General features: G+C 72.8%; 30 protein-coding genes and 1 pseudogene. 10 read left to right on the plus strand and 21 right to left on the minus strand.

Going from position 1 to position 54,258, the window contains the following annotated elements:
- The first annotated feature begins 172 nt into the window (after positions 1 to 172).
- Complete coding sequence (locus ABGB17_RS33775; RefSeq protein WP_347637456.1) at positions 173 to 2,239, plus strand: tetratricopeptide repeat protein; 2,067 nt, start codon at positions 173 to 175, stop codon at positions 2,237 to 2,239.
- A gap of 474 nt (positions 2,240 to 2,713) precedes the next feature.
- Here ABGB17_RS33775 and ABGB17_RS33780 read toward each other — a convergent pair whose 3' ends face one another.
- The 3 genes and pseudogenes from ABGB17_RS33780 to ABGB17_RS33790 form a co-directional block, all read right to left on the minus strand.
- Positions 2,714 to 3,124, minus strand: coding sequence for a type II toxin-antitoxin system VapC family toxin (locus tag ABGB17_RS33780; protein WP_347637458.1), 411 nt, complete (start codon positions 3,122 to 3,124; stop codon positions 2,714 to 2,716).
- Positions 3,121 to 3,441, minus strand: a complete 321-nt coding sequence (locus ABGB17_RS33785) for a prevent-host-death protein (RefSeq protein WP_347637460.1) — start codon at positions 3,439 to 3,441, stop codon at positions 3,121 to 3,123. The genes ABGB17_RS33780 and ABGB17_RS33785 overlap by 4 nt, the downstream gene beginning before the upstream one ends.
- Before the next feature lie 325 nt (positions 3,442 to 3,766).
- Positions 3,767 to 3,964: pseudogene (locus ABGB17_RS33790) on the minus strand (hypothetical protein); the annotation flags it as partial.
- 317 nt (positions 3,965 to 4,281) lie between these two features.
- Here ABGB17_RS33790 and ABGB17_RS33795 point away from each other — a divergent pair.
- On the plus strand, positions 4,282 to 5,268 hold the full coding sequence (locus ABGB17_RS33795; RefSeq protein WP_347637462.1) for a class I SAM-dependent methyltransferase: 987 nt from the start codon (positions 4,282 to 4,284) through the stop codon (positions 5,266 to 5,268).
- Between the two features lie 276 nt (positions 5,269 to 5,544).
- Positions 5,545 to 6,048 carry a hypothetical protein gene (locus ABGB17_RS33800; RefSeq protein WP_347637464.1) on the plus strand — a complete coding sequence of 168 codons (504 nt, stop codon included), beginning with the start codon at positions 5,545 to 5,547 and terminating at the stop codon, positions 6,046 to 6,048.
- A gap of 158 nt (positions 6,049 to 6,206) precedes the next feature.
- On the opposite strand, the gene ABGB17_RS33805 is transcribed toward ABGB17_RS33800, so the two are convergent.
- Positions 6,207 to 7,028: a cellulose binding domain-containing protein gene (locus ABGB17_RS33805; protein ID WP_347637466.1), complete on the minus strand. Its 822-nt coding sequence runs from the start codon at positions 7,026 to 7,028 to the stop codon at positions 6,207 to 6,209.
- 423 nt (positions 7,029 to 7,451) lie between these two features.
- On the opposite strand from ABGB17_RS33805, the gene ABGB17_RS33810 reads away from it, so the two are divergent.
- The gene (locus ABGB17_RS33810) at positions 7,452 to 8,159 is read left to right on the plus strand and encodes a sulfotransferase family protein (RefSeq protein WP_347637468.1); all 708 of its coding nucleotides are present in this window, start codon (positions 7,452 to 7,454) and stop codon (positions 8,157 to 8,159) included.
- 264 nt (positions 8,160 to 8,423) lie between these two features.
- Here the strand turns inward: ABGB17_RS33810 and ABGB17_RS33815 are convergent, their stop codons facing one another.
- The 3 genes from ABGB17_RS33815 to ABGB17_RS33825 form a co-directional block, all read right to left on the minus strand.
- On the minus strand, positions 8,424 to 9,737 hold the full coding sequence (locus tag ABGB17_RS33815; protein ID WP_347637470.1) for a phytase: 1,314 nt from the start codon (positions 9,735 to 9,737) through the stop codon (positions 8,424 to 8,426).
- A 338-nt stretch (positions 9,738 to 10,075) separates the two neighbouring features.
- The gene (locus tag ABGB17_RS33820; protein ID WP_347637472.1) at positions 10,076 to 10,525 is read right to left on the minus strand and encodes a type II toxin-antitoxin system PemK/MazF family toxin; all 450 of its coding nucleotides are present in this window, start codon (positions 10,523 to 10,525) and stop codon (positions 10,076 to 10,078) included.
- Between the two features lie 24 nt (positions 10,526 to 10,549).
- Positions 10,550 to 11,038, minus strand: coding sequence for a hypothetical protein (locus ABGB17_RS33825; protein ID WP_347637474.1), 489 nt, complete (start codon positions 11,036 to 11,038; stop codon positions 10,550 to 10,552).
- A gap of 31 nt (positions 11,039 to 11,069) precedes the next feature.
- Between ABGB17_RS33825 and ABGB17_RS33830 the strand changes: the two genes are divergently transcribed.
- On the plus strand, positions 11,070 to 11,261 hold the full coding sequence (locus ABGB17_RS33830) for a helix-turn-helix domain-containing protein (protein ID WP_347637476.1): 192 nt from the start codon (positions 11,070 to 11,072) through the stop codon (positions 11,259 to 11,261).
- A 3-nt stretch (positions 11,262 to 11,264) separates the two neighbouring features.
- On the opposite strand, the gene ABGB17_RS33835 is transcribed toward ABGB17_RS33830, so the two are convergent.
- The gene (locus ABGB17_RS33835; protein ID WP_347637478.1) at positions 11,265 to 12,572 is read right to left on the minus strand and encodes an FAD-binding protein; all 1,308 of its coding nucleotides are present in this window, start codon (positions 12,570 to 12,572) and stop codon (positions 11,265 to 11,267) included.
- 410 nt (positions 12,573 to 12,982) lie between these two features.
- Between ABGB17_RS33835 and ABGB17_RS33840 the strand changes: the two genes are divergently transcribed.
- A complete protein-coding gene (locus tag ABGB17_RS33840; RefSeq protein WP_347637480.1) occupies positions 12,983 to 13,741 on the plus strand; it encodes an AfsR/SARP family transcriptional regulator in 759 nt (252 codons plus the stop codon).
- A gap of 52 nt (positions 13,742 to 13,793) precedes the next feature.
- Here the strand turns inward: ABGB17_RS33840 and ABGB17_RS33845 are convergent, their stop codons facing one another.
- Positions 13,794 to 15,239, minus strand: coding sequence for an MFS transporter (locus ABGB17_RS33845; RefSeq protein WP_347637482.1), 1,446 nt, complete (start codon positions 15,237 to 15,239; stop codon positions 13,794 to 13,796).
- A 135-nt stretch (positions 15,240 to 15,374) separates the two neighbouring features.
- On the opposite strand from ABGB17_RS33845, the gene ABGB17_RS33850 reads away from it, so the two are divergent.
- The 4 genes from ABGB17_RS33850 to ABGB17_RS33865 all read left to right on the plus strand — a co-directional run bounded on the left by ABGB17_RS33850 (position 15,375) and on the right by ABGB17_RS33865 (position 20,630).
- Complete coding sequence (locus ABGB17_RS33850) at positions 15,375 to 15,989, plus strand: TetR/AcrR family transcriptional regulator (protein WP_347637484.1); 615 nt, start codon at positions 15,375 to 15,377, stop codon at positions 15,987 to 15,989.
- A gap of 205 nt (positions 15,990 to 16,194) precedes the next feature.
- Positions 16,195 to 18,975 (plus strand): LuxR C-terminal-related transcriptional regulator, encoded by a 2,781-nt coding sequence (locus ABGB17_RS33855; protein WP_347637486.1) that lies wholly within the window; start codon positions 16,195 to 16,197, stop codon positions 18,973 to 18,975.
- Between the two features lie 92 nt (positions 18,976 to 19,067).
- Complete coding sequence (locus ABGB17_RS33860; RefSeq protein ID WP_347637488.1) at positions 19,068 to 19,616, plus strand: hypothetical protein; 549 nt, start codon at positions 19,068 to 19,070, stop codon at positions 19,614 to 19,616.
- Between the two features lie 15 nt (positions 19,617 to 19,631).
- Complete coding sequence (locus tag ABGB17_RS33865) at positions 19,632 to 20,630, plus strand: aldo/keto reductase (protein WP_347637490.1); 999 nt, start codon at positions 19,632 to 19,634, stop codon at positions 20,628 to 20,630.
- A gap of 111 nt (positions 20,631 to 20,741) precedes the next feature.
- Here ABGB17_RS33865 and ABGB17_RS33870 read toward each other — a convergent pair whose 3' ends face one another.
- The 12 genes from ABGB17_RS33870 to ABGB17_RS33925 all read right to left on the minus strand — a co-directional run bounded on the left by ABGB17_RS33870 (position 20,742) and on the right by ABGB17_RS33925 (position 54,165).
- Positions 20,742 to 21,989 (minus strand): cytochrome P450, encoded by a 1,248-nt coding sequence (locus ABGB17_RS33870; protein WP_347637492.1) that lies wholly within the window; start codon positions 21,987 to 21,989, stop codon positions 20,742 to 20,744.
- Between the two features lie 53 nt (positions 21,990 to 22,042).
- On the minus strand, positions 22,043 to 22,249 hold the full coding sequence (locus ABGB17_RS33875; RefSeq protein WP_347637512.1) for a ferredoxin: 207 nt from the start codon (positions 22,247 to 22,249) through the stop codon (positions 22,043 to 22,045).
- Between the two features lie 5 nt (positions 22,250 to 22,254).
- Complete coding sequence (locus ABGB17_RS33880; protein ID WP_347637494.1) at positions 22,255 to 23,442, minus strand: cytochrome P450; 1,188 nt, start codon at positions 23,440 to 23,442, stop codon at positions 22,255 to 22,257.
- 103 nt (positions 23,443 to 23,545) lie between these two features.
- Positions 23,546 to 25,204, minus strand: coding sequence for an ABC transporter ATP-binding protein (locus tag ABGB17_RS33885; RefSeq protein ID WP_347637496.1), 1,659 nt, complete (start codon positions 25,202 to 25,204; stop codon positions 23,546 to 23,548).
- A complete protein-coding gene (locus ABGB17_RS33890) occupies positions 25,201 to 26,001 on the minus strand; it encodes an ABC transporter permease (protein WP_347637498.1) in 801 nt (266 codons plus the stop codon). The genes ABGB17_RS33885 and ABGB17_RS33890 overlap by 4 nt, the downstream gene beginning before the upstream one ends.
- Positions 25,998 to 27,002 (minus strand): ABC transporter permease, encoded by a 1,005-nt coding sequence (locus ABGB17_RS33895; RefSeq protein ID WP_347637500.1) that lies wholly within the window; start codon positions 27,000 to 27,002, stop codon positions 25,998 to 26,000. The genes ABGB17_RS33890 and ABGB17_RS33895 overlap by 4 nt, the downstream gene beginning before the upstream one ends.
- The gene (locus ABGB17_RS33900) at positions 26,987 to 28,624 is read right to left on the minus strand and encodes an ABC transporter substrate-binding protein (RefSeq protein WP_347637502.1); all 1,638 of its coding nucleotides are present in this window, start codon (positions 28,622 to 28,624) and stop codon (positions 26,987 to 26,989) included. The genes ABGB17_RS33895 and ABGB17_RS33900 overlap by 16 nt, the downstream gene beginning before the upstream one ends.
- Before the next feature lie 119 nt (positions 28,625 to 28,743).
- Complete coding sequence (locus ABGB17_RS33905; RefSeq protein ID WP_347637504.1) at positions 28,744 to 29,730, minus strand: LLM class flavin-dependent oxidoreductase; 987 nt, start codon at positions 29,728 to 29,730, stop codon at positions 28,744 to 28,746.
- A gap of 98 nt (positions 29,731 to 29,828) precedes the next feature.
- Positions 29,829 to 31,739, minus strand: coding sequence for an HAD-IIIC family phosphatase (locus ABGB17_RS33910; RefSeq protein WP_347637506.1), 1,911 nt, complete (start codon positions 31,737 to 31,739; stop codon positions 29,829 to 29,831).
- Positions 31,736 to 34,960 (minus strand): beta-ketoacyl synthase N-terminal-like domain-containing protein, encoded by a 3,225-nt coding sequence (locus ABGB17_RS33915; RefSeq protein WP_347637508.1) that lies wholly within the window; start codon positions 34,958 to 34,960, stop codon positions 31,736 to 31,738. The genes ABGB17_RS33910 and ABGB17_RS33915 overlap by 4 nt, the downstream gene beginning before the upstream one ends.
- 14 nt (positions 34,961 to 34,974) lie before the next feature.
- Positions 34,975 to 45,147, minus strand: a complete 10,173-nt coding sequence (locus tag ABGB17_RS33920; RefSeq protein WP_347637509.1) for an SDR family NAD(P)-dependent oxidoreductase — start codon at positions 45,145 to 45,147, stop codon at positions 34,975 to 34,977.
- Positions 45,148 to 45,186: 39 nt separating this feature from the next.
- Complete coding sequence (locus ABGB17_RS33925; protein WP_347637510.1) at positions 45,187 to 54,165, minus strand: SDR family NAD(P)-dependent oxidoreductase; 8,979 nt, start codon at positions 54,163 to 54,165, stop codon at positions 45,187 to 45,189.
- Positions 54,166 to 54,258: the final 93 nt, after the last annotated feature.

Genomic DNA, 54,258 nt, shown 5'->3' on the forward strand with positions numbered 1-54,258 from the left:
CCGGCTCCGCCTCATCCCAGGCGACACACCCCACAAGAACCCACACCCGCACACACTCACCGCTTAACCTGCAGAAACAGGATCACGCAGAGATCAACTCATACACCACTCCGCTGGACGTGACCCCCGGATGCATGACCGACCGCGCTGGGGCGGGGAGGCCGAGCGCACGATGGCCCGGCTGTGGGATGCCCACCTGGACGCCATCCGTGCCCATGACACCGCCGAACACCTTCAGACTGAACACGTGTTGCGGGTGCTGGCCTGCTGCGCGCCCGACACCATCCCCAAAGCGATATTGAACGACGGCGATGACTCCCACGATGTCACCGACGCGCTGGAACTGCTGGCGTCCTACAGCATGATCACTCGGGCCGGGCATGGCAATGCACAGACCATCAGCATGCACCGACTGTTCCAATCGGTAATCCGCAATGGCCTGGACTACGACGATCCCCGCCAGCACGCCGCCCGGCACACCGTCCTTACCGGACTCCTGCGCATCATCCCGGAGGATCCGCAGTCAAATGTAAGCGGCTGGCCGACGTGGCAGCTCCTGCTGCCGCACATAGATGCGATCACTCGAAGCCACCGTGAAGGCACCGAGCCGCAAGAACTAGGCGCCCTGCTCAACCAGGCGATGATTTTTACCTCTGCACAGGGTCGACACCAACACGCACACGACCTCGCCAATCGGGCGCTGGCCATCTCCGAGGCCGCGTTCGGCCCCGAGCAGCCGGACGTGGCGATCAGTCTGGGCAACCTGGCCGGCAGCTTCCGCGCTCTTGGGCGGCCGGGTGAGGCGGTGCCACTGGAGGAGCGGGCGCTGGCCATCACCGAGGCCGCGTTCGGCCCCGAGCACCCGACCGTGGCGATCAGGCTGGGCAACCTGGCCGCCAGCTTCCGCGCTCTTGGGCGGCCGGGTGAGGCGGTGCCACTGGAGGAGCGGGCGCTGGCCATCACCGAGGCCGCGTTCGGCCCCGAGCACCCGACCGTGGCGATCAGGCTGGGCAATCTGGCTGTCAGCTTCCGCGATCTTGGGCGGCCGGGTGAGGCGGTGCTACTGGAGGAGCGGGCGCTGGCCATCACCGAGGCCGCGTTCGGCCCCGAGCACCCGGACGTGGCGATCAGGCTGGGCAACCTGGCCGGCAGCTTCCGCGATCTTGGGCGGCCGGGTGAGGCGGTGCCACTGTTGGAGCGGGCGCTGGCCATCTCCGAGGCCGCGTTCGGCCCCGAGCACCCGGACGTGGCGATCAGGCTGGGCAACCTGGCCGGCAGCTTCCGCGATCTTGGGCGGCCGGGTGAGGCGGTGCCACTGTTGGAGCGGGCGCTGGCTATCACCGAGGCCGCGTTCGGCCCCGAGCACCCGGACGTGGCGATCAGGCTGGGCAACCTGGCCGCCAGCTTCCGCGCTCTGGGGCGGCCGGGTGAGGCGGTGCCACTGTTGGAGCGGGCGCTGGCTATCACCGAGGCCGCGTTCGGCCCCGAGCACCCGGACGTGGCGACCTTGCTGGGCAACCTGGCCGCCAGCTTCCGCGCTCTGGGGCGGCCGGGTGAGGCGGTGCCACTGGAGGAGCGGGCGCTGGCCATCACCGAGGCCGCGTTCGGCCCCGAGCACCCGGACGTGGCGACCTTGCTGGGCAACCTGGCCGGCAGCTTCCGCGCTCTGGGGCGGCCGGGTGAGGCGGTGCCACTGGAGGAGCGGGCGCTGGCCATCTCCGAGGCCGCGTTCGGCCCCGAGCACCCGACCGTGGCGATCAGGCTGGGCAATCTGGCTGTCAGCTTCCGCGCTCTGGGGCGGCTGGGTGAGGCGGTGCTACTGGAGGAGCGGGCGCTGGCCATCTCCGAGGCCGCGTTCGGCCCCGAGCACCCGGACGTGGCGACCTTGCTGGGCAACTTGGCCGGCAGCTTCCGCGCTCTGGGGCGGCTGGGTGAGGCGGTGCTACTGGAGGAGCGGGCGCTGGCCATCTCCGAGGCCGCGTTCGGCCCCGAGCACCCGGACGTGGCGACCTTGCTGGGCAACTTGGCCGCCAGCTTCCGCGCTCTGGGGCGGCTGGGTGAGGCGGTGCCACTGTTGGAGCGGGCGCTGGCCATCACCGAGACCGTGTTCGGCCCAGACCATCTTCAAGTTAAGGCGCTCCGACAGCATCTGTCCGCGGCAAGGAACAGCCCCTGCGATTGCGGATCAAGCAAGAAATACAAGCGCTGTCATGGAGGATATGGCTCGTCAACGATGTGAGTAGGTGTCATGCCAACGGAAGAGGTACAGCAGGAAGGTACAGCAACAGGGCCGCACGACACCTCACACTGACATCCGCCAACACACATTCGAGCAGGGCGAGTAGCTCACTACGTCGTGACTGGCTCCCGTTTGCAAGCAGGAAGTCAGGGGTTCGAATCCCCTAGGCTCCACCAGCCAAAACGCCCCGTTTCCGCTTTGGAAACGGGGCGTCCGTGCCATTAGCCTTCACGGCCGCTGGTACCGGCCCCACCCTTCCGCTTCTGCTTCACCCGCGCGCTCAACGCGTCCGCGATCCGTTGGTCCGCGTCCCGCGTCGTATGCTGATAGGTCCGTTCCAGACCCTCAATGCTCCATCGAGTTTCGGCAGGACAACGCGCTGGCACACCTGTCGTCATCGCTCTTCCGTTCCGTCTCCCCTGTGCCCTTAGATCGGCCAGGAGTGCGTCGGGCTGGGCATCTTTACTTGTGTTGCTAGCGTGGCCGTGTGACTGGGATCACCGTGAGCAGATGGTCCAGGCCTTTGAAATCATTTGGGTTGCAGGTGTACAGGGGGAGCCGGTTCGCTATCGCCACGCAGGCGATCATCAGGTCCGCTGTTCGGGGGCGGGGTTTGCGGCCGGTAGCGATGACGGCGGTCCACAGTTGGCCGTACTCACGCGCGGCGGTGTCGTCGAAGGGGAGGGGGTCGAACTCGGCTTCGGTGGTCTGCAGGATCTTCATCCGCTGGGCGAGTTCTTGTGCCCCGTTGGCCACAAGCACGCCGACCGACAGCTCTGCGGTGGTGATGGCGCTGATCATCATCTCGTCCGGTAGCTCGTCGGGGTCGATTCCGGCGCGCAGGATGAGGATGTTGGTGTCGAGCAAACCTTGGGTGGGGGTCATTCCCCGTCCTCAGTGAACTCGCCTCTGCTGTAGGCGCGGTCATAAGGGTCGTAGAGGTCGTCATTGACGTGATGGTCCATGTCCTCGCGGTACTTTCGGTCGTCAAGGCGAGGCATGCCGCGGGACACGGCGGCGAACTCGGCCCGGGAGACGGCCCGGCGCCGCCGGCGGATGGGGACCAGGTCGCCGATGTGGTGGCCGTTACGTGTGACGGCGTACCGCTCTCCGCGTTCCAGTCCATCCATGATCTCTGCTGATCGGTTGCGTAGATCGCGCTGGGAGATCTGGTGGGAGTGCTCGGGCTCAGGGATGCTCACTCATCGACTCTACCTCCACGTGCCATCTGGTGCTACCAAGTAGCACCTAGACGTGTCATAAGGATCCTGGTGGACCAGAAGGCGGTAAGGACTGCTTGTGCGCGAGGCTGTCGAACTGTGACGACCTCACGGAGGAATCTAGGTCGTGCCCGTGGCGTGCCCGATCGGATGGTGATCGAGAGGAAGCGGCGGGGAGTCACGGGAAGTGCGACCAGTCACCCGACCTGGAAACGCAGGTCGAGCGCGATCGGTGTGCGTCTTTGCGAGCAGGAAGTCAGGGGTTCGAATCCCCTAGGCTCCACCAGGAAAAACGCTGCGGTTCCGATCATGGAAACGGGGCGTGCGTCCACTGCTGTGGTGTCCGTTGGTGGACGAGATGGAACTTCGCAGCTGTTGCGGAAGCCGGGGCGGTCTGTCGCGTCCACGATTCCATCGTGCTTCTCGCCGGTGTCGGGTGGAACGTCGTGTTGTCCTTCACCGCGTTGCGCCGGGTGGCGTGGGGCCGTAGGCGCTCACCGGGAGGAAGAGGGTGAGGCGGGTAGTGGGCCTGTCATGGCGCGTGGGTCCACATCGCGCATCCGGACATTAAGCCGCATGGCCGCGACGCTAGCCGCAATGCCGGCGGGAGAAAGCACCGGTCGCCCCAGACCGGGACGGGTCACCTGAACTCTCCGCGGAACAGCGGGGCAGCCGTCCGGCCGGGGTGGTGCATGTCGCTGGGCATCCAGGTGGTGGTGCTCGGTTCACTGTCTGTTAAGACCGATTTGGGAAGTGTATGACCTTTTGTCGTATTGTTTGAGCTGCTCGCAAGTACTGTGTCCTTTCTCGCTGGGAGGCCCCATGCCCTCGGAACCGACGTCGCCCGATGTCCGGCCGGGATCTGGGCTGGTCCTCGGCGACGATCCGGTGGCCGCGCTGGAAGCTGCCTCCTGGGCGCTCGCCGCCATGATAGGGACGATGCGCGAGGCGTTGACGGCACCGGTCGCCGACGTTCTGGCCACCGCGCCGGAACGCACTGCCGTACTCGAAGCCGTCGGTCTGGTGACGAGGGAGCACGGCGGACTCACCCTGCACCCGTCGCTTCGTGACGCCACGGGGCAGACGGCTGTGGGCGCCGTGGAGGCGAAGCTGAGTTCCCTGCGGCAGGCCGTTTCCGCCGCGGCTGCCCCCGTGGCGCACGACGCCGCGAACGGTGGCTGGGCCGGCCTGGACGACGAGGTCCTGCTGAACCAGGGGCGGGCATCCGCCGTGACGGGCCACGCGCTCGCCACAAAGATCGTCCCCCAGCTGACGGGACTGGCCGACCGCCTCGGCACCGCGGATGGCCGGATTCTCGACGTCGGAACCGGAGTGGCGGCGCTCGCCGTCGCGCTGGCTCGGGCGTTTCCCCGGGCCCACGTCGTCGGAATCGACATCCTGGACCGTGTGCTCGATCTCGCTCGCATCGAGCTGGCCGGAGCCGGAGACGCCGCCGGCCGCGTGTCCCTGCGCCGGCAGGACGTCGCCGAACTGGCCGAGCACGCCGCCTACGACCTGGTCTGGCTGCCCGCGCCCTTCCTGACGGAAGCGGCGCTGAGCGCGGCCCTGCCACGGGCGATCGATGCCTTGAGGCCGGGCGGGTGGATGGTCGTGGGAACCAACCCGGCCTCCCCCGACTCGCTGCTCCGGGCCGTCGGCCGATGGACAGCCGTCCTCCACGGCGGCAACTCCTACGACACGGAGCGCATGGCCGCCACCCTGACGGCCTCGGGGCTGCGGGAGACGCGACGGTTCCCCACCGTCAAGGGAGGCCCCGTCCTCGTGGCCGCCCGCAGCCCTCAGGGCTGACGGCGGTCGACGTCCTCCCAGCGCAGTTCCCCAGGCGTGGGCCGAGCTACGGAGGGTTTCTGCTCTGATGACAGCAACAAACCCTGACGCCTTCACGCGGCAGGTCGGTGGCCGGCTGTTCTCTCGTCATGCCGGCGTTGTGCTGCCTCTGTTTCGTAGGTATTTGGACCGGTACCGGGCGTGCATTTCTGCACAGACCGGAGGGGGGCTAGGCGCTTTCCTTGAGGCATCGGTCCGACGGGGGCCGGGATCACCGAGTTGAAGGACTGAATGAGAATGCGTCGTCACATCGCCGCGCTTGCGCTCACCGTCGCCGGGTTCGCCGGCATGGTGTCCTTGTCCGCTCCTGCCCAGGCGGCCTCGCCGATCACCGTGACGGTGAGTCTCGGCGGCTTATCGGTCACCGGCACGACCGGGTCCGACCTGATCACGTTGGCTGAGGGTACGGGGGGTGCCATCAAGGTGACCGGGGTGGGTGTCACCTCCAGCGACACCGACTGTCAGCCGATCTCCGGTGGGGTCAGTTGCAAGAACGCCAGCACGATCATGGTCAACATGCGACCGGGGGACGACATCGTCAACAACGACACGGTCAACCGGTTCACCGAGATCTTCGGCTCGGCCGGCAACGACACCCTTTGGGGGGGCAGTGGCCGGGACGTTCTTGTCGGGGGCACCGGTAACGACTTCCTGAACGGCCGTGGCGGCAACGACACGACCGACGGTGGGGGCGACACCGACACCTGCACCGGTGAGACCGAGGAGAACTGCGAGCTCTGAGTGACCGGCCTCGTGGAAGGGGCCGGTGGCGGGCCGGGCGTCCGGTGGGACGCCCGGCCCTTTCGCGTCCAGCCCACCGGCGGGACGGCCGCCGGGCGGTCGGTCGCGCAGGTCGCGGTGCCTCGGCAGGCCGGCGTCAACGAGGCGGCCGGTGTGCTCTATGAGCGGGGCCATTGTTCGTTCGAGCAGCTGACGTCGTTGAGGTTGAACCAGCCGGGGACTGGGGTGACGCCGTAGTAGGCGGCGGTGAAGCCGGTCCGTACCGATCCGCCGGGAGGGATTACGCGGTTCCAGGCCAGGTGCCGGGCGGTGAAGCTGGTACCGGTCTGGCTCCACGCCGCCGAATACCACGAGATGAGGCGGGGGGCTTGCGGTTCCCATACGCCGAGGACCAGTGTCCAGCCGCTGATCGGGGTCGTACCGGTGTTGCTGATCGTGAGCGAGGCGCTCAGTCCGGTTCTCCTCGCCGTGAATTCGTACTTCACATGGCATTTGAGGGCCGGTTGGGGCGGGCTCGGGGTCGGTGTGGCTGTGGGGCTGGGCATGTCGTCGCGGGCGTAGGCCACGAACGGGTCGGAGGGCTCGCTGAGATTGCCCGCCGCGTCCCTGGCGACCACGATGTAGGTGTAGAAGGTCCACAAGGCCACGTCCGGATCATGGAAACCCGTGCCTGTGGACGTCCCGACCTTGACGTACCCGGTGGCCGTCTCGCGGTAGACGTCATAAGCGACCACCCCGACATCGTCGGTGGACGGCGCCCAACAGAACAACACGCCCTTGTAGTCGTAGACGCAGCGGTCCCAGAAGCCGGTGGGCTTCGACGGTGGCGTGGTGTCGGCGGCGGCCCATGCGTCGGACGCGGCGCCGAAGCCCGCCGCGGATGCCGCCGAGGCGGTCCCGTGCGCCCCGGTGACGACGGCCAGTACGAGCGCGAGCGACGCGGCCAGAGCCGTCCATGAACGTGGTGCGTGGAGTCTCATCCGTCCCCCTGACGGTCCACTGCGGCGATGACTTCTCGCTACGAGCGTGGAACACCTCCGCGGCCCCGTAAAGCGACCACCATGCCCCGCCGCCGGACGCGCAGCTCCCCGATGAACCTTTCACCCGGGACGCGGCTCAGCTGTGCCGAGCGTGTCCGGCAGGCATGGATTCTGCCCGTTCAGCCCTTCATCGATGACCTGGCCTACTTGTTCTCGGCGAGAGCGGTTCAGGAAGGGCGCGTCCGCTTTGTGAGGTGCGGGACGGACCGCTGACATCTGAACGGGCACGGAACTGACGGCGTCATCCCTTTTCGGTACCGCAGGTGTTGTCATATTTCCGGGGTGACGGTCATAGAAGGGATTGCCAGGTCCATGATCGCGACACCATGATCGGGGCAAGCAGACACCCCATGGAGGAGCGACATGCTGAGCGTTATCGGCGCGGGATTCCCGCGCACCGGTACGAGTTCGATGAAGGCGGCGCTGGAACGGCTGGGGTTCGGGCCCTGTCACCATATGTTCGACGTGGGGTCCGACGCCGACCGCGCACGGCGGTGGGCGCCTCTGGCGGACCCTGATGTGGTGCCGGACTGGGATCAGGTGTTCGAGGGGTTCCGTTCCGCGGTGGACTGGCCGGCCTCGTTCTTCTGGCGCGAGCTGGCGGCCTGGTACCCGGAGGCCAAGGTGGTCCTCACGGTTCGCGATCCGTATGCCTGGATCGCGAGCATGCAGACGCTCATCGCCAACGGGCCGGCGCGGTTACAGGCCGAGAAGCTGGCGCCGGAGATGGCCGGTCTGGTGGAGAACATGCAGACCACCCGGCCGCTGCTCGAGCGCATGATACGGGAGGGCTTGGGCAGCGACCGGCCCTTCGGGGAGCTCCTCGACGAGAAGGACAGCCTCGTGGCGTTCGAGCGGCACGTGGCCACGGTGAAGGAGAGCCTGCCGCCCGAGCGGCTGCTGGTGTTCGACGTGCGGGAAGGGTGGGAGCCGCTCTGCCGTTTCCTGGGCGTGGACGTCCCTGCGGGGGAGCCGTTCCCGCACCTGAACGACAGCAAGGTGATGCAGGAGTCAATCGAAAGGCTCATGCAGGGGGAGAACATCGGACTTCCGTTTCATCCCGCGGGCTGAACACATCGGACTCGATGAGTTCCTGACCGATGGCGGGCCGCCTCGTTCGGGCGGTTCGACGGCGAGTCGACGCAGGCGGAACTGGAGCGGTTCCCTCTCCCTGGGCTCCGCGCGGAAAACGCCCCGTCTCCATGTCGGGAACGGGGCGTTCCGTCGTACGGGCCACCTCCCGCGTCGGCCGCGGCGCCAAGCGGTCCTCGCAGGTGATCCGGGTGAGCTTGTCCTCGACGTCGGCCATCCCGCCGGCGTGCCAGGCTCGACGATCTAGGTGCGTGGCGTCCAGCCTGTGGGGGCGATGTCCAGGTTGAGGCGGTGGGCGATGTCGTCCCACTTCACGTACTTGAAGTTGGTGTTCTCGCGTGGCTCGCCATCGGGGGTCGTCGTCTCGGGGGTGTTGGCGCCGTCGTGGGTGACGAAGAGGCCCTTGGGGTAGTGGCGGCCCAGAGGGACGTTGATCACCATGGTGCCGTCGCTGGTCTGCACGCTGTCGATGCCGTGGCTTTCGCCGACCTGGAAGGAGCCGATGTAGGGGTTTCTGCCTCTGCGGTCGTAGACGGCGAAGGTGTCGCTGCCCTGGCTGGAGGCGATCAGGTAGCCCTTGCCGTGGTTGCCGTAGTAGATGGTGACGCCCTCGGCGTCGGCCGTCAGGTTGTGGCCGCCGTATCCGGGGTCGGTGCCGGGGGTGCACTCCTCGGTGGTGGGGTCGTAGGTGGCGGGGACGCCGTACTCGCGGACGCGGTCGATCAGTACGGGTGAACCGGTGAGGTCGCCGTTGATGCGCCAGATGCCGACGTCCTCCTGGGCCGCGTAGAGCGTGCCGGTCTGGGCGTCGACGACCATGCCTTCGATCTGGGGGGCCACGCCTGGCTCGTCGCAGGGGGTCCAGGTCTGGCCGTCCGGGAGGAGGAAGGTCGAGGGGAGATCCAGGGTGCGGAGGGTGGTGTAGCTGAGCTTGCCGGAGGGGGCGTCGGTGAGTTTCAGCAGGGCCAGTCGTGTCGTGTGGCGGCGGCTGACCAGGACGTAGGTGGCCGGGCCCTGCTTCCACGTCGCCAGGCCGTACACGGTCTCGGCGTTGTTCACCTCAGCCTGGGTGGCGTTGAAGACGAACGGGGCGGTGGGGGCGGTGATGTCGGTGAGCGGGCGCCGGCTTGCGGGGTCGATGCGGTAGATGCGCAGTTTGTCGGTGCCGCGGTCGGAGGCGACGAAGAGGTCCGAGCGGCCCGTCCGGGACGTGTGGTCGTAGACGACGTCCACGTTGTTCAGGCGGCCCGGTTCGTCGTCCTCGCTGGGGGCCGCCGGGGCGGGGAGGTGCTGGACCTGCTTGCCGTCCAGGTCGTAGACGTACAGGCCGCCTTCCTTGGCGGTGGTGGCGACCAGGCTTCCCGCGGGAGAAGTGGGGTGGACCCAGATCGCGGGGTCGTCGCCGTTGGCGTTGCCGCCGGCCTCGTCGTCGAAGAGCGCGGGGGTCTCGGCCCGGGGCTCGACCGTGGGCAGGCGTTGCGCGGTGGCCGGGGGGACCAGGGCCCCCAGCAGGCCGATCGTCGCGACCGCGGACGCCAGGGGGAACAGGGGGCGCATCGCCTTCTCCTCATCGATGGAACTCGTCGTCCTGATCCTCTTGAGAGAAGCCGACCGGATGATGAACCACGACGGAACTTCCGCTCAAATCGCCGGACGGCGAAGACGGCAGGATCAGGCAAGGCGCCGCGGGTGAGGAGTGCACCGTGATCGCCGCGGTCGCCGGCGAGCTCGGGGCCGCTGTCCGGCGCCGCTGCACGGGGAACTGCGGGCGATGCCGGCCTGGATGACGGCGTCGCGCTCGCGGTCGGAGTAGGCGTAGCTGGCGGGCACCACTGGGGACGGGGAGACGTCGCCTGTGTACCCGCCGCTGCGGCAGAGCGACGTCCGCTACCGAGTCAGCGTTCCCTGCGGATCCGCCAGCCGTAGCGCTGCTGGAGGGCGGCGGCGACGTGGGCGAATGTGGACGGGGGCAGTATCGCGCCCTCGCGGCGGATGCCGTCCTCGTCCAGTTCGAAGATCCGGTCAACTCGTGCGTAGGACGGGCGGTTCTGGCGGTCCCACGGGCCGGGGCCGATCTCCAGCCACTCGTCCCGGTGGTGGTCGTCGGGATCGCGGCTCGACAACATCACGCCGAGCAGCCTGGGGCCGTGACGCCCGACGAGCAGCAGAGGCCGGTCCTTGCCTCTGCGGGGGTCGTCCTCGTACGGCACCCAGGCCCATACGATCTCGCCGGGGTCGGCCAGGCCGTCCAGGTCCGGTGCGTACGCGAGGGCTACGGCCCCGTTCACGTCGTACACCTCCCGTACCGCTCCGTGCGGGGGTCGGGGGTCATCCTGATCGCGCATTGCGGCAGCCTAACGCCATGCGGGTCAGGCGAAGGCGGCGACGTCGCGTGCCGCCCACTCGGTGAAGGAGCGGGGGGACCGGCCGAGGACGGTGTGGACGTGGGGGCTGACGCGTTGTTCGGCGGGGAGCGGGTCGCCGAGGATGGCGAGGGTCCCGTCGGTGATCGGCTCCGGCACGAAACCCAGCATCTGGGCCCGGGCCTCCTCGCGGCTCTGTTCCTGGAAACGGATCTCGGTGTCCAGCGCCTCGCCGATGGCCCGGGCCCGTTGACGTGGGGTGATGGGGGCGGGGCCGGTCAGCTGGTACGTCCGGCCGGCGTGACGCGCGTCGCGCGGCACGGCGGCGGCCACCTCGGCGACGTCGGACGGGTCGATGCCCGGGAGGGCCACGTCGCCGAACGGCGCGGTGACGGCGCGCTCCGTGCGGATCGACTCGGCCCAGGCGAAGGTGTTGGTGTTGAAGCCCCCGGGCCGGTGGGTCGTCCAGCTGGAGCGGCGGGTCGCCACGATCACGCCGAAGGTGCCGACCTAGCGGCTGCGGCAGTTGGAGCGCGACGGTCTCGTGACGCGCACCTGTCACCCCGAGGTGCCGCCGCGGGTGGAGTACGAGATCAGCGACCTGGGGCGCAGCCTTGCGCCTCTTTTCGCCGCCCTGGCCGACTGGGCGGGCGCCAACATGGGCCGGGTCGAGGAGGCCCGGGCGGGATACGACGCGGACGGCCGTCCCCGCGCGTGAGGGTCACCGGGTGAGGACGCGCAGGGCGACGCGAGGGCGCAGCAGGGCGGGGGTCGGGTCGAGGTAGCCCGCGACGCGCCAGAAGGCGTCGGCCACGTCGATGTCGTCCGCGCCCACGCGGTGCAGCCGCGCCACGTACCGGTTGATCAGGCGGGTGGCGAGGGGACGGGGGCCGGCGATCTCGGGCAGGGCCAGGTCGCCGGCGGCGGAGAGTTGCCAGGCGGGGTCGATGACCTTCGCGGCCGCGCGGTAGAAGCGGCGGGCCAGGTCCCCCGGGCCGGCGGCGAGGCAGGCTTGGAGGGCTTCGGCCTGGAGTGCCGCGACGGTCATGCCCTGGCCGTAGATGGGGTTGAAGCTGCACAGGCCGTCCCCGAAGACCAGCAGGCCCTCGGGGTGGGTGGAGAGTTTCTCGTAGCGGCGGCGGACGCTGGCGGGGAAGGTGTGGGTGACGGGGTCGGAGAGGCGGTCCGACGCGGCGATGACGTCGTGGACGTCGGGCGGGGCGATGGTCCTGGCGAAGGCGATCAGGCCGCCGGGGTCGGCGGGCGGGTGGTCACCGGCCATGCCGGCGACGGTGAGCAGCCAGCGATCCGGTTCGCAGGCCATGAAGGCCATCGCGCGGGTGCGCCCGGCGACGGGGCCGACCAGGACGCCCCGCTCGGGCGCGAGCGCGCCGGGAGGGGTGCGGAAGAAACAGCTCACGTACTTGATGCCGACCTTGATGCGTTCCTCAGGCGGGCGAGGGCGGCCGAGGTGGGCGACCCATTCGATGGAACGGCCCGACCGGCCGAGGGCGTCGATCACCAGGTCGGCCTCGACGGTCTCCTCCCGGCCGCCGGAGCGGCGGGCGACGCGTGCCCCGGTGACCCGGCCGGCGGTGGTGACCAGGCCGGAGACGTCGCGGCCGTGGAGGATCTCCACGCCGGGCAGGGCGGCGACCCGGCGGCGTACGGCGTGTTCGAGGGTGGCGCGGGTGGGCTGCAGCATGGTGGGGCCGGGGTGGCCGCGCGTCAGGCGGTGGCCGGAGACGACGAACCTGATCTGCCGGGCCAACTGGGTGTGCGGGACGCCGGCCTGGCCGAGCTCGGCGGCGAGGCCGGGGAAGAACGAGCCGAGGACCTCGGAGCCGCGCGGGAGCAGCACGTGGACGTGGCGGCCCTGAGGGACGCCGCGCCGGTCGGCGGGCCCGGCGGGGAGCTCGTCCCTTTCGATCAGCGTCACCCGGGAATACGTACCGGCGAGTGCCCGTGCCGCGAGCAGGCCGCCCATGCTCGCGCCGAGGACCACCGCGTGACCGGCCGGACGTGCCATCGTGCCCCCCTGCGGACGAACGTGTCAGCGTCATTGTCAGCGAGAGCGCTTGCGGTGCGAATCTCGCAAAGTGCGGTCCTTCGGGGGCGGGGGGTGGGCCGCGAATCAGCGGTGCCTAAGCTTTCCGATGCGAGCGAAGGCCGGGCGCGTGCGTGCCGCGGCGGGTGCGGGCGCCCCGGGTCGGGGCGAGCCGCCCGCCGTGGGGGTTGCGGGGTGGATATCCTGTCTGTCCGGTTTTACATTGCCGATAAAAATGTCACCGACCGGAAAAGTCGAAAAACAATAATAAGCACCTTGTATGGTACGCACTTCCGCTGATGTCAAACGGTGGGGGCGTGACAAGAATGTCATGGGCAGTCAGAAAGGCTATTTGTCACGTTCTGTAATCATCGGACTTCAGGGGGAGACCTATGAGATACGAACTACTCGGGCCGTTGCGGATCGTCGGCGAGCAGACCCTCATTGTCACCGCCCCCAAAGTGGAGAACCTGCTGGCCGGCCTGGTGATTCGTGCGAACCAGCCGATCTCCACCGAAGAGTTGATCGATGAGCTGTGGGGCAACGAGCCGCCACGCCGGGCCAGGGCCGCCTTGCACGTCTACATTTCCCATCTGCGGAAGAACTACGTACAACCCGCGGTGGACGGCGCGGTGATCCGTACGCATGTCCAGGGTTACCTGCTGGAGGTCGACAAGACCGCGGTCGACGTGCACCACTTGCAGACCCTGCACGCCGAGGGGCGAAGGTTCCTGGACACCGAGCCGGAACGGGCGCTGCGGGCCTTCACCGGGGCCGCCGCCCTGTTCCGCGGGCCGGTGCTGGCGGGCATCAACAACGGGCTCATCGTCAGTACGTTCGCCCGCTGGGCGGAGGAGTTCCGGCTGGAGTGCCTGGAAGCGATCGCGCACTGTTCGCTGCGGGTGGGCCGGCACCGGGAGCTGATCGGCGACCTGTCCGGGTGGGTCGACGAGTATCCCCTGAACGAGAGCCTGCGCGAGCAGCTCATGCTCGCGCTCTACCGCGCGGGCCGGCGGGCCGAGGCGCTGGAGGTCTTCCAGTCCGGGCGGCAGGTGCTGCGGGAGGAACTGGGGCTCGACCCGCGTGTCACGATGCGCAGGCTGCAGTTCGCGATCCTCGAATCGAACGCCGATCTCGCGATCGCGGGCTGAACGGCAGAAGGGCCGGGCGGTGAGACCGCCCGGCCCTTCGTGCAGCGATGGCTCAGCCCTGCGCGGCGGGCCTGCGTGCCCCGGGGACGAACCAGAAGAGCAGGGTGACCAGCAGGGCCAGCACCATCGCCCCGCTGGCCCAGACGAACACCGAGGAGACGTTCGCCGGGTCGACCGTGCCGCCGGCGGCGAGCGGGATCAGCATGGCGGCCAGGCCGAGCGAGCCGCCGATGGTGAGCGCCGTCTGCAGCAGGCCGGCGGTCACTCCGGCGTGCTCCGGCGGCGCGGTGGTCAAGATGATCATGTTGAACGGGATGATGGCCAGGCCGACGCCGACACCGATGGCGAGGAGCCCCGGGAGCACGTCGGCGGTGTAGGTGCTGGAGCCGTCGAGCCGCGTCAGCCAGGCCACCCCGGCCAGCACCACGATCAGGCCGATGAGGGCGCGCGTCTTCAGGCTGACGTTGGCGATGTACTTGGTGAGCATCTGGGTGACCACGAGCAGCGCCAGGCCGTACGGCAGGATCGCGAGGCCGCTCTGCAGGGCGTTGGTGCCGAGGACGTACTGCAGGTACTGCACCAGGTAGACCAGGAAGCTGGTGAGCACGGCCGCGAGCAGCAGCAGGTTGATGAAGGCCCCGCCGCGTTCCCTGCTGACGAAGACCTTCGTCGGCAGGAGCGGTTCCCTGGTACGGCGGTCGAACACGAGCAGCGCGACGGCCAGCACCACGCCGGCGATCAGCGCGACCAGGGTCACCGTGTCGCCCCAGCCGTTCTCGGCGGCGTGCACGAGGCCGTACACCAGAGCGGTGACGGCGGCGGTGCCGAGCAGGGCGCTCGGCAGGCCGAGCGATCGTTTCCGGGTGGCGTCGTCGCGGAGGCTGAGGGCCTTGGCGGCGAGCACGATGATGAGGAGGCCGACCGGTACGTTGACCAGAAGGCTCCAGCGCCAGTCGCCCGCCCAGGTCAGCAGGCCGCCGAGCACCATGCCGGCGGACGCGCCGAGTCCGGTGACGGTCGAGTACAGGCCGAACGCGCGCTGCCTGCGCGCACCGTCGAAGACGATGGCGAGCAACGCGAGGCCGGTCGGGCCGGCGATCGCGGCGCCCGCGCCCTGCAGCACGCGGCCGACCAGCAGGATCTCCAGGTTCGGCGCGAGGCCGGCCAGCAGCGAGGCCAGGACGACCAGACCGATGCCCGCGACGAAGACCCGCCGGTGCCCGAGGACGTCGCCGAGCCGGCCGGCGAACAGCAGCAGCCCGCCGAAGGCGAGCAGGAAGCCGTTCGGGACCCATGAGCCGCCGGCGACCGTCAGCCCGAGATCGGACTGCAGGGTGGGCAGCGCGACGTTCACGATGGTGCCGTCGAGCTGCAGCATGAACTCCGCGCCGACGATCGCCGTGAGCGCGAGTGCCCATGGGCCGGTGGAGGCGTCCCCGGCCGGTAAGTCGGCGGGTACCTCCCGGGAGACGTCGCCGGAGACGCGGTCAGTGCTCATGAAACCTCCACGGTCTTCAGCCTGAGGTAATTATGAGGGAGCCTCAGGTTAGGTGGCGCAACTATACTGAGGACGTCTCAGGTTGGTCGTCAGCATTCAACCTGAGGGTGCCTCAGGAAGTCAAGAGGAGTTGTGATGGCCGAAGACGAGCCCTATATCGCCCAACGTCCCAAGCGGGCGGACGGCCGGCGCAATTACGACGCGATACTGGCCGCGGCGCGCAAGGCTTTCGAGACCGACGGGGCGGAAGCCTCCCTGGAGAACATCGCCGCCCAGGCGGGAGTGGCCATCGGCACCCTCTACCGTCATTTCCCCACCCGCGCGTGCCTGGTGGAAGCGGCGACCCGGGACGGTCTGGCCAGTCTCGTGAGCCACGCGAAACAACTGTCGAAGGCGCGGGACCCGCTGGAGGCGCTGGCGGAGTGGATGCACCAGACCATCCAGCACTACAGCACCTTCCGCGGCCTGGTCGGCATCCTGACGCGGAGCATGTACGACGAGGGCACCCCCTCGCACGCCATGTGCAGCGCGATGCACCGCGGCGGCGCCGACCTGCTGCTCTCCGCGCAGGTCGCGGGCCTGGTGCGCTCGGACCTGACCCCCGACGAGCTGTTCGACCTCCTCAGCGGTGCCGCCTGGGTGCGCGAGCAGTCCCTGTCCGCCGGCAAGGACAGCAGCCGGCGGCTCCTGCAGCTCATCCTGGAGGGCATCGCGACGCACCCCGGAGATCGGCCCGCGAGTGGAGAGTGAGCAAGGTCACAACGCCCGCACCTGTCATCGCGCAGGGGGGGATATTAGCAAATTACTTAGATCTATAGGTGTTTGTCCTCTCGGGACCACCCGGCGACAAGATCGCCTTTCTCGCGCAGTGGGAATTTCCTCGCAGAAACTAAAGGAGTGCCGTTAGCGCCCTAGCCCTCATTCGTCGGTCACGAACGCCTTGGGGTCGTCAGACATGAGTTCTTATGAGGAAAGACTGCTCGGCGCCGCATCGACCACCGTGGTGCGCGAGGCCGAGCTGGACAAGCTGAGGTGCCTCACCCAGCAGGCCGGCACCGAAGGCCGCCTTGCCGCCGTCTTCGGTGAGCCCGGGGCCGGCAAGACCCAGTTGCTCTCCACGCTCGTGCAGGAACGCCAGTGGACCACCCTGCCTGCGACGGTCCATCGCTGCGCACGTGGCCGGCAGGAACGCGCGATGAACGCCGTGCGGAAGGCGCTGTGGCGGGCCAGGAGATCCGAGGAGTGCCGGCTGGAGACGCCGTCGGTCGCGAGCCTGTCGCGGCGCAGGTGGCAGCCGGACCGCGAGCTCGTGGTGATCGAGGACGCCCACCTCGCCGACGAGCAGACGATCGGTGAACTGATCGAGATCGCGGGCGGTTCGCCGCCTCCGCTCGTCGATGTGGTCGTGTCGCTGCGGCCGCGGCAGACGCCGGAGCACCTCGCCGAGGCCATCACGCTCGCCACGGCCTTCGGCACCGCCACGAGCATCGAGCTGGCGCCGCTCAACGACGCGCAGATGCTCGCCATGTCCCCCGTCTCCCCCTCCTACGAGCTCCGCCGCCGCAGCGGCGGCAACCCGTTCAACCTCCGCGCCCTGCAAGCGCTGGACCACAGCGCGCGCTCGGGCAGCGACACGGCCGTGGCGCCGTTCGAGTTCGCCGTGGTCAGCGAGGTGCGCGACCTCACGCTCAACGAGAGGTACGTGCTGAACGCCGCGGCGATCCTGCGCTCCCACTTCGACGTGGAGCTGCTCGCCGAGGTCGCCGAGGTGGACACGCTGGTGGTCTCCGCCGCGGTGCGCAGCCTGATGCGGCGCGACCTGATCCGGGTGGAGCCGATCGGCACGACGTTCTCGATCAGGGACGAGGTCTTCGGCATTCTGCTGCGCCGCACCATCGACCCCTGCTGGGCCGCCCGGGCGCACGAACGCGCCCTGGACCGGCTCTCGGCCCGCGGGCAGGCGCGCACGCAGCTCGGCTTCCACCTGGTCAGCTCGTTGTCGCGGGTCCGGGCGAGCGAGCTCGCGCAGATCGTCGACGCGTCTCACGAGATCATGGAGAGCGACGTCACCGAGTGCATCTCCTGGCTCACCCCTGTGATCGCCGAGGCGCCGGCCTCCAGCGAGATCGGGGTGCGCGCCCGGCTCGTGCTGAGCACGGCGTTCGGGCGGATCGGGCGGATCGCCGAGAGCCGGGACCTGCTGTTCGTGGTGCAGGAGTCCGGCGACGTGGCGGACCCCCACGCCCTGGCCCGGCAGGTGGCCTTCGTGTCGGTGGTCGAGGGGGTGCTGAGCCAGGACGTGCAGACCCTTGACCTGCTCAACGAGCAACTGTCCCGGCCGGACCTGCACGAGTCGCCGGTCCTGCCGCGCCTGGTGTTCGCGCGGGGGTTCCGGCTGACCATGCTCGGCCAGACCGCCGACCGGGCCGAGACCGAGAAGGCGCTCCAGATCGCCAGGGCCCGCCCTGACGGGCTCACCGGTGCCGGCCTCGCGGGGCTCCTGGCGCTGGAGGCGATCGCCGGGGGCGACGTGGACCGGGCCCTCACCGAGGTGACCGCCGCCGCAGGCTGGCTGGACCGCAACCCCGAGCACGTGGTGGCCCGGCAGCTCGAATGCCTGGTCGTGGTGGCCCTCGCCCATCTCTACCTGGGGTGCTACATCGACGCCCAGCGCCAGCTCCAGCGAGCCGTCCACATCGCGCGCCAGCGTCAGCAGTCCTTCCTGCTGCCCACGCTCCTGGTGCTGCTCAGCGAGTCCGAGCGCCACCTCGGCCAGCTCAGGCAGGCGCGTGACGCGGCCGACGCCGCGATCGTGGAGTCGAGCGCCGACAACTCGCTGCGGCACGCGCAGGCGGTGGCGCTGAAGTCCGCCGCCGAGGTGTGGATGCAGCCGGTCGGCAGCGGGCGGGCCAAGCTGCTCGCGCAGCAGGCGCTCGCGCAGCAGCCGCCGTCGCGCGCCAACATCAACGGGAGCGCGTCCATCGCGGCGCACAGCCTGGCGAGGTGCGCGTGGCTCGACGGCGATCCCACCCACTGCGTCACCCTGCTGCTGAACGAAGGGAAGGGTGCCGATCTGCTGGCCATCCCCATGGCGAACCGCAACACGGTCTGGGAGATGTTGTGCGCGGCGGGCATGGACGCCGGGATGCCGCTGCACGAGTGGGTGCGGAGCAGCCAGGAGCACGCCAGGACGGTGCCGATGCCGCACAACCAGGCGTACGCGGAGCTGACCAGAGGGCACCTGTGCCGCGTGCAGGGGGCGCTCGCCGAGGCGGTGCGGTGCTACAGCAGCGCGGCCAGGAGGTTCGCGTCGGTGAGCATGCTGATGGATCAGTGCTACGCCCTCGGGCAGGCCGCCCGCGCGCTCAGCGAGCTGGGGCAGGCCGAGGAGGCCTCCCGCACGGCCAGGCTGGCCGCGGAGATCGCCCGGCGGTCCGGCGCGGAGACCATGCTCGACTGGCTGGACCGGCAGCTCACGGTGCCGGTCATCCACCTGCCGGAGCCCACCGGCGATGACCTGGAGAGCTTCGGAGGGCTCACCCATCGGGAACGCGAGATCGCGTCGCTGATCTGCGCAGGGATGAAACGACGGGAGATCGCGGACCAGCTCATGATCAGCTTGCGGACCGTGGACGTCCATCTCACCCGGATCTACCGGAAGACCGGCGTGAGCTCACGGATGCAGCTCGCGCTGGCCGTCCAGCGCAGGGCCGCCGGTAACGAGAGACACCTTTAGTACGGCTTGAGCAGCCACTCCTAATGTCGCCGCTGACGAGCCGCCGGACACCTCGGCCAGGCGGCTGGCGGGTTCCGTTTCAGGAGGCGAGTGTGGATCTGCACGTGCTGTCCGCCCGGATGTCGCCGGTGCTCGACACGGTGAATTCCTGGCTGCTCCCGCTCTTCGCGGCCCCACCCGAGACCACGTCGGAGAAAGTGGGGGCGCTGCGCAGGCCGGAACGGTCGCTCATCCTGCGCGACCTCACCGAGAAAGTGGTCGAGTACAGCTCCAACAATCCCGATCCCACCGGCACGACGCCCACGGACAAGGACTTCGCCACGGTCACGCTGGAGATATTCGGCCCGGACGGCGAGCAGATCGGCCGCACGCGGGGCGCGGGCCGCATGCTGTACAAGCAGGAGCACGACGGGCACTTCATCGCCTACTTCGGCGAGGAGATCAGGCTGCACGACGGCAACGTCATCCGGGCCGGCGGCCTGGTCGACGACGCGCGCCTGACCGCCGGCGAGGCGGCGTCGTTCCCGGCGGTCGTGGTGGCGGGACCGCTGCGCGGCGCCATCGGCTTCCGGCAGTTCCGGCCCGTCGTCAAGGAGTCCCACGACGTCTACGAGTCCGCGATCGTCGTCTACCGGCAGTGACGAACGGAGATGAACATGCCCCTGACGCGGCTTCCCACGCGCAGGATCGGATCGCTGGACGTGGGCGCCCAGGGCCTCGGCTGCCTGGGCATGTCGGAGTTCTACGGCCCGACGTCGGACTCGGAGTCCGTCGCGACCATCCGGCGCGCCCTCGACCTCGGCGCCACGCTGCTGGACACCTCGGACGTGTACGGACACGGCGCCAACGAGGAGCTGATCGGCAAGGCCGTCGCAGGACGGCGTGAGGAGGCGGTGCTCGCGACGAAGTTCGGCGTCGTGCGGCCGGGGCCCGGGGTGGGCGCCGGCATCCGAGGGGACGCGGCCTACGTGCGGCGGTCGTGTGACGCGTCCCTGGAGCGGCTCGGCGTGGACCACATCGACCTGTACTACCTCACCCGGGTGGACGCCGAGGTCGGCATCGAGGAGACGGCCGGCGCGATGGCCGAGCTGGTGGCCGCGGGGAAGGTCCGCGAGATCGGGTTGTGCGAGGCCGGGCCGGAGACCATCCGCCGTGCCCACGCGGTCACCCCGATCGCGGCCGTGCAGACCGAGTGGTCGTTGTGGTCGCGGGACATCGAACGGGAGGTCACCGGGGTGTGCCGGGAGCTCGGCATCACCCTGGTGCCGTACGCGCCGCTCGGCCGCGGCTTCCTGAGCGGCGAGATCCGCTCGGCCGACCAACTGGAGCACGGCGATTTCCGGCGCTTCGGGCTGCCCCGGTTCGAGCCGGGCAACCTGGAGCACAACCTCCTGCTGGTCGACCGCCTCGTCAAGCTGGCCGACGAGTTCCACGTGACGGCCGCGCAGCTCGCGCTGGCCTGGCTGCACCACAAGGGCCGGGACGTGATCCCGATCCCGGGGGCCAAGCACCGGGCCCACCTGGAGGAGAACGCCGACGCCGCCTTCCTGAGCCTCAGCCGGTCCGACCTGGCCGCGGTGGAGGCCGCCGTGCCGTCCCAGGAGGTGCGGGGCGAACGCTGGAACGAGCAGAGCATGCGGTTCATCGAGCGCTGAGACGGAGCGGGGCTCCGGGCAGGCCGCCCGGAGCCCCGTCCGCACTCCCGGCGGCGGTCCGCCGCGTCCGCCGGGAGGAGCGCGTCCCGGACGGTGATCGCCCGGGAGGCCTCACCACTCCACCGGCAGCGCGTGCACGCCCTGCATGGTGCTGCCCCGGCGTGCGGGCAACTCGTCCAGCGGGACGCTCAGCCGCAACCCGGGGATCCGCTCGAACAGCACCCTGAACGCGACCTCCAGCTCCATCCGCGCCAGGTTCTGCCCCACACACTGGTGGATGCCGAACCCGAAGGTGAGGTGCTGACGGTCGGAGGCGGCTTCACCTCTGGCGGTGCGGTGAGCGTCGAACTCGTAGGGCCTGGGGAAGACGCCGGCGTCGCGGTTGACCATGGAGGAGGAGACGAGCACACCCTCGCCGGCCCTGATGACCACTCCGTCGATCTCGATGTCCTCGGTGGCCACCCGCACGCCCGACAGGTCGGTCACGGACACCATCCGCAGCAGTTCCTCCACGACCGCGGGCAGGATGTCCGGGTCGGCGCGCAGCGCGGCGAGCTGATCGGGGTGCTCCAGCAGGGTGACGGTGCCGAGGGCGATCATCTGGGACGTCGTGTCGTGGCCGCCGAGCAGCAGCGTCAGCGCGATGCGCAGCAGGTCGTCCCGCGCGAGTCCGTCCTCCCGGTTCGCCTCCTCCGCCAGCCGGTTCAGCAGGCCCTCGCCGCCGGGGTCGCGCTGCTTGGCGGCGAGCAGCCGGTCCAGGTAGTCCCACAGCGCCTGGCCGGCCGCCTCCGCCTCCGCGGGGCTCTTGGCCTGGAGCAGTCCCGCGCTCTCGGTCTCGAAGAACTCGTGCTCCTCGTACGGCACGCCGAGCAGGCGGGAGATCACCGTGGACGGGATGGGCAGCGCGTAGTCACGTACCAGGTCGGCGGGCGGCCCCTTGCGGAGCATGTCGTCGGCGAGTCTCCCGGCGAGCTCCTCGACCTCCGGCCGCAGGGCGCGCACCCGCTTCAGCGTGAAGGCGGGGGCGACCAGCCGCCGCTGCGCCTCGTGCTCGGGAGGGTCGAACCCGATGAGTGCCAGCGGTTTGAAGATGTCCGCCTCGAACCGGGGGAGGATCACGGGGAAGTCCTCCCGTGCCCGGTCGGCCGACATACGCGGGTCGCTCAGCAGGCGCCTGGCCTGCGGGTGCCCGGTGACCATCCAGATGGTGTGCCCGTCCCACAGGCGTACCCGGTGGAGCGGGCCCCGCTCGCCGAGATCCTGGTAACCGGGGGACGGCTGCCAGGGGCACCGCCTGTCCTCCGGGTAGGCGAACAGTTGATCGTTCGGGGACGTCGTCGTGGTGTCCATCGATGCCATGCCTCACTTCCTCGTGCGCGCGGACGGTCTTCGACGGCTGAGCAGGCACCGGGTCAGGCCGGAGCCGGGTCCTCGCGGATGGTGATCGCCCTGGCCGGGCAGTTGTGCGCCGCCCTGCGGACCAGTTCTTCCTGGTCGGGGGCGGGAGTGGGGGTGAGCAGGACGACGAGGCCGTCGTCGTCCTGGTCGAAGACCTCCGAGGTGGCCGCCATGCAGCGCCCGCCGCTGACGCAGCGGTCCCGGTCCGCCCGCACCCACATGCGCCTCACCACTCCACCGGCAGCCGGAGCACCCGCTGCACGGTCCCGGCGCCGAGGATGGGCAGGTCCTCGACGGGCATGGCCAGCCGCATCCCCGGGAGCCGGGTCAGCAGCTCGCGCAGCGCGATCTCCAGTTCGATACGCGCCAGGTTCTGGCCGAGGCACTGATGGATACCGAAACCGAACGTGAGGTGGTGGTTGCCCTCGCGCAGCACGTCGAACTCGTCCGGCCGCTCGTGCGCCCGCGCGTCGCGGTTGGCCAGGGTGCCGGAGACGAGCACACCCTCCCCTTCGCGGATGAGGTGACCCGCGATCTCGATGTCGCCCTTGGCGACCCGCGTGGCCACCAGGTCGGTGGTCGCCACGTAGCGCAGCAACTCCTCGATCGCGTCCGGCAGGCGGCTCATGTCCTCGCGCAGGCGGGCGAGCTGCTCCGGGTGCTCCAGCAGGGTGATGACGCCGAGCGCCAGGGACGAGGAGGTCGTCTCGTGCGCGGCGATCAGCAGGACGAGCGCGATGGAGACCAGCTCGTCGTGGCCGATCTCGCCGGTGGCGACCCGTTCGTGCACGAGAGTGCCGAGCAGGCCGTCGGTGGGTTCCTTGATCTGCAGGGCCACCAGCCGGTCGATGTAGTCCATCAGGTCCTGCGCCGCGGCGGTGGCCTCCTGCTCGTCGCCCAGCATGACCTTGCCGCTGGCGTCCTGGAAGAAGTCGTGGTCCTCGTACGGCACGCCGAGGTGCCGGCAGATCACCAGGGAGGGGAACGGCACGGCGAGCATCGGCACCAGGTCGGCGGGCGGGCCGTGCTCGACGATCTTGTCCACGTAGCCGGAGACGATCTCCTCGATCTCCGGGCGCATGCGGCGCACCGATTTGAGGCTGAAATGCGAGTTGAGATAACGCCGGTAGACGTCGTGAACCGGCGGGTCCATCGCGAGAAGCGCCAAAGTGCGGGCGATCTGCGAGCGGAGCCTCGGGGCGATGATGGGGAAACCGGGGTGGGTGCGATTCGAGGAGAGGTTCGGGTCGGTGAGAATCTCCCGGGCCTCCTTGTATCCCGTCACCATCCAGGCTTCGCGGCCGTCGAAAAGGCTCACCTTCAGCACTGGCCCGCGCTCGCCGATCTCCTGGTATCCGGCCGGCGGCTGGTAGGGGCAGGTGCGTTTCTGCGGGTAGGGAGGAGCTTCCGTCATTTCCTTGTTCCTTCACGGAGAGGGAAACGGACCCGGTCGACGATGATGTTATGCAGAAAGCAAAACGGTGAACAAGTGCGGGCCGCTCCGGCTTTAGAATGGCTTATGTGCCGGTTGGATAAGTGATATGCAGGCGCGGAACGGCGTCCAGAAGAGATTTTGTATAAGGGTGCTGCGAGGTGTCGAACACCGTTGCCGTTTCGCCGGTCTCGACCACTTGCCCCTCTTTCATCACGATGACGCGGTGGCTCAGCCGGCGTACCACCCCGAGGTCGTGGGAGATGAAGACGTACGCCACGCCGAGCCGTTCCTGGACCTCCGCGAGCACGTCGAGCACCTGCGCCTGGATCGAGGCGTCCAGCGCCGAGACCGGTTCGTCGCAGACGATCACGGCCGGCTCCGGGGCGAGGGCACGGGCGATGGCCAGCCGCTGCCGCTGCCCGCCGGACAGGTCCCGCGCCCGCCGGTCGAGGATCCCTTCGTCGAGGCCGACGTACTCCAGGAGCCGCGCCACGTGCCGTGCGCGCTCGCGTGCGGGCGTGCGGTCCACGCGCAGCGGCTCCTCCAGCAGCAGGCGTGCCGTGTAGCGGGGGTCGAAGGAAGCCAGCGGGTTCTGGTAGATCATCTGGATGCGGCGCCGGGCCGCGCGCCGCGCCCGGCCACGCAGCTCGTCCCACGGCCGGCCGTCCACCTCCACCCGGCCCTCGTCGGGGGACAGCAGCCCGGTCAGGAGCCGGCCCACCGTGGTCTTCCCGGATCCCGACTCCCCCACGATCCCGAGCGTCTCGCCGGCGCTGACGGTGGCCGACACCCCTTCCACGGCGGTGAACTCGCCCCTGCCCGGCAGCCGGTATCTCTTGACGAGCCCGTCGGCGCGCAGCACCACCGGCTCACCGCCGTCCGCCGGTCCGCCGGATCCGTGCCGTCCAGGGCCACGCGACGTGCCGAGCACGGCGGCGACCAGGGTCTTGGTGTACGGATGGGTGGGCGACTCCAGCACCTTGGAGGGCGGGCCCTCCTCGACGAAGAGCCCGTCCTTCATCACGTACACGTAGTCGGCGATCTCGGCGACCACGCCGATGTCGTGGCTGATGAGCAGGATCGCGGTGCCGTCGGCGATCCGCTCGCGCAGCAGCCGGAGCACCTGCCGCTGCACGGTCGCGTCCAGTGCCGTCGTCGGCTCGTCGGCGATCAGGAGGTCGGGCCGCGCGGCCAGCGCGGAGGCGATCAGCGCCCGTTGCCGCAGCCCGCCCGACAACTGATGGGGGTACTGCCGCGCCCTGCTCTCGGGGGCGGGGACACCGGTCTCGGTGAGCAGGCGCACGACCTCGGGCTCGATGCCGGCCGGCGGCACGATCCGGTGTTCGCGCAGCGGCTCCGCCACCTCGGCGCCGACGCGGCGCAGCGGGTCGAGCGAGCCGAGCGCGTCCTGGAGCACGAACCCGGCGCGCCGCCCGCGCAGCGTACGCCAGGCACGCTCCCCGGCCTGCCGCAGGTCGGCCCCGTCGAACGTCAGCTCCTGAGCCCGCACGGTGGCGTCGTCCCCTGCCAGCCCCACCAGGCTGCGCGCCGTGACGCTCTTGCCCGACCCGGATTCGCCGACGATCGCGACGACCTGGCCACGTTCGATACGGAACGACACCCCGCGCACGGCCTCGACGGGCCCGCGGCGGGTGGCGAAGGTCACGGCGAGGTCCCGGACGGCGACCAGTTCCGCGGTTCGCGAGACGTCCGGCCCGGTCGCCGTCGTGGCCGGTCTCATGCCCGCCTCCGTTCGATACGGTCCTGAAGGTGCCGGCCGACGACCGTGACGGCCAGGACCGCGAGCGTGATCGCCGCGCCGGGGAACGCGGCGGGCCACCAGGCGAGGGCGAGGAACTCCCGGCTCTCGGCCAGCATCGCGCCCCACTCCGCCGTCGGCGGCTGGGGGCCGAGACCCACGAAACTCAGCGAGGAACCCGCCACGATCATCGCTCCGAGGCTCACCGTCGCCAGGGCCATGACCGGCCCGAACGCGTTCGGCAGGACGTGACGCAGCACCACCTGGGCTCTGCCGAGCCCGAATCCGTGAGCCGCCTCGACGTACTGCGAGACCCGGATCCTGATCACCTCGGTGCGCACCACCCGCGCGAAGACAGGCAGCGACACCACCGCCAGGCCGACGCACGTGGGACCCGCGCCGGGCCCGAGCACCGCGACGACGAGGAACGCCAGCAGCAGGCCGGGAACGGAGAGGACCACGTCGAGCGACCTGCTCAGCACCTGGTCCACGACCCGGCCGAGCTGCGCGGCCGCCACGCCGATCAGGACGCCCCCGGCCAGTGCCAGCGCGACGGCGCCGGCGCCGATGAGCAGCGAGGGGCGGACGCCGTACACGATCCGCGCGTACAGGTCCCGGCCGTTCTGGTCGGTGCCGAGCCAGTGCTCGGCGCTCGGCGGCCGCAGCGTCGCGTTCAGGTCGGTCGCGTCGGGATCGGCGCCGGTGAACAGCGACGGGAGGGCCGCCATCGCGACCAGCAGCGCCAGGACGGCCGTTCCGAGCCACACGCTCTTGGTCACGCCCACCTCCCGGTCTCCCGTGTCCGCGGGTCGATCAGCCAGATGAGGACGTCGACCGCGATGTTGATCGCCACGAACACGACCGCGGTCAGCAGCACCACCGCGATCACTACGGGCATGTCCTTGTTCTGCACCGCGAACAACATCAGCCGCCCGATCCCCTGCCGGGAGAAGACGATCTCGATGATCACGGCGCCGCCGATGAGCGAGCCGGCGATCCATCCGAGCAGCGTGGCCGCGGGGAGCATGGCGTGCCGCAGCACGTGCCGCACGCGCAGGGCCGGCTCGCCGATGCCGCGCGAGCGCGCGGTGACCACGAAAGGTTCCTCCAGCGCCTGCAGGATGCCCTGACGCAGCACACCCGTCACCACCGCCGTCGGCGCGGCGGCGAGCGCGATGGTCGGCAGCACCAGGCCCATCGGCGAGGACGACCCGATGGCCGGGAACCAGTGCAGCGTGAAGGAGAACAGCGTCAGCAGCAGCAACCCCAGCCAGAAGGGCGGCAGCGCCACGACCAGTGACTCGGCGGCGGCGAACGACGACCGCACCCACCGCCTCCGGTTCGCGCTCACCAGCGCGAGCAGGACGGAGGCGACGAGCGTGACCAGCAGCGTCGTCAGGATCAGCAGCAGGGTGTGCGGGAGCCGCGCCGCGATCTCGTCCCACACCGGCCGGCGCAACACGTAGGAGTCGCCGAACTCGCCGCGGACGACCCTGCCGAGGTAGGCGGCGTACTGCACCCACAGCGGGTCGTCGAGCCGGTACTCGGCGATGATCTGGGCGCGTATCTCGGGGCTCACCCTGGACCGCGCGAGCAGGACGTCGGCCGTGCCGCCCGGCATGAGCCGCAGGAGGCAGAACGTCACCGTCACCGCTCCCCACAACACCGCGGCCGAGGCGGCCAGCCGCACCAGCACCAGGCGCGCCGCCCCCCGGCGGCGGCCGGCGGCCCGGCCCGGCTCCACCGCCGGGGCCGGCGGCGCCTTCAGGACGTCAGCCATGTGCTGTGGAAGCTCGGGGTCCCGTCGGCGTTGAAGCCGACCTGCCGCACCCCGTCCCGGGCCGCCACCGTGGACAGGGGCGAGTAGATGGGCAGCACCGCGACGTCCTCGGTGATGGTTCTCTGCACCTGCGCGTAGATCCGGTACCGGTCGGCCTGGTCCTTGGCGGCCAGCGCGCGGCGGAAGTCCTCCTCCACGCGCGGGTTGTCGTACCTGGCCATGTTGTTGTTGACCCCGCGTTCGCGGGTGGGGATGTTGTCGGCCCCGAACAGCACGCGCAGCACTTCCGGCCCCGGCGACGAGAAGCTCGTGTCGATCAGTTCGTAGTCACCGGCGAGGAGGCGGTTGACGAACGTCCCGCCGTCGACGTTCTCCTCGACCGTCTCGACACCGAGCCGCTTGGCCGCCGCCTGGATCTGGACGGCGAGGTTGGCCACCGACCCGTCCGACCACAGATGGCGCAGGGTCAGCCGCTTGCCGTTCTTGGTGCGGTAGCCCGCCGCGTCCCGCCCGGTCCATCCCGCCTGGTCGAGCAGCCGCCCGGCTTCCGCGGGGTCGTAGGCGTACGCCGGGGCCACCGAGGGGTCGTACCCGGGGGTGCTGGGGGACAGCGGGCCCTTGGCCCCCTCGTACACCCCGAAGTAGACGTTCTTGACGATCTGCTGCCAGTCGATGCCGGCGCGGAGCGCCTTGCGCACGTTGACGTCGCTGAGCGGCCCCTTGGCGGTGTTCGGCCAGTAGCTGTAGGGGATGCCGGGGAACCCGGTGGAGTGCACGGTGAACCCGGGGGTTCTCTTCAGCGTGCCGATGCTTGTCGGCGACAGCCCGGTGACGGCGTCGACCTGGCCGCTGGTCAGCGCGCCCATCCTGGCCGGGCCGTCCGGCACGACCGTGACCTCGATGCGCTCCAGCCGGGGCGGGCCGTTCTTCGACGCGGCCGCCGGCGCCCACGTGTAGGCGGGGTTCCTGACGTAGTCGATGCCCTTCTGCGGCACCAGGCCGGCCGGCGCGGTGAACGGGCCGGTACCGACGATCTTCGCGCACAGCGCCGAGGGGGAGCCTTTGAGCGTGCGGGGGGACTCCATGCCGAGGTTGGGCAACGCCAGGGCGCCGAGGAACGACGAGTCGGGGCGCTTGAGGCTGATCTCGACCGTGTCCGGGTCCACGACCTTCGCCGAGTCGTAGGCCGCGATCAAGCTGGCGGCCAGCAGGGACTTGGTGTCCGGGTCCACCACGTGGTCGAGGTTGGCGACCACCGCGCGGGCGTCGAACTTCTCCCCGTCGGTGAAGGTGACACCGCCGAGCAGGTCGAAGGTGTACTTCCGTCCGTCCGGCGAGATCGTCCACCGGGTCGCCAGCCAGGGGTGGAAGTCGCCCCGGGAGTCCTGGTACACGAGGGAGTCCAGGATCGGCCGCGTGAGCATCCGTGCCGACTCCGTCGGGCTCTGGTGCGGGTCCAGGCACTCCGGTTCCTTCTCCACCGCCAGGCGCAGGGTGCCGCCGTCGCGGGGAGTGCCCGCCGCGGTGGCCGGCCCGCCCGTCCCGGACGAGCATCCCGCGGCGAGGATCAGCATCAGTGTGGCCGTGCCCGCCGCGACGGCGGCGGGTCCCCTGGGCCTCAAGCTCCTGGCAGCACCCATCTCGTCCTCATTGCTCTGACGTCGCCTCCGCCGAAGCCCGGCGCTCGGCCAGGAACACAGTGCGGCGCGGTTCTAAAGCGACGCTGAACATCGCGGGCGGGCTACAGCGATGAGACGATCTTGGTGAGCAGCTCGTAGGAGCGGATCCTCGCCTGGTGGTCGGGTACCTGGGTGAGCACGAACAACTCGTCCGCGCCGGTCTGGCGCACCAGCGCGCCGAGACGGGGCGTGATGCGCTCCGGCGAGCCGACGAACTGCGGATCGATCTTCTCCCGCAGGAACCGGTGCTCGGCGGGGGAGAACGTGTGCGCGGCCGTTTCCTCCTCGGTGGGCAGCAGCGTCGCGGGGTGGCCGGTCCGCATCAGGATCTGGCCGTACACGAAGGACTCGGCCAGCCGGTGCGCCCGCTCGTCGTCCTCGGCCGCGACCACCGTCAGCCCCACGCAGGCCCACGGCCGCGGCCACCGGGGCGAGGGCTGGAAGGAACGGCGGTACGCCTCCAGCGCCTCGGGGGCGCCGGCGCCCACGATCGCGTGGGCGTAGACGTAGGGCAGGCCCATGCGGCCGGCGTACGCGGCGCTGCCGGTGCTCGACCCCACCATCCAGATGTCCGGCGGGGTGGTGGGCTCCGGTATCGCCCGCACACCCTGGCTGCCTCCGGAGAAGTACTCCTGGAGCTCCTTCAGCGCGGCGCCGAAGTCGAGCCCGCGCGGGTCGCCGAGGCGGGCGGCCGCCTCTCCGGAGCCGCCGGCCGCGCGCCCGAGACCGAGGTCCACCCGGTCGGGGTAGAGGCCGGCCAGCACGCCGAACTGCTCGGCGATCACGTACGGCGAGTGGTTCGGCAGCAGTACGGCGCCGGAGCCGACCCGGATGCTGGAGGTGGCTTCCAGGATCGGCCCGGCGAGCACCGCGGGGGCGGACGTGGCGAGCGCGGGGGTGTCGTGGTGTTCCGCCACCCAGTAGCGCCGGTAGCCGAACGCCTCCACCGCCTTGGCGAGCTCGATCGAGCGGCGTAACGCGTCGCCCGCCGTGTCACCGCGCCAGACAGGTGCGGTGTCGTGCACGGAGACGGCGATTCCTTCGGCCAACGTCCTCTCCTTCGTCCGGGCCAACTGATTTCCGCGTCTTTGGGCATATGCGGAGGTATCCTCACGTTATGCCCCCGCACAGTTAAGTCGAGGTTTCCTCAGGTTGTCAACGCCGGTTCCGCGGGGACCGGCACCACCCGGCCCGCGACCCGCAGCGTGAGGTGCTCAGGCACCTCGACGATCTCGCTCAGGTCGTGCGTGTACCGCGCCGACTCCGGCGCCGACTCGGCCACCGCGAACCCGTAGTGCGAGTAGAAGTCCCGGACCTTGGCGTTCTTGGCGGTCGCGACATAGCGCCCCCGCACCTCGGGGAAACCCGCCGCGCGTGCCTGGCCGAGCACCGCGGCCAGGCACGCCTGCTCGATCCCCCGCGAGAACACACGGCAGCTCAGCAGGAAGTTGTCGATCAGCAGCCCGTCGCGGTCCGCACTGAGGAAGACCGCCCCGACGACGCCGTTGTGCCCGAACCGGTCGGCGGCGGAGATCGCCAGCACACAGGAGCCGGGCCGCTCGGCGCGCTCGCGCACCTCCTCCTGCGACAGGCGTTCCGTGGTCAGGTTGAACTGGTTGGTGCGCAGGGTGAGCTGCGACAACCGGGCGATGTCACCGCCGGCCGCGGGCGCCAGCGTCACGGACACGCCGAGGCCTTCCAGGAACTCCTGCGCCGACCCCGCCGCCGCGAGGAACTCCGACCTGGCGGCCTCCTCGTGGTAGCGCCGCGTCCGCAGACGGTCCTCCGCGGTGACCTCCGTCGTGGTGAACCAGCCCTCCGCGAGCAGCCGGGAGGCGTGCAGCGCGGGGTCGTCGCCGAGACGGACCACCGCGGTCTCAGGCAGTTCCGCCGCCACCGCGGCGCACTCGTGGACGCTGTCGTCGGCGAACACGACGCTGTCGCCGCCGAGGTTGAGCTCGCGCAGCAGCGTGCGCAGATTGTCCGGCTTGGGCTGCCAGTTGGCGAGGACGCGGACGAAGTCCTCCGCGCGCACCACCATGTCCGGGTGATCGCGCAGTGCGGCGAGCACCGCGTCCTGGTCGTTCTTGCTCACCGCGGCGAGCAGCACGCCCTGCGCCCCCAACTGCTTGACCACGCCCTGGAACCGGCGGAAAGCCTCCCCCCGCTTGCCGTGGGCCACCTCGATGCCCTCCACGCCGTCGTCCCCGAGCACGCCGCCCCACAAGGTCTGGTCGAGGTCGATCGCCAGCACCTTCTTGCCGCGGCCGGTGCGGGCCCGCACCAGGCCGGCCAGTTCGCGGGCGTAGGCGCCGAGCAGCCCGTCCGACAGGTGGGCGCCCGCGTAGACCTCGAAGCGCGGGTCGGACAACGCGATCTCCGTGGTCAGCAGGGGGTCGAGGTCCGTCACCACGATCGTGTCCGACGATTCGCCGAGTTCGAGCAGTTCGGCGTTGGCCCGGCGCCAGGCCGCCCCGAGCCGGGCCCTGCCCCGGTGGTCAAGGAGCTGGACCTGCCACGACCGGGGCAGCGGGAGCGTGTTGAGCACGAGGACGCCGGAGCCGCTCCCGGCGAACCGCGCCGCCAGCCGCCGCCACAGCGTGAGCTTGCCCGCCAGCACCCGCGCCACGTCGTCCGCGGTGAACGGCACGCCCACCTCGTCGAAGACGGTGGCGTGGTCGAGCACGCAGACGGTCATGTCGGGGCGCTCGGCGTACAGCGTGCTGCCGGGGTCGCCCAGCTCGAAGACGTAGGAGCCGAAGCCGGCGAGGCGGACGGCGGGCAGGTACCCGTGGCGGGCCAGCGCCCCGGTCAGCGCCGTGCCCAGCGCGTCCAGGGTGCCGTGCCCGGTGACGGTCACCCGCACCCGCGGGATTCCGGGGTGACGGGCGCGCACGGCCTCCGTGTCGAGCCGGGCCAGCAGCCGCGCCGAACGGGCGGTGTCCTGCTCGTCCATCGCGGCCAGCAGCGGCGCCACCTGGTCGTACCGCTCCACGAGTGTTCCCTCGCGGTGCAGGGCGCGCAGCCGGGCCAGCGCCTCGGCGCTCTCCATGATCATCCTACCTCCGTGGGGATCTGCGCCGCCTCCGGGCCGGCGGACTGGTCGAGCAGCCGCTCCAGGCGGGCGGCGAGATCACGGGCGGTGCGGTGGTCGAGCACCATCCCCGGCTTGACGGCGACGCCGGTCTCCCGTGAGAGCCGGCCGGCGATCTCCAGAGCGCCGAAGGAGGTGACGCCGATCTGGGTCAGGTCGTCGCCCGGGTCGATCACGTCGTGGGAGTGCCCGAGCGCGGCGGCCACCGCGTCGAGCACCATGGACGTCAACAGGTCGCGGCGCTCCCGCTCGGGCATCCCCCGCAGGGCCGCGCCCGGCGGCTCCTGCCCGGCGGGCGGCGCCGCGTGCTGTTCCGCGGGCCGCTCCACGTGCCACCGGCGCCGCAGGGCGGCCAGCACCTCACGGACCACAGCGGGGTCGGCGTCCAGGCCCCCCACGAGTCCGCCGAACCGTTCGGGATCGAGACGGTCCACCGCGTCCCACAGCTCCCGGTCACGGAGCGCGCCGCCGCCTCCCGACACGGCAGGCAACCAGTGCCGCTCCCCGTGGAACGGGTAGGTCGGCACGAGCGCGGGATCGGCTCGCGGTCCCTCGCCGTGCACTTTCGACCAGTCGACCCGCACGCCGCGTGCGTGCGCCTGCCCGATCGCGCGCAGCACCGAGCGGGCCTCCGCGGCGGGATCGCGGACGAGCGCGACGGCCGCCACCTGGTCCCCCGCCTCCGCGAGGCAGTCGCCGATCATGCCGGTCATCGTGGTGTCGGGACCGATCTCCACGAACGTGTCGAAGCCGAGGTCGCGCAGCGTGCGCACGCAGTCGTGGAAACGGACCGGGCTGCGCACCTGGGCGGCCCAGTGGTCCGGGGCGGCCAGCTCCTCCCGTGAGACCACCCGGCCCGTCCTGTTGGACAGCAGCACGGACGAGGGGGGCCCGGCGGCCACGCGGCCGGCGGCCCGCGTGATGGCGGGCAGCGCCGTGTCCATGTGCGGGGAGTGGAAGGCGTGGCTGACCGCCAGCGCCTTCGTGCGCACTCCCCTGGCCCGCCACTCGGCCGCCAGCTTGCGCACCGCGCCGGCGTCACCCGAGATCACCGTGGCACGCGGGCCGTTGACGGCGGCCACGGCCACCTGTCCCTCCAGGCCCTCCAGCGAGGCCCGCACCTCGGCCTCCGCGGCGCGCAGCGACACCATGCCGCCGCCTCCGGGCGCCGCCTGCATGGCCAGCGCCCGCGCCACCACCAGGTACGCCGCGTCCTCCAGCGACAACACGCCGGCCACGTGCGCCGCGGTCAGCTCGCCGATGGAGTGGCCGAGCAGCGCGCCGGCGATCACGCCGAGGTCCTCGGCCAGCCGGCACAGCGCGAGCTGCACGGCGAACAGCGCGGGCTGGGTGAACTCCGTGTGCCGCAGCAGCTCACCGTCCGGCGCGAACACCGCCTCCCGTACTCCGGGGCCGTCCGCGCCCTGGAGCTTCCTCGCCCGGTCGAGCGCCGCGCAGGACGCGTCGAACGCCTCGGCGTAGGCGGGGAACCGCTCGTACAGCTCACGGCCCATCCCGGGGCGCTGCGTCCCCTGGCCGCTGAAGACGAAGGCCACCTTCGGGGCCGGCCGGGCCGGGGCGACCGGGCCGGAGAGACCGGTGAGGACGTCCAGCTCACGGGCCAGCTCGCCCGCGTCCGCGCCGAGCGCCACCGCGCGGTACCGGAACACCTGCCTGCGGGTGGCCAGGGTGCGTGCGACGGCGACCGGGTCCACGTCCGGCCGCCGCGCGAGGTCGCGCAGCCGGGCGGCCTGGGCGCGCACCGCCTCGGGCGTCCGGCCCGACAGGGGCCACAGGACGGCCACCGGCGGCTCGGACTGCTCGGGTTCCGGGCCCTCGCCCTCCGGCGCCTCCTCCACGATGAGATGGGCGTTGGTGCCGCTGATGCCGAAGGAGGAGACGCCGGCCCGGCGCGGCCGATCGGCGCGCGGCCAGGGACGGGGCTCGACCAGCGGCTCCACCCCCGCCCAGTCGACCAGCTCGGAGCGTTCGGCCGCGTGCAGGGTCGCCGGCAGCACACCGTGCCGCAGCGCCATCACCATCTTGATCAGGCCGGCCACGCCGGCGGCGGCCTGCGTGTGACCGAGGTTCGACTTGACCGCGCCGAGCCACAACGGCTCCCGCCGGCCGGACGCCGTGCCGTACACCGCGACCAGGGCACCCGCCTCGATGGGATCGCCGAGGCCGGTGCCGGTGCCGTGCGCCTCCACCGCGTCCACCTCGGCCGGGGTCAGCCCGGCGGTGCGCAGGGCGGCTTCGATCACCTTGCGCTGGGCGATGCCGTTGGGCGCGGTGATCCCGTTGCTGGCGCCGTCGGAGTTGATCGCCGAGCCGCGGATCACCGCGAGGACCGGGTGGCCGTTGCGCCGCGCGTCCGAGAGGCGCTCAAGCACCAGCACGCCCAGCCCTTCACCGAAGCCCGTGCCGTCGGCGGTGCGGGAGAACGCCTTGCACCGCCGGTCGGCGGCCAGGCCGCCCTGCAGCGCGAACTCCACGAACACCCGGGGTGTGGCCATCACGGTGACGCCACCGGCCACGGCGAGGTCGCACTCGGACGCGCGCAGCGCCTGCGCGGCCAGGTGGATCGCCACCAGCGACGACGAGCACGCGGTGTCGACCGTGAGCGCGGGGCCCTCCAAGCCGAAGGTGTAGGCGAGCCGTCCCGACGCCATGCTCGTCGCGTTGCCGGTCATCAGGTACCCCTCGAGCTCGGGGGGCACGTCCGGCAACGGCGGGGCGTAGTCCTGGTAGATCACCCCGGTGAAGACCCCGGTACGGCTGCCGCGCAGCGTCTCGGGCACGATCCCGGCGCGCTCCACGGCCTCCCACGACACCTCGAGCAACCGCCGGTGCTGCGGGTCCATCGCGGCCGCCTCCCTGGGGGAGATCCCGAAGAACGCCGCGTCGAACTCCGCCGCGTCGTCGAGGAAGCCGCCGGCCCGCACCTGCTCGCGCAACGCGGGGTCCCAGCCGCGGTCGCGGGGCGGATCGCCGACGGTGTCGACGCCGTCGGCGACCACCCGCCACAGATCCTCGGGCGAGCGCACGCCGCCCGGGAACCGGCAGGCCATGGACACCACGGCCACGGGCTCGGGGGCCGACAGGGCGGCGAGCTCCTTCTTCATCCGCTTCAGCTCACCGGTCGCCCAGCCAAGGTATTCGACCAGTTTCTTCTCGTCAGACATTCGGTCCGCCATCTCTAGGATCGAAGCTCGGAGTCGATGATCCGGAACAGCTCCTCCGCGGTCGCCGGTATATCGCCGGCCACCGGGGGCTCCGGCGGGGCGGCCGGTCCCGGCTCCGGCGGGGCGAGGAGTTCGAGCAGGTGGCCGGCCAGCGCGGCCGGGGTCGGATGGTCGAACACCACCGTCGCGGGCAGCCGCAGGCCCGTGGCCTTGCCGAGGCGGTTGCGCAGCTCGACGGCGGTGAGCGAGTCGAAGCCGAGCTCCTTGAAGCTGCGCGCCTCCTCCGCCCCCTCCCCGGGCGCCTGCCCGAGTACGGCCTCCACGTGCCGCAGCACCGTCTCGGCGACCAGGTCACCGCGCCGCCCCGGCTCGGCCGCGGCGAGCAGCCGCGGCAGCGCGGGCCCGCTCCGCTCGTCCGTGACGTCCGCCGGCCGCGCCGGCCCGCGGTCGCGCAGCAGGCCACGCAGCGGCGGCGCGGGGTCGGCGAGCCCGGCGAGCCTGGTGAGGTCCAGCCGCACGGCGGCCAGGGACGGCTGGGCGGCGGACATCGCCGCGTCGAGCAGCGCCAGGCCGCGCCGGGGGGACAGCGGCAGCAGCCCGGAGCGCGCCATCCTGGCCCGGTCGGCCTCGGAGAGGGAGCCGGTCATGGCGCTGTCGGACTGCCACAGGCCCCAGGCGACGGAGGTGGCGGGCAGGCCGTCGCGGGTCCTCGCCACGGCGAGCGCGTCGAGGGCCACGTTGGCCGCGGCGTAGGCCCCCTGGCCGGGGCTGCCGACGATCCCCGCGGCCGAGGAGAACAGCACGAACGCCGCCAGGTCGGCGTCCCTGGTGAGCTCGTGCAGGTGCCAGGCGCCGTCCACCTTGGGCCGCAGCACCGCGTCGAGCCGCTCCGGGGTGAGGGTGCCGATCGTGGCGTCGTCCAGCACGCCGGCCGCGTGCAGCACGGCCGTCAGCGGGTGCCGCGCCGGGACCTCGGCGAGCACCCGGGCCAGCGCGCCGGCGTCGGCGACGTCCGCCGCGGCGAAACTCACTTCGACGCCGAGGGCGGTGAGCTCGTCGCGGAGCCGCCCGGCGGACGCGGCCGACGCGCCCCGCCGGCTGACCAGGAGCAGGTGCCGGGCCCCGTGCCGCCTGACCATGTGCGCCGCCACGAGGCCGCCGACCCCTCCGGTCGCACCGGTGATCAGGACGGTGCCCTCGGGGTCGATCGCGCGGGGGACGCGCAGCGCCACCTTCCCGACGTGCCGTGCGGCGCTGAGGTACCGGACGGCCTCGGCGGCCTGACCGGCGTCCCAGGCCGTGACCGGGAGAGGGGTGAGGACCCCGCTGTCGAACAGCGCGGCGATGTCCCGCAACATGTGGCCGATCCGGTCGGGCCCGGCCTCGGCGAGGTCGAACGCCCGGTACCGCACGCCGTACCGGCCGGCGATCAGGGCGGGGTCCCTGACGTCCGTCTTGCCCATCTCGATGAAACGGCCGCCGGGGGCGAGCAACTCCAGCGAGGCGTCCACGAACTCGCGTGCCAGCGAGTTCAGCACGATGTCCACCCCGTGGCCGCCGGTCGCCGCGCGCACGGTCTCGACGAAGGACAGGTCACGCGAGCCGGCGATCCTCTCCGGGGGCAGGCCGGCCGCCCGCACCGCGTCCCACTTGCCGGGGCTCGCGGTGCCGAAGGCGATCAGCCCCCGGTGCCGCGCCAGTTGCAGCGCCGCGCCGCCCACGCCGCCGGCCGCCGAGTGGACCAGCAGGCGTTCCCCCGGGCGGGCGCCGGCGAGGTCGCCGAGCGCGTAGTAGGCGGTGAGGAACACCGCGGGCACGGTCGCCGCCTGGGCGAACGACAACCCGGCCGGGATGCGCACCAGCAGCCGGTGGTCGGTCACCGCCTCCGGCCCGATGCCGCCGGAGATGAGCCCCATGACCCGGTCGCCGGGCTCGATCCCGGTCACCTGTTCGCCGACGGCGAGCACCACGCCGGCGCCCTCGGTCCCGAGGTCGGCCGTGCCCGGGTACATCCCGAGCGCGAGCATCGCGTCGCGGAAGTTGAGCCCGGCCACGCGGACGGCCACGCGGACCTCTTCGCGGCCGAGCGGGCGTTCCTCGACCGGCCGGTACGCGAGGTCCTCGGCGACGCCGCTCTCGGCGGCGGTCAGGCGCCAGGGGCCCGCCGGCCGGGCCGGGTCCGGCCGGCGCCGCCTCAGCCGGGGCACCAGCGACCGGCCGTCCCGCACGGCGATCTGCGGCTCGCCGCACGCCACGGCGGTGAGGATCTCTTCCGGCCCGGCGGAGGGCGACCCGGCGTCCACGAGCACCACGCGGCCCGGCTCCTCGGCCTGCACGCTGCGGACCAGCCCCCACACGCCCGCGCCGTCGAGCGCGTCGGCCCGGTCGCCCGGGACCGCGTCCACCGCGCGGTGGGTGCGCACCACGAACAGGGTGCCGTCCAGCCGGGGCTCGGCCAGCCCCGCGCGGAGCGTGCCGAGCACCCGCGACAGCGCGGCACGCACCGCCTGAGGCATGTCACCGCGGCCCCCGCTGACCGGCACGACCAGCACCTCGGGCGCGGCCTCGCCGGAGTCCAGCGCCGCCAGCACCGCGTCCAGGTCCCGGTGGCCGCCGGGGCCGAGCGTCCAGGCGCGTACCGGGCGCCGGTCCGCCGCCGGTCCCGCGGGCTCCCAGGCCGGCTCGTACAGCAGGTCGTCCTCGGCCGCGGCGGCCAGGTCGGCCGGGTCGGCCACGCGGAACGTCACGGCCTCGACGGACGCGACCGGCGTGCCGTCCGCGGCGGTGAGCTCGGCCGAGACCGCCTCACCGTCCGTGCGGCGCAGACGTACCCGCGCGGCCCCTCGCGCGTCGCCGTGCCGGGTGAAGCCGCGCCAGGTGAAGGGCAGCCGCACGGCACCGTCGCCGGGGAACAGGCCGGCCAGGGCCACGGCGTGCAGCGCGGCGTCCAGCACGGTCGGCGCGAGCCGGTATCCGGGCGGCGGTGACAGGGACACCTCGGCGAGCACCTCGTCCCCCGACCGCCAGGCCGCGCGGAGCCCGCGGAACGCCGGGCCGTAGTGGTAGCCCCTGGCGGCCAGGTCGTCGTACAGCTCCGCGGTCTGAAGCGGTTCGGCCGCGTGCGGCGGCCATTCCCCCGCGACCTTCGCCGGGGCGGTCGCGGACGTCACCATGCCGGCGGCGTACGCCGTCCACGGCTCGCCGAGCGGCCCCGCGCCCGCCGACGGCCTGGCGTACACGCCGACCGGGCGCAGGCCGTCGTGCTCCGCCTCGCCCACCGACACCTGGATCTCGACCGCCGCGCCGGGGTCGAGCACCAGCGGCCGGCGCAGGGTCAGCTCGTCCACCCGTGGGGCGCCGGCGAGTTCCCCGGCGAAGGCCGCCATCTCGGCGAACACCGCGCCGGGGACGAGCACCGTGTCGTCCACGACGTGGTCGGCCAGCCACGGGTGCTCCCGCAGGGACAACCGGCCGAGCAGCAGCAGGCCGTCCCCGTCCGCCGGCCGCACGACCGTGGTCAGCATCGGGTGCGTGACCTGCCGCGCGCCCGCGGGGACGCCGCCGCCCCCGGCCGCCTCCAGCCAGTGGCGGCGGCGGTCGAAGGCGTAGGTGGGCAGGGCGGGCAGTCCCTGGCGCCGCCCGCCGAGGTGCGCCGTCCACTCGACGGGCACGCCGTTCACCCACGCCTCGGCCACCGAGACGAGCATCCTCGACAGGCCGCCGTCGCCCCGGCGCAGCGTGCCGAGCACCGCGGACCCGTCCGCCCCGGGTGAGGCGTCGAGAACGTCCTGCACCCCCATGCCGACCACCGGGTGCGGGCTCACCTCGACGAACACCTCGTGGCCCGCCTCGACGGCCGCCTCCACGGCCGCCTGCAGCAGTACCGGCCTGCGCAGGTTGCGGTACCAGTACCCGGGTCCGCCGAAGTCCTCGCCGTCGCCCGGTTCGACCCTGCGGCCCGTGACGGTGGAGAAGACGTCGGCGGCGAACGCGGAGACCGGCGCCGGCCGGGGCAGCGTCCGCAGCAGGTCGGCTTCGACCGCCTCCACCTGCGGGGAGTGGGAGGCGTAGTCGACGCCGACCAGACGGGCGCGCACCCCCCGGGCCTCGAAGTCGTCGCGCAGGCGGTGCACCGCCTGGACCTCGCCGGCGACGACCGTGGACAGCGGCCCGTTGAGCGCGGCGACGGACACGGCGCCCGTGACGTCGGCCAGCGCGTCGCGCACCAGCTCGGCGGAGGCCGCGACGGACAGCATGGCGCCGCCGCCGGCGAGGGTGCGCACGGCCGCGCTGCGCAGCGCGACCACGGCCGCCGACTCCTCCAGCGACAACGATCCCGCGGCGAGCGCGGCGGCGATCTCGCCCTGCGAATGACCGATCACGCCGGCGGGCCGCACCCCGAAGGACTCCCAGACGGCGGTCAGCGCGGTCATGGTGGCCCAGAGCACGGGTTGCACGACGTCCACCCGCGCGAGATCGACGTCGCCTCGCAGGGCGTCGTGCAGCGACCAGCCGGTCACCGGTGCGAGCGCGGCGGCGCACTCGTCGATCCGGCGGGCGAAGATCGGGGACTCCGCCAGCAACGCCTGGGCCATGCCCTCCCACTGCGCGCCCTGACCCGGGTAGAGGAAGACCGCCCGGCGGGGGGACGGCGCGTGGCCGGTGACCACCGACGCCGCGGGTGAGCCGTCCGCGACGGCGGCCAGGCCCGCGAGCGCCTCGTCCCGGTCGCCCGCCACGACGACGGCGCGGTGGGCGAACCCGGCACGGGTGTGCGCCAGCTCCGCCGCGACGGCGGCCAGGGGGACGCCGGGATGCCGGAGGAGGTACTCGCGCAGCCGCACCGCCTCCCCCCGCAGGGCGCGGGCCGACTTGGCGGACAACACCAGCGGCACCGGCCCGCCCGGCGGCTCCGGCTCCGGTACCGGGTCAGGGGCGGGTGGCGGCTCCTCGATGACGACGTGCGCGTTGGTCCCGCTCATGCCGAACGCCGAGACGCCGAAGCGCCGTGGACGCTCCCCCGCGGGCCAGGGGGTGTTCTCGGTGAGCAGGGCGACGCCGCCGCGGTCCCAGTCGACGTGCCTGGTCGGCTCGTCGACGTGCAGGGTGCGCGGCAGCGTGCCGTGCTCCAGCGCCATGACCATCTTGATGATCCCGCCGACCCCGGCCGCGGCCTGCGTGTGCCCGATGTTGGACTTCAGCGAGCCCAGCCACAGCGGTGGCCGACCGGCTCGCGCCGCGCCGTACGTGCCGAGCAGGGCCTGCGCCTCCACCGGATCGCCGAGCGTGGTGCCGGTGCCGTGCGCCTCGACCGCGTCCACGTCCGCCGGGGAGAGCCCGGCGGACCGCAGCGCCTCCTCGATCACCCGCTCCTGCGCGGGGCCGTTGGGCGCGGTGAGCCCGTTGCTGGCGCCGTCCTGGTTCACGGCCGTCCCCCGGACCACGGCCAGCACCGGGTGGCCGTTGCGCCGCGCGTCCGACAGCCGCTCGAGCAGCAGCAGCCCGACGCCCTCGCTGAAGCCGGTGCCGTCGGCGGCGTCGGCGAACGCGCGGCACCGGCCGTCCGGGGACAACCCGCGTTGCCGGCTGAACTCCACGAAGGTCGCGGGCGTCGCCATGAGCGTGGCACCGCCGGCCAGCGCCAGGTCGCACTCCCCGCCGCGCAGGCCCTGGATCGCGAGGTGCAGCGCCACCAGCGAGGACGAACAGGCCGTGTCCACGGTGATGGCCGGGCCGTGCAGGCCGAGGGTGTAGGCGATGCGGCCCGACGCCACGCTGCCCGCGCTGCCCGTGCCGAGGTAGCCGCCGTGCTCGCGCGGGTCGGCCTGGGCCCGGCCGCCGTACTCGGTGTAGATGAGGCCGGCGTAGACGCCGGTGCGGGAGCCGCGCAGGCGGGCCGGGTCGATGCCGGCACGCTGGAACGCCTCCCACGAGGCCTCCAGCAGGAGCCGCTGCTGGGGGTCGGCCGCTCTGGCCTCCCGGGCGTTCATCTCGAAGAAATCCGCGTCGAAGTCGGCGGCGTCGTGCACGAACCCGCCGAAGCGGGTGTAGGAGGTGCCCGGGGTGTCGGGGTCGTCGTCGAACAACGTCTCCAGATCCCAGTCGCGGTCGGTGGGGAACGGCCCGATCCCCTCACCGCCCGCTTCGAGCAGCTCCCACAGTTGCTCGGGGGTGGTCACCCCGCCCGGGTAGCGGCAGGCCATCGCGACGATCGCGATCGGGTCCTCGGCCGGCCTCGCCACGCGGGCCGGCGCCGCCGTGAACGAGCCGGTGGAGGCCAGGTGGCCGGCGAGGGCGCGGGGCGTGGGGTGGTCGAACACGAGCGTGCTCGGCAGGCGACGGCCGAGGGCACGGCTCAGGTGGTCGCGGAGCTGTACCGCGGTCATCGAGTCGAGGCCGAGATCACGGAAGGACCGGTCGGGGCGCACGGCCCGCGCGGAGTCGTACCCGAGGAGGCCGGCGACCGCCCGCACCACCAGGTCGAGCAGCCGCTCCCGGCGTTCCTCCTCCGGCAGCCCGGCGAGGGAGCCGTCGTCTTCCGTTCCGGCGGGTCTGTTCGCGGGCCGCAGGCGCAGCGTGGGCGCCGATGCCGACGTGGCCTCCCTCGGCTCGCCGGCGCGCGTCCGGACCTGTCGTGCGCTCAGGACGACACGTCCGTCCGCGTCCGCGACGACCAGCGAGAACGCCTGCGGATCCGACCAGGTCAGACGGGCGCGCAGCAGCGGGCCCGCCGCGGTCCGGTGCGACCGCACACCGCTCCAGGTGAACGGCATGGTCACCTCGGAGGGCCCGTCCGGCCGGGCCCGGTCGAGGAACGCCGCCTGCACCGCGCCGTCCAGCGCGGCGGGGTGCAACGTGAAGCCCTCGTCACCGGCCGGGGCCTCCAGTTCGGCGAAGACCTCCCCCTCCCGCCGCCACGCCGCCCGCACCGTGCGCAGCCGGGGGCCGTAGTGCACGCCTCGCTCCGCCAGCAGGGCGTAACCGGCGTCCACGTCCAGCGCTTCGGCTTCCTCGGGCGGCCAGGTCGCCGGGAAGTCCGGCTCCTGCTCCGGGTCCTCCGCGCTCAGCGAGCCCGACGCGTGCAGCCGCCACGTCTCGCCGTCGTGGTCCGCGCGCCTCGCGTGGACGGTGACGGCGGCGCCCTCCCCGCTGGGTTCCACCTCGACCTGGACCTGTACGCGGCCGTCCCGCACGTCCACCGGGGCGAGCAGCACGAGCTCCTCCACCTGAGGGAGGCCGACGCGCCCGGCCGCGGCGAGGGCCGCCTCGACGAGGGCGCCGCCGGGGAGCAGGGTGCGCTCGCCGAGCCCGTGCTGGCGGGCCCAGCCTCCCGCCGGCACACCGCCGAGGAACAACACCGACCGCCCGCCCGCGGGTTCCGCGACCACGCCGAGCAGAGGGTGGCCCGCCGCGGTGACGCCGGCGGAGAGGGCCGGGGTCCCGGTGTTCGTGTCGAGCCAGAAGCGCCGTTCCTGGAAGGCGTAGGTGGGCAGGTCGACGCGGCGCCCCGCCGTCACGGGGCTCCAGTCGACGGCGACGCCGGTGACGAAGAGCTCGCCGGCCGAGGTGAGCAGCCGGTCGAGGCCGCCGTCGTCGCGGCGCAGCGAGGCGACGGCGTGCGCCTGCTCCCCGGCGTGCTCGATGGTGTCGCGCAGCGGGGCCACGAGCACCGGGTGCGGGCTGATCTCCAGGAAGCACCGGTGCCCCGCCCGCAGCAGCGCGCCGGCGGTCTGCGCGAACAGTACGGGCCGGCGGAGGTTGTCGTACCAGTACCCGGCGTCCAGCGCGGTGCCGTCGATCTCGCCCGCGGTGACGGTGGAGAAGAAGCCGACGTCGCACGATCGCGGGCGAATTCCGGCGAACCGCGTCAGCAGCGGCTCGCGCAGCGGCTCCACGAACGGCGAGTGGGACGCGTAATCGACGGGGACGAGCCGTGCCCGGACACCCTCGGCCTCACAGCGGGCGACCAGGTCGCGTACCGCCTCCGCCGCGCCGGACACGACCGTCGAACGCGGGCCGTTGACCGCGGCGATCGTGATCGTGTCCACCCCGCCGAGCCGCTCGCCGAGGTCGCCGGCGGGCAGGTCGATCGACGCCATCGCCCCGGAGCCCGCGACGGCGTGGATCGCGGCGGCGCGCCGGGCCACCAGGGCCGCCGCGTCGGCGAGGTCCAGCGCCCCCGCGACGTAGGCGGCGGCGATCTCCCCCTGCGAGTGCCCGACGACGGCGGCGGGCCGCACGCCGAGGGAACGCCAGGCCGCGGCGAGCGAGACCATCACCGAGAAGAGCGAGGGCTGCACCACGTCGGCGCGGGCGAGCAGCGTGTCGTCGGCGGACGTGACCGCCTCCATCAGGTCCCATTCGACGTGCGGGCCGAGCGCCTCGGCGCACCGCAGCATCTCGGCCCGGAACGGCTCGGAGGCGGCGAGCATGTCGCGGGCCATCCCGGCCCACTGCGAGCCCTGCCCGGGGAAGACGAACACCGGGCGACCGGCGGGGCCCGCCTCGCCGGTCGCGGCGCGTCGTGACGGCAGGCCCTGCCGGACCGCGGCGAGCTCGCCCGCGAGGGAGCCGAGGTCACCTCCCACCGCGACCGCGCGGCAGGCGAGATCGGCCCGGGCGGTACGCAGCGTGTACGCCACGTCGGCGGGATCGGCGTCGGGGTGCTCCGCGGCGTAGGCCCGCAGCCGGTCGATCTGGCCGTGCAGAGCCTGCTCGGTGTGCCCGGACACGGTCCACACGATCGGCGCCGCCTCGCCCGCCCGCGACCCGGCCGGTCCGGCCGGCTCCGCGGGACCGGCCGGTGGCGGTTCCTCGATCACGGCGTGCGCGTTGGTGCCGCTGATGCCGAACGAGGAGATCGCGGCGCGGCGTGGACGGTCGCGAGCGGGCCAGGCCCTCGGGGCGGTGAGCGGGGCGAGAGCACCGGCCGTCCAGTCGACGTGCGGGGACGGCTCATCGATGTGCAGGCTCGCCGGGAGCACGCCGTGCCGCATCGCCATGACCATCTTGATCAGGCCGCCGACGCCCGCCGCCGCCTGGGTGTGCCCGATGTTGGACTTGAGGGACGCCAGCCACACCGGGTCGGCGGCCGGCCGCGCCCTGCCGTAGACGTCCATGAGCGCGTTGGCCTCGATCGGGTCGCCGAGCGCCGTACCGGTGCCGTGGCCCTCGACGGCGTCCACCTCGCCGGGCTCCAGTCCCGCCGCGGCCAGCGCGTCCCTGATCACCTGCCGTTGCGCCGAGCCGTTGGGCGCCGACAGCGTGCTGCTCGCGCCGTCGGAGTTGACCGCGCTGCCGCGCAGCACCGCGACGATCGGATGGCCCTCCTGCTGGGCCCGCGACAGGCGTTCGACCAGGACGAGCCCGACGCCCTCCGCCCAGCCGGTGCCGTCCGCGGCGGCCGAGTACGCCTTGCACCGGCCGTCCGGTGACAACCCGCGCTGCCGGCTGAACTCCACGAACGTCGCCGGGGTGGCCATCACGGTGGCACCGCCGGCCACGGCCATCTCGCAGTCCCCCCGGCGTACCGCCTCGGCGGCGTAGTGCAGGGCCACCAGCGAGGACGAGCAGGCGGTGTCCACGGTGACCGCGGGTCCCCGCAGCCCGAAGTGGTAGGCGACGCGGCCCGAGGCGATGCTCCCCGCGCTGCCGGTGCCGATGTATCCCTCGAATCCCTCGGGGGCGCGCGTGTGGCGGGATCCGTAGTCGGAGTACATGACCCCCGCGAACACCCCGATCCGCTGCCCCGGCAGAGACATCGGGTCCAGCCCGGCGCGCTCGAAGAGCTCCCAGGAAGTCTGGAGGAGAAGCCGCTGCTGCGGGTCGATGGTCAGTGCCTCGCGGGGGCTGATGCCGAACAGTTCGGGGTCGAAGTCGGCGGCGGAGTGCAGGAAGCCTCCTTCGGAGGCGTAGCTGGTGCCCTCCAGGTCCGGGTCGGCGGCGATCAGCTCGTCCAGCCGCCATCCGCGGTCGCCGGGGAAGGGGCCGATCGCGTCGGTCCGCGTCTCGACCAGCCGCCACAGGTCCTCCGGCGACCGCACGCCGCCCGGGTACCGGCAGGCCATCGAGACGATCGCCAACGGCTCGCCGGCGGCCCGCTCCAGCCGTTCCAGCGCCGCGCGGGTGCGCAGCAGGTCGGCCGTGGTCCGGCGCAGGTAGTCGCGGAGCTTTTCTTCATTCGCCATAGGGGAACCGCTCTCCGTTGTCATCCGAGGTCCGGCGGATCACTCGCCCAGTTGCCGGTCGAGCAGCCCGAACAGTTCGTCGTCGGACGCCGAGTCCAGGCCGGACAGCGGGTCGGCGCCGTCGCCGGAACCGCTCGTCTCCAAGGTGTCCAGCGCGGACCGCAGCGCGCGGGCCAGCTCGGCCCGCCGGCCGTCACCCTCGGTGAGGCCGGTGGCGGAGGACACCCACATCTCCAGTGCCGCCGGGTCGAACATCGGCCGCTCCGGCGCGCACCGTGTCAGCAGTTGCTCGGTCAGCGCCCCGACGGTGGGGTGGTCGAACAGCACGGTGGCGGGCAGCCGTTCGCCGAGGTCGGCCCCCAGCCGGTTACGCAGCTCGATCGCCGTCAGCGAGTCGAGCCCGAGGTCGAACAGCCCGCGGTCGTCGGGGACGTGGCCGGCACCGGGGAGCCCGAGCACCTCCGCCACCCGCCCGGCGACCGTGTCGTGCACGGCGGCGCGTGCCGTGTCCCGGTCCAGCCCGGCCAGGCGCCGGGGCAGGGGCACGGCCACCGGGGCGGGCCGGGCGGGCACCAGGTCGGCGAGCACCTCGGGGAGGTCGTCGCGCCGCCGGGCGAGCGCTCCGGTGTCGAACCACGCCGGCACCACGGCGGGCCGGCCGCACGCGAGCGAGGTGTCGAGCAGGTCCAGCCCGGCCTCGCTGGTCAGCGGGCGGATGCCCATCCGGCCGAGCCTGGACCGGGACGCCACGTCCAGCTCCGCCGCCATCCCGTCGCCGGGACCGGTCTCCCACAGGCCCCAGGCCAGCGCGACGCCCGGCAGCCCGGCCGCCCGCCGGTGCTGCGCGAGCGCGTCGAGGAAGGCGTTGGCCGCCGCGTACCCGGCCTGGCCCGCGTTGCCGAGCACCCCGGCGAGCGAGGAGAACAACACGAAGGCACGCAGGTCGCGGGTGAAGCGGTGCAGGTTCCACGCCGCGTCCACCTTGGGGCGCAGCACCCGGTCCAGCCGTTCGGGCGTGGTGTTCTCCAGCACCGCGTCGTCGAGGGTGCCCGCGATGTGGAACACGGCCGTGACCGGGGGCTCGGCGCCAGTGAGCAGCGTCTCGGCCGCGGCGGGATCCGCGAGGTCACACGCCGCGACGCGGACCCGCGCGTGCTCGCCGACCTCCTCGGTGAGGGCGCGCAGCGCCGGGTCGCCGTCACCTCGCCTGCTGACGAGCAGCAGGTCGCGCGCTCCATGGCGGGCGACCAGGTGGCGGACGACCTCACGGCCGAGCGCGCCGCCCGCGCCGCTGACCAGGACGGTGCCCGCACCGAGGTCCGGCGGGGCGGCCGGAGCGCCGGTCAGCGGGCGCAGGCGGGGCCGTGACGCCTCGCCGCGGCGGACGGCGAGCTGGCCGGGGCGCGCGGCGATCACCCGGGGGAGCAGCGCGGCGGAGTCCGGGTGGTCGTCGACGTCCACGACACTGACGCGGCCGGGGAACTCCTGCTGCGCCGTGCGGACCAGGCCCCACAGGGAGGCCTGCGCGAGGCCGGGCAGCCGGTCGTCGCCGTCCACCGCCACCGCTCCGCGTGTCACCACCACCAGGTGCCGGTGCTCGGGCAGCGTGACGATCAGGTCGCGGGCCGTCCGGAGCGCCGCACGGACGGCGGCCCCCGGCTCCCCGTCGCCGGTGTACGTGACCACGGGGAAGGGCAGGCCTGCCTCCTTCCCTGCCGGTGCCAGGACGGTCGTGTCCCCGTCGCCGCCCGCGGTGACCCGCGCGGCGGTCCAGACCAGCTCGTACGGCACCGCGGCGGCGGCGCGGCCGCGGTGGAGCGCGGCCCGCGGCACCGGGCGCACCCGCACCTCGGCGGCGGACAACACGGGGACGCCCTGGACGTCGGTCACGTCCAGCCCGAAGGTCTCCTCGCCCGTGTGCCGGATCCTGACCCGCGACGTTCCCTGCGGCCGGCCGTGCGCGCGCACGTCGCGCCAGCCGTAGGGCACATGGACGGTGTCCCGCGCCTCGTCGGTCCGGCCGGCGATCCAGGCGTGCAAGGTGGCGTCCAGCAGTCCGGGCACGAGGTCGTGACCGGTGTCCACCTCGGCGTAGAGGTCGTCCCCGGCCCGCCACATCGCGCGCAGGCCCTGGAACGCCGGGCCGTAGTCGTACCCCTTCTCGGCGAAGGCGGCGTAGGCCCCGCTCACGTCGACCGGTACGGCCTCGGCGGGCCGCTCGCCCGTCCAGGGGTCCGTGCCGCCCGCGTCGTCGGTCAGCACGGCCTCCGCGTGCAGCGTCCACTCCCCGGCGCCCACCGGCCGCGCGTGCACCCGGACCCCGTTGTCCGCCACGGTCACCCGCAGGTGCACGTCCCCATCGCCTGGTACGAGCAGCGGTGCGTGCAGCGTCAGCTCCGCCACGGCCACCATGCCGTGCTGTCCGGCCAGCCAGGTGAGCAGCTCGACGAGCGCGGCCGCGGGGAGCACCGGAGTGCCCGCCAGGGCGTGCTCGGCCAGCCAGGGTTGCCGGCGTGGTGACAACACCCCGGTGTGGACGGTCTGCCCACCGTCCGGCACGACCACCGAGGCGGTGAGCAGCGGATGCTCCGGCTCCTCGGCGCCGATGCCGGCGGCGGTGCCCGTGTCGGCCGGAGGCGCCAGCCACAGCCGTTCACGCCGGAAGGGATAGGTGGGCAGCGGCACCGTGACCGCGTCGCCGAGATACCCGAGCACCGCCCGCCAGTCCCAGTCGACGCCGGAGACGAAGGCCCGGGCCACGAACGACCACAGCGCGAGCAGCTCGTCCCGCCGCCGGTCGAGCACCGGGATCGCGACCGTGTCGTCGCCCACGTCGCACTGCTCGACCATGGCGGTCAGGACGGCGTCGGGGCCGGCTTCCAGGAAGCGGGTCGCGCCGAGCTCGCGCAGGCGGGCGACCGCGTCGGCGAAGCGCACCGTGCCGCGCACCTGGCCGGCCCAGTGCTCGGCCGACCCGAGCGTGTCCGGCCCGGCCTCGCGCGCGGTGAGGGTGGACACCACGGTCCGGTCCGCCTGCCCGGCCCGCAGGCCGTCGATCTCCGCGCGGAAGGCCGCGAGCATCGGCTCCATGTGGGAGGAGTGGAAGGCGTGGCTGACGGTGAGCGTCTTGGTCCGGTGGCCGCGCTCAGCCAGCACGGCGGCCAGTTTCTCCACGGCGGCGGCGGCACCGGAGATCACCACGGAGCCGGGGGCGTTCACCGCGGCGATGTCCACGTCCGATCCCGTTTCCTCGATCAGCCGTTCCACCGTCTCCCGGCCGGCGCCGACGGCGGCCATCAGGCCCCCGCCGGGGAGTTGCTGCATCAGCCGGCCCCGCGTGGCGACCAGCGCGACCGCGTCGGCCTGTGTCAACGCTCCCGCGACGTGCGCGGCGGCGATCTCGCCGATGGAGTGCCCCGCGAGGAAGCCGGCGGGCAGCCCCCACGACTCGAGCAGGCGGAACAGCGCGACCTCCAGCGTGAACAGCGCCGCCTGGGTGTACATGGTCTGGTCGAGCAGACCGGGCTCGCCGTCCCCGGTGATCACGGCCGCCACGTCCGTGCCGTCCAGCCGGCGGAACCGCTCGCAGATGTCGTCGAAGGCCCGCGCGTACGCCGGGAACGTCCGGTACAGGGTGGTGCCCATGCCGGTGTGCTGGCTGCCCTGCCCGGTGAAGAGCACGGCGGTCGCCCCGCGCGCCGCCGTGCCGGTGACCAGCACGGGGAACGTCCCCTCCTGCGGCGTCGTGCCGTCGATCAGGTGGTCGAGCCCGGCGAGCATCTCGTCCAGGTCGCGGCCGAGCACCACGGCGCGTCGCTCGAACGGGGTGCGCGTGGTGGCCAGCGACAGGGCGACGTCGCCGAGGCGCGGTGCCGGTCCGGCCAGCACGTGCGCCTTGAGACGGACGGCCCGTTCGCGCAGCGCGGCGGAGGTGCGCGCGGTGAGCACCCACGGCACCGGCACGCCCGGCGGCGCGCCGACGGGCTCGGCGGGTGTCACCGCCTCGCCCTGCGGCGCGCCGGCGCTCTCGGACGGCGTCACCGCTTCGCCCTGCGGCGCGCCGGCGCTCTCGGACGGCGTCACCGGATCGCCAGGCGACGCTCCGGCGCGCTCCGGCGGTGCCACCGGGTCGCCCGATTCCACGATGACGTGGGCGTTGGTACCACTGATGCCGAAGGACGAGACCGCGGCCCTCCTCGGGCCGGGTGTGGCCGGCCAGTCGACCGGCTCGGCGGCGACCGTGACCGTGCCGCCGGACCAGTCCACGTGCTCGGTGGGCCGGCCGAGGTGCAGCGTGGCGGGCACCCGCCCGTGCCGCATGGCGAGCACCATCTTGATGATCCCCGCGACCCCCGCCGCGGCCTGCGTGTGCCCGATGTTGGACTTCACCGAGCCCATCACCAGCGGCGCCCGGCCCGCCCGGTCGCCGCCGTAGGTGTTCAGCACGGCACCCGCCTCGATGGGGTCGCCGAGCCGGGTGCCGGTGCCGTGCGCCTCCAGCACGTCCACCTCGTGTGGCCGCAGGCCCGCGTTGCGCAGCGCGGCGCCGATGACGCGCTCCTGGGCGGGGCCGTTCGGGGCGGTGAGGCCGTTGCTCGCCCCGTCCTGGTTGATCGCGGAGCCCCGCACGACGGCCAGTACCCGATGCCCGTTGCGCCGCGCGTCGGACAGCCGCTCCAGGACGAGCAGGCCCACGCCCTCGCCCCACGCGGTGCCGTCCGCGTCGGCGGAGAACGGCTTGCACCGGCCGTCAGGGGCGAGCCCGCGCTGGCGGCTGAACTCGATGAAGGTGGCGGGGCTCGCCATCACGGTCGCGCCGCCGGCCAGGGCCAGTGTGCACTCGCCGAGCCGCAGCGCCTGGGCCGCCTGGTGGACGGCGACCAGTGACGAGGAGCACGCGGTGTCGACGGTGACCGCCGGTCCCTCCAGGCCGAGGGCGTAGGAGACACGGCCGGACGCCACGCTGCCCGCGCTGCCGCTGACCAGGTACCCCTCCAGATCGCGTGCCGCGCCGCGCCGCTGGTGCACCCGCGCCCCGTAGTCGGAGTACATGACCCCGACGAAGACGCCGCTCTGCGTGCCGCGCAGGGTGGCCGGGTCGATCCCGGCGTCCTCCACCGCCTCCCACGCGGTCTCCAGCAACAGGCGCTGCTGCGGGTCGACGGCGAGTGCCTCCCGCGGGCTGATGCCGAAGAACTCGGCGTCGAACTCGGCCGCGTCGTGCAGGAAGCCGCCGTACCGGGTGGAGGAGCTGCCGGGACGGTCGGGGTCGGGATCGTACAGGTCGGGGTCCCAGCCCCGGTCCGTGGGGAAGGACGTGATGGCGTCGGTGCCTGAGGCGACCAGCTCCCACAGGTCCTGCGGGGTCCGCACGCCGCCGGGGAACCGGCATGCCATGCCGACGATCGCGATCGCGTCCTCTGCGGGGGCGGTCGGCATGGGGGGCTTCGCCGGTGTGTCCCCGGTGGCGCCGTCCACCACTCCGGTCACGAAGCGGATCAGGGCGGCGGGGCTGGGGTGGTCGAAGACGATCGTCCCGGGGAGCCGCACGCCGAGTTCGCCGCTCAGCCGGTTGCGCAGGTCCACGGCCGTCAGCGAGTCGAACCCGAGGTCGCTGAACGCGCGATCCGGATCGATCTCGCCCGCGGTGGCGTATCCGAGCACGGCGGCGATCGACTGGAGCACCAGGCGCGGGACGTCCCGGACCTGGGGCCTCGCGGGCGGCGCGGCGGCCGGTCGCGCGGCCTGTGGCGCGCGCCGCCCTTCCGCGATCCGCACGTCCAGTGCGCCGGCCAGCACGGCCGCCGCGTCCAGCCGCAGGGCGTGGTCGAGGAGCGCGAGCCCGTCGGCCGCCGCCATCGGCCTGATGCCTGCCGTACCGAGCCGTGCCACGTCGGTGGCGGTGAGCTCGCCGCTCATGCCGCCGCTCACGTCCCACAGCCCCCAGTGCACGGTCAGCGCCGGTCCGCCGGCCGCGCGCCGCCGGTCGCCGATCGCCTCCAGCGCGGCGTTGGCGGCACCGTACGCGGCCTGCCCGGCCGTGCCGAGCACGCCGGCCACCGAGCCGAACAGCACGAACGCGTCGAGGTCGGCGTCCCGGGTGAGTTCGTCGAGGTGGTGGGCGGTCACGGCCTTGGCGTCGAGCGTCCGGCGCAGCGTGGCGGCGGAGAGCCGCTCGACGACCGCGTCCTCGACCACCCCGGCGGCGTGCACCACGCCGGTGAGCGGGGCGTCGAGCCCGGCCAGCAGGCCGGCGAGGGCCGCCCGGTCGGACAGGTCGCAGGCCCGGACGGCGACACGGGCACCGAGCGCGGTGAGCTCGGCCTCGGCGGCGGCGGCACCCGGGTGCCGTTCGCCGCGGCGGCTGACCAGGAGCAGGTTCCGCACGCCGTGCCGGGTGACCAGGTGGCGTGCGACCTCCCGCCCGAGCGCACCGGTACCCCCGGTGATCAGCACGGTGCCGCCCGCGGCACTGCGCGGCCACAGGGAGAGGTCCGGCGCGTGCGAGGCCCCCACCACCGCCTGCTCGCCTCCCGGCGCGGTTCCCGCGGGGACGTCCGGCGGGGGCACCGCGACCAGGCGAGGCACCAGGGGGACGCCGTCGCGTACCGCGGCCTCGGGTAGCCCGGCGCCGATCGCTGCGAGCAGCTCGGGGGCGGCGTCGTCGGCGTCCAGGAGGGCGAACCGGCCGGGATGCTCGGTGCGCGCCGATCGCACCAGGCCCCACAGCGCGGCGGTGGCCGGCCGGGACACCTCGCCGTCCCGCACGGCGAGGCCGCGGGTGAGGAACACCAGGCGGTCGTCGCCGGCTTCCGCCAGCCACCGCTGGACGGCCTCCAGCGCCGCCTCGGCCGGTGCGTACGGGTCGTCTGTCTCGTCACGCAGGTCAAGCAGGACGGTGCGCGGGTGCCGCTCGGGGAGGGTGCCGGCGAGCACGAAGCCGGTCGCGGCGGCGGGTTCGGGTGGTGCGACGGGTTCCCAGCGCCGGCGGTACAGGCCGGCGGTGGACGGCAGCGGACGCAGCCGCAGCCTCTCCACCGTCAGGACCGGCTGGCCGTCGTCGCCGATCAGGTCGGCCCGGTAGGCGTCCTGCTCGACGGGCCGGAGCCGCACCCGTATCCGGGTGGCGTGACCCGCGTGCAGCCGCACCCCGTGCAGGGCGTACGGCACACGCCGGGGTCCGTCCAGGCCGTGCAGCGCCACCGCGTGCAGGGCGGCGTCGAGCAGGGCCGGGTGCAGGGCGTACCCGGCGGCCTCGGTCCGCAGCGACGCGGGCAGCTCCGCCTCGGCGTACAGGTCCGAGCCGGTCGTCCAGGCCGTGCTCAGCCCCTGGAAGGCGGGGCCGTACTCGTAGCCGTGTTCGGCCAGCAACCGGTAGGTCGCCTCCGGCGTGCCCGCGTCGAACCGGTCACCCGGGCCCGACGGCAGCGGCCCGCCGGTGGGCTCGACCTCGGTGTCGGTGAGCAGGCCGGTGGCGTGGACGGTCCACTCGGCGCCGGCCGCGCTGCCGCGCACCGTGAGCTCCCCGGTGGCGGCGACGCTCACCTGGAGCCGGACCTCTGCCGACGCGTGGAGTTCGAGCGGGGCGTGCGTCACGAACTCGGCGAGCGTGGGGCGGCCGAGGCCGGCGCCGACGGCCAGGGCCAGCTCGACCAGGGCCGCGGCGGGGACGAGCCCCCGCCCGCCCACGCGGTGCTCGGCCAGCCAGGGCTGCCTGCGGGGGGAGAGCACGCCGGTGAACATCCGCGCGTCGCCGGGGAGGTCGGTGGCGGCGGCGAGCAGCGGATGCGGGGAGGCGTCCAGCCCGTAGGCGGCCGGCCGGCCGCCGTCCTCGGGGGACGGCGGCAACCAGTAGCGCCTTGTCTCGAACGGATAGGTCGGCAGGTCCACCAGCCGGCCGCCGGTGAGGAACGGCGCGAAGTCGACGGGTACCCCCGCCACGTGCAGCCGGGCCAGCGCGGCGCGGAAGGCGGCCTGGTCCGGCTGCCGCGGCCGGAGAAGAGGCACGGCCTGCACGTCCTCGGCGGTCTCCTGCGCCATCGTGGCCAGCGTGCCGTCCGGCCCGATCTCCACGAACGAGGTCACGCCGGAGCGGTGGGCCGTGCGTACCGCGTCGGCGAACCGCACCGTGCCCCGCAGCTGCGCGACCCAGTAGTCCGGTGACGTGATCTCGTGGGTGAGCTCGCCGGTCGCGGTCGAGATGATCGGCACACGGGGCTCGGCGAAGGTCAGCCCGGACACCACCTCGCGGAACTCGTCCAGCACGGCGTCCATCTGGGCCGAGTGGAAGGCGTGACTCACCTTCAGCCGTGTGGCCTTGCGCCCGCCGGACCTCCACCGGGCGACCAGGCGATCGATCTCGTCCGCGTCGCCGGAGAGCACCACCGACGCGGGGCCGTTGACGGCGGCGATCTCCACCCCTGACGCTTCCGCCAGCTCGGCGGCCTCGGCCTCGGTGGCGGTGAAGGCCGCCATCGCGCCGTTCCCCGGGGCCGACTGCATCAGCCTGCCCCGCGCGGCGACGAGCGCGCACGCGTCGTCCGCGTCGAGCACCCCCGCCACGTGCGCGGCGGCCAGCTCGCCGACGGAGTGGCCGATCAGGTAGTCCGGTCGCAGCCCGTGCGCCTCGGCCAGCCGGTACAGCGCCACCTGCACCGCGAACAGGGCCGGCTGCGCGTACCGGGTCTGCCGCAGGACCTCGGCGTCGCCTGTGATCAACTCGCGTGGGTCGGCGCCGATGTGCGGCGCCAGCCTGCCGGCGATCTCCTCGAAGGCCGCCGCGTAGGGGGCGGAGGTGGCGAGCAGCCCCGTGGCCATGCCGATCCGCTGCGCGCCCTGCCCGGAGAAGAGGAAGGCGAGCCGCCGATCGGGGAGTGCGCGTCCGGTGACGACGCCGGGATGGGGCGTACCGTCGCGCAGCGCCGCGAGCGCGGCGACGAGGTCCTCGCCCTCGGCGTCCACGACGGCGCGGTACTCGAACCTGGCGCGCCGCGCGAGGGTGAACGCGACGTCCCGCACGTCGGGGGCGTCGTCCCCGGTGAGACGGTCGGCGAGTGTGGTGGCGTGTTTGCGGAGGGCGGTGGGGGTTTTGGCGGTGAGGAGGATGGGGGG

The sequence above is a fragment of the Sphaerisporangium sp. B11E5 genome (assembly GCF_039871875.1).
In the GTDB taxonomy this organism is placed as follows: domain Bacteria; phylum Actinomycetota; class Actinomycetes; order Streptosporangiales; family Streptosporangiaceae; genus Sphaerisporangium.

What these genes read in the sequence shown, in the direction of transcription:
- ABGB17_RS33775 (WP_347637456.1), top strand. Translation starts at nt 173, where the DNA reads ATGGCCCGGCTGTGGGATGCCCACCTGGACGCCATCCGTGCCCATGAC.
- ABGB17_RS33780 (WP_347637458.1), bottom strand. Translation starts at nt 3,124, where the DNA reads ATGACCCCCACCCAAGGTTTGCTCGACACCAACATCCTCATCCTGCGC.
- ABGB17_RS33795 (WP_347637462.1), top strand. Translation starts at nt 4,282, where the DNA reads ATGCCCTCGGAACCGACGTCGCCCGATGTCCGGCCGGGATCTGGGCTG.
- ABGB17_RS33800 (WP_347637464.1), top strand. Translation starts at nt 5,545, where the DNA reads ATGCGTCGTCACATCGCCGCGCTTGCGCTCACCGTCGCCGGGTTCGCC.
- ABGB17_RS33805 (WP_347637466.1), bottom strand. Translation starts at nt 7,028, where the DNA reads ATGAGACTCCACGCACCACGTTCATGGACGGCTCTGGCCGCGTCGCTC.
- ABGB17_RS33810 (WP_347637468.1), top strand. Translation starts at nt 7,452, where the DNA reads ATGCTGAGCGTTATCGGCGCGGGATTCCCGCGCACCGGTACGAGTTCG.
- ABGB17_RS33815 (WP_347637470.1), bottom strand. Translation starts at nt 9,737, where the DNA reads ATGCGCCCCCTGTTCCCCCTGGCGTCCGCGGTCGCGACGATCGGCCTG.
- ABGB17_RS33820 (WP_347637472.1), bottom strand. Translation starts at nt 10,525, where the DNA reads ATGCGCGATCAGGATGACCCCCGACCCCCGCACGGAGCGGTACGGGAG.
- ABGB17_RS33835 (WP_347637478.1), bottom strand. Translation starts at nt 12,572, where the DNA reads ATGGCACGTCCGGCCGGTCACGCGGTGGTCCTCGGCGCGAGCATGGGC.
- ABGB17_RS33840 (WP_347637480.1), top strand. Translation starts at nt 12,983, where the DNA reads ATGAGATACGAACTACTCGGGCCGTTGCGGATCGTCGGCGAGCAGACC.
- ABGB17_RS33845 (WP_347637482.1), bottom strand. Translation starts at nt 15,239, where the DNA reads ATGAGCACTGACCGCGTCTCCGGCGACGTCTCCCGGGAGGTACCCGCC.
- ABGB17_RS33850 (WP_347637484.1), top strand. Translation starts at nt 15,375, where the DNA reads ATGGCCGAAGACGAGCCCTATATCGCCCAACGTCCCAAGCGGGCGGAC.
- ABGB17_RS33855 (WP_347637486.1), top strand. Translation starts at nt 16,195, where the DNA reads ATGAGTTCTTATGAGGAAAGACTGCTCGGCGCCGCATCGACCACCGTG.
- ABGB17_RS33865 (WP_347637490.1), top strand. Translation starts at nt 19,632, where the DNA reads ATGCCCCTGACGCGGCTTCCCACGCGCAGGATCGGATCGCTGGACGTG.
- ABGB17_RS33870 (WP_347637492.1), bottom strand. Translation starts at nt 21,989, where the DNA reads ATGGCATCGATGGACACCACGACGACGTCCCCGAACGATCAACTGTTC.
- ABGB17_RS33875 (WP_347637512.1), bottom strand. Translation starts at nt 22,249, where the DNA reads ATGTGGGTGCGGGCGGACCGGGACCGCTGCGTCAGCGGCGGGCGCTGC.
- ABGB17_RS33880 (WP_347637494.1), bottom strand. Translation starts at nt 23,442, where the DNA reads ATGACGGAAGCTCCTCCCTACCCGCAGAAACGCACCTGCCCCTACCAG.
- ABGB17_RS33885 (WP_347637496.1), bottom strand. Translation starts at nt 25,204, where the DNA reads ATGAGACCGGCCACGACGGCGACCGGGCCGGACGTCTCGCGAACCGCG.
- ABGB17_RS33895 (WP_347637500.1), bottom strand. Translation starts at nt 27,002, where the DNA reads ATGGCTGACGTCCTGAAGGCGCCGCCGGCCCCGGCGGTGGAGCCGGGC.
- ABGB17_RS33910 (WP_347637506.1), bottom strand. Translation starts at nt 31,739, where the DNA reads ATGATCATGGAGAGCGCCGAGGCGCTGGCCCGGCTGCGCGCCCTGCAC.
- ABGB17_RS33915 (WP_347637508.1), bottom strand. Translation starts at nt 34,960, where the DNA reads ATGTCTGACGAGAAGAAACTGGTCGAATACCTTGGCTGGGCGACCGGT.
- ABGB17_RS33920 (WP_347637509.1), bottom strand. Translation starts at nt 45,147, where the DNA reads ATGGCGAATGAAGAAAAGCTCCGCGACTACCTGCGCCGGACCACGGCC.